Raw genomic sequence first — 56325 nt, forward strand, 5'->3', positions numbered from 1 at the left:
TTCGCAGACCACCCCGGCCACCTTGCCGGCTTCGTGCACCAGTTCCTTGGCCGGGCAGTAGTTCACCAGCAACGCCCCCTTGGCGACGGCCGTGCGGGCCAGCGCCAGCGCCAGACGTGCATCGTCAAACTGGCCATCCCAGTACTTCACGCCGCCCTTGAGGCTTTCGCCGCGCACCGTAGGCAGGAAGCGCAAGGTCTTGTCGCGGCTGAGGAATTCGGTGCGGCCCAGGCCGTCCTTGCCGGCCAGCGCGTCGTACATCTTCAGGCCGGCGCCGTAGAACGGCGTGTCCAGCAGGCGGTAGGACGGCATCACGAACGCCAGCGGCTGCGCCAGGTGGGGCGCGTTGCGCAACAGCGTGGTGCGCTCGTGCAGCGCCTCACGCACCAGGGCGATATTGCCCTGGGCCAGATAGCGCACACCGCCGTGCACCAGCTTGGTGGCGCGCGAGGAAGTGCCCTTGGCAAAGTCATGGGACTCCAGCAGCACCACCTTGAAGCCGCGTGCGGCGGCATCCAGCGCCGTGCCCAGGCCGGTGGCACCGCCGCCGATGATGGCCAGATCATAGGTTTCGGGCTGTGCCAGCCGCTCCAGCAGGGCGGCGCGGTCGGTAGACTGGGGGGCGGTGGTGTTCATGGGCAAAAATCTGGTGAAGGCCTTCCCGCAGGGGCACAACTGCTGCGCCACGGAAAAACCCAGGGGGGCAGACAGAATTTTCGCTCTTTTTCGTTTTTAGTGCGCGTTTTGCGCGAAATTTTGTTTCGCTTCTGCTCGTTACACAGAAAAAATTCACAATACGAAAAAGAAACGGCGTCGCCGCGCCGTACTGCAGACAGGGCTGCACCATGGCACACGCCCAGCCAGCCTGGCGCTGCTGCCTGCCACTGGTGTGCAGGCAGCAGGCCCACTCAACGCACCTTGCCGTTCTTCCAGGCGTTCAGCAGGCTGTCGTAGGCAATGGTTTCGCCCTTCGGTTTTTCATTGGCCAGTTTCTTCCACGGTGCATGCTGGTCGCTGAGCCACTTGGCCGGGTCCCCCTTGGGGTTGAGCTTGGGCGCGCACTGGGCCATGCCGGCGCGCTGCAGGCGGGCCATCACCTGGTCCATTTCCTCTGCAAGCGTGTCCATGGCGGCCTGGGGCGTCTTTTCCCCCGTCACGGCCTGGGCCACATTCTTCCACCACAGCTGGGCCAGCTTGGGATAGTCGGGTACGTTGTTGCCGGTGGGCGTCCAGGCCACACGGGCCGGGCTGCGGTAGAACTCCACCAGCCCGCCCAGCTTGGGCGCCATATCGGTCATGGCCTTGGAGCGGATGTCGGACTCCCGGATCGGCGTCAGTCCCACAATGGTTTTCTTCAGGCTCGTGGTCTTGGCCGTCACAAACTGCGCATACAGCCATGCGGCCGCCGTGCGGTTGGCATCATGGTTCTTGAAGAAGGTCCAGCTGCCCACGTCCTGGTAGCCGTTCTGCATGCCCTGCTTCCAGTACGGACCGTTGGGACCGGGGGCCATGCGCCACTTGGGCGAGCCATCGGCGTTCACCACCGGCAGGCCTGGCTTGGTCATGTCGGCCGTGAATCCGGTGTACCAGAAAATCTGCTGCGCAATATGCCCCTGGGCCGGCACGGGACCGGATTCGCCAAAGGTCATGCCCATGGCCTCCTTGGGTGCGTACTTCTTCATCCAGTCCACATACTTGGTCAGCGCATAGACCGCGGCCGGCGAATTGGTGGCCCCGCCCCGCGAGACCGAGGCCCCCACCGGCGTGCACTTGTCATCCGCCACGCGAATGCCCCATTCGTCCACGGGCATGCCGTTGGGAATGCCCTTGTCGGCCGCGCCGGCCATGGACAGCCAGGCATCGGTGAAGCGCCAGCCCAGCGACGGGTCCTTCTTGCCATAGTCCATGTGGCCGTAGATGGGCTTGCCATCGATGTTCTTCACATCGTTGGTGAAGAACTCGGCAATGTCTTCATAGGCGCTCCAGTTCAGCGGCACGCCCAGGTCGTAGCCGTACTTGGCCTTGAACTTGTCCTTCAGGTCCTTGCGCTCGAACAGATCGGCGCGGAACCAGTACAGATTGGCGAACTGCTGATCGGGCAGCTGGTAGACCTTGCCGTCCGGGGCGGTGGTGAAGCTGATGCCGATGAAGTCCTTCAGGTCCAGGCCGGGATTGGTCCACTCCTTGCCGGCGCCGCCCATGTAGTCGGTCAGGTTCATGATCTTGCCGTAGCGGTAGTGGGTACCGATCAGGTCGGAGTCCGAGATCCAGCCGTCGTAGATGCTCTTGCCCGACTGCATGGAGGTTTGCAGCTTCTCCACCACATCGCCTTCCTGGATCAGGTCGTGCGTCACCTTGATGCCGGTGATTTCGGTGAAGGCCTTGGCCAGCGTCTTGCTTTCGTATTCGTGCGTGGTGATGGTTTCGGACACCACGGCAATCTCTTTCACCCCTTTGGCCTGCAGCTTCTTGGCCGCGTCGATGAACCATTTCATCTCGGCCATCTGCTGGTCCTTGCTCAAGGTGCTGGGCTGGAATTCGCTGTCCACCCATTTCTTGGCCTCGGCTTCACCGGCCCAGGCGGAATGGCCTGCTACCAGTGCCGCAGCGGCAAAGGCAATGGCCCGAAATTGCACGTTCATAGCTGTCTCCTGTTGGTGTGTTTGCAAGCGCTCCCCGCCGTCACATGGATCCCGGCCACGGGGGAGGATCGGGCCAGACCTGTTCGCTGGGCAGCGGCGCTGCACCCGCAGCGCCTCCACCACCATTCCGTCAGCCTTTGCGCATCACCAGCGCCAGCGCCAGCATGGACAGCACAAAGCTGATCCACACCGAAGGCTCCTGCTCCAGCGCAAACCACTGCACCATCTTCTCGCCCAGACCCACCCACGCCAGGTTGATGTAGGCCGCCAGCAGCAGACCGATGAAGAGGCGATCCCCGCGCGTGGTTTCGATCGGTAGCCAGCCTTTGCGCTGCACCGTGGGGCTGCTGATTTCCCACACCGTCATGCCCACCAGCATCAGTGCGATGCAGCTAAAAAATACGGCCACCGGGGTGGTCCAGACCATCCAACTGAACATAGGGGTCTCCTGCCGCGTTACACGCGGCCCATGGCAAAGCCTTTGGCGATGTAGTGGCGCACAAACCAGATCACCACCGCCCCCGGCAGGATGGTCAGCACCCCCGCCGCCGCCAGCGTGGCCCAGTCCATGCCCGATGCGCTCACGGTGCGCGTCATCGTGGCCACGATGGGCTTGGCATTCACGCTGGTCAGGGTGCGTGCCAGCAGCAGCTCCACCCAGCTGAACATGAAGCAGAAGAATGCGGCCACGCCCACACCGGCCTTGATCAGCGGCAGAAAGATGGTGAGGAAAAAGCGCGGAAAGCTGTAGCCGTCGATGTAGGCCGTCTCGTCGATCTCGCGCGGAATGCCGCTCATGAAACCTTCCAGAATCCACACCGCCAGTGGCACGTTGAACAGCAGGTGCGCCAGCGCCACGGCCATGTGCGTGTCCATCAGGCCCATGGTGGTGTAGAGCTGAAAGAACGGCAGCAGGAACACCGCCGGCGGCGTCATGCGGTTGGTCAGCAGCCAGAAGAACACATGCTTGTCGCCCAGAAAACGGTAGCGCGAAAAGGCATAGGCAGCTGGCAGTGCCACCGTCAGCGCGATCACCGTGTTGATGGCCACATAGATCATGCTGTTGATGTAGCCCGAGTACCAGGAAGGGTCGGTGAAGATGGTGCGGTAATTGCCCCAGGTGAAGTGCTGCGGCCACAGCGTGAAGCTGGCAACGATCTCCTCATTGGTCTTGAAGCTCATGTTGACCATCCAGTAGATGGGCAGCACCGCAAACACCAGGTACAGGACCAGAAAGATGCTGCGCTTGTGGAAACGGCGTTCATTCATGGCCCACCTCCGCATTGCCGGTGCCCACGCGCTGCATCCAGTTGTAGAGGACGAAGCACAGCAGCAGGATGATCAGAAAGTAAATCAGCGAGAACGCAGCCGCCGGTCCCAGGTCGAACTGGCCCACGGCCTTCTGCGTCAGGTACTGGCTCAGGAACGTGGTGGCATTGCCCGGCCCGCCACCGGTCAGCACGAAGGGTTCGGTGTAGATCATGAAGCTGTCCATGAAGCGCAACAGCACAGCAATCATCAGCACCCCGCGCATCTTGGGCAGTTGGATGAAGCGGAACACCGCCCATTTGCTGGCCCCGTCGATGCGTGCCGCCTGGTAGTAGGCATCGGGTATGGAGCGCAAACCGGCATAGCACAGCAGCGCCACCAACGGCGTCCAGTGCCACACATCCATCACCAGCACCGTCAGCCAGGCGTCCACCGCATTGCCGGTGTAGCTGTAATCAATGCCCAGGCCGTTGAGCGTGGCGCCCAGCAGGCCGATGTCGGCGCGGCCATAGATCTGCCAGATGGTGCCCACCACGTTCCACGGAATCAGCAGCGACAGCGCCACCACCACCAGCACGGCCGAAGCCTTCCAGCCCTGGGCCGGCATGGACAGCGCCAGCGCAATGCCCAGCGGAATCTCCACCAGCAGCACGGCCAGCGAAAAGGTGATCTGTCGCCACAGCGCGGCGTGCAGCTCTTCATCGCGCAGCACGGCAGCAAACCATTCCGTGCCCACGAACACGCGGCGCTCGGGATCGATGATGTCCTGTACCGAGTAGTTCACCACCGTCATCAACGGCAGCACGGCCGAAAACGCCACGCAGACGATCACCGGCAGGATCAGCAACCACGCCCGCTGGTTGACCGGTTTGTTGGATGTGCTCATGCCAGCAGCTCCTCATTGCGGTAGTAGCAGGTGTGTGGACCCACCAGCTGCAGCCAGACCCCCTGCCCCACGGCCGGCAGCGGTGTGCCAATGGCAAAGCGGGCTTTCAGCGTGTGGCCATCGATGCCGGCGGTCAGCATCAGGTGGGTGCCCACGTCCTGCACCCGCTGGACCTGGGCCGGCACCGCACCGGCCGCGTCCGGCAAGGCCAGGCGCAGGTATTCCGGCCGCACGCCCAGCTGCAGTGGCTCTCCATCGGCCAGCTGCGCCTGCAGCGCTGGCGCCACCGGTATGCGGCGCTCTCCCACCCACAGCCCACCCTCCCGGCACTGCACGGGCAGAAAATTCATGCCCGGCGAACCGATGAAGTGCCCCACAAAGGCATGGCGCGGATGTTCAAACAGCGCGTCGGGCGCACCCACCTGCATGACCCGGCCGCGCGACATCACCACCACCTGCTCGGCAAAGGTCAGCGCCTCGACCTGGTCGTGGGTCACATAGATCAGCGTGAGCTTGAGCTCCTGGTGGATCTGCTTGAGCTTGCGCCGCAGCTGCCATTTGAGGTGCGGATCGATCACCGTCAGCGGCTCGTCAAACAGCACGGCGGCCACATCGGCACGCACCAGCCCCCGGCCCAGCGAGATCTTCTGCTTGGCATCGGCCGACAGATTGGCGGCACGCTGGTTCAGCTGGCCGCTCATCTCCAGCATCTCGGCGATGACGCCCACGCGCTGGCGGATCTCGGCCTCGGGCACCTTGCGGTTGCGCAGCGGGAACGCCAGGTTCTCGGCCACCGTCATGGTGTCGTAGATCACCGGAAACTGGAACACCTGGGCGATGTTGCGCTGCTGCGGGCTGTCCTGCGTGACATCGCGGCCATCGAACAGCACCTTGCCATGCGAAGGCGTCAGCAAGCCCGACATGATGTTCAGCAACGTGGTCTTGCCGCAGCCCGACGGGCCCAGCAACGCGTAGGCCCCGCCATCGGAAAAATCCATCTGCAGCGGCAGCAAGGCGTAGTCGCTGTCCTGCTGCGGATGGGGACGGTAGGCATGGGCCAGATCCAGGGTGATGCGGGCCATGGTTCAGCCCCCCGCCTCGGACACCGGCAATTGCAGCAAGGCGCCGCCTTTGCCACCGGGCAACTCACGCTCGAAGATATAGCAATCCGCCGGCGACAGATAGACGCTGACAGGCTGATTGAGCCCGACCTTGTGCACCCCGGTCAGCTGCGCCACCCAGTCCCCCCAGGGCAGTTGCACATGCACAAACGTGTCGGAACCCGAAATTTCCGCCAGGTGCACCACCCCCTGCAGCGCTACATCGCCGGGCCGGGCGCGCAAGGCCAGGGCACTGGCACGCACCCCCAGCATGGCCGTCCCTGCGGGCTGGCGCAGCGGCTGGGGCAGCGCCAGCCGGGTCCCGTCCGGCAAGGCGACCTGCTGCCCGCCACCTTCCACCTCCACGGCCACCAGATTCATCGGCGGATCGCTGAAGGCCCGCGCCACCCGCAGCGACTGCGGCGCATGGAAGACCTGGGCCGTGGGCCCATACTGCAGCAGCTCGCCGGCATCCAGCACCGCGGTGTAGCCGCCCAGCAGCAGGGCCTCTCCCGGCTCGGTGGTGGCATAGACCACGGTGGAACGGCCAGCGTCAAACAGCTGGGTCAGCTCGTCGCGCAGGCCTTCGCGCAGCTTGTAGTCCAGGTTCACCAGGGGCTCGTCCAGCAGCATCAGCGGTGCGTCCTTGGCCAGGGCGCGGGCCAGCGCCACACGCTGCTGCTGGCCGCCCGACAATTCGGCCGGCAGTCGGTCCAAGAACATGTCGATGTGCAGGCGCTGGGCCAGCGCACGCACCTTGCGGTCAATCTCCTTGTCCCCACGCAGCTTCAGCGGGGAGGCGATGTTGTCCGCCACCGTCATCGACGGGTAGTTGATGAACTGCTGGTAGACCATGGCCACGTTGCGCTGGCGCACCGGCATGCCGGTCACATCCCGGCCATCCACCCGCACGCGACCGCTGGTCGGCGCATCCAGCCCGGCCATGATGCGCATCAGGCTGGTCTTGCCGGCCTGGGTGGCCCCCAGCAGCACGGTCACGGCGGCGCTTTGCAACGTCAGGTTCAGCGGGTAGAGCCATGTCTGCCCCCCGACACGTTGCGCCACGTTCTCCAGCTCCAGCTGCATCGCCACCTCTCTGCTCCGGCTGCGGAGCAAATGTGTACTTCCGTGTGATTGAAAGCCCTTGCTTGCTTTCGGATGGATGCATTTTTGTTCTTTTGCCTGCCGAACCCATAGAAAAATACCCTAGGCATGGTTCGTTTGACTTCGATGACCATAACGAAACAAGCCGCAACACCCTGCTGCCTGCGCTATAAAGTGCTGCATACGCCCGTTTCCCAACCTTTGCCCCTTTGCGCCGTGAACTCCAACCCCCGCCAACTGCAGCTGCTCGAAGAAGTCCGACAACGCCAATCCGCCACGGTGGAGCAACTCGCCGACATCCTGGGGGTCACGCTGCAGACCGTGCGCCGGGATGTGCAGAAGATGGCCGACATGGGCCTGCTGGTGCGCTTTCACGGCGGCGTGCGCATGCCCAGCGCCACGGTGGAGAACATCGCCCACCCGCAGCGCCAGACCATGCATGCCGAAGGCAAGGCCCGCATCGCCCAGGCCATTGCCCAGGCCATTCCCAATGGCTGCTCGCTGATCCTGAACATCGGCACCACCACGGAGGCGGTGGCCAAGGCCCTGCTGCGCCACCAGGGACTGCGCGTCATCACCAACAACCTGAACGTGGCGGCCATCCTCAGCAGCAATGCGGACTGTGAAGTCATCGTCGCCGGCGGCGTGGTGCGCACGCGCGACCGCGGCATCGTGGGCGAGGCGGCGGTGGATTTCATCCGCCAGTTCAAGGTGGACATTGCGGTGATCGGCATCTCCGCCATCGAGGCCGACGGCTCGCTGCGCGACTTCGACCTGCGCGAGGTGAAGGTGGCGCAGACCATCATCCAGCAATCGCGCGAACTGTGGCTGGCGGCCGACCACAGCAAGTTCGACCGCCAGGCCATGGTGCAGATGGCCACGCTGCAGCAGGTAGACCGCCTGTTCACGGACGCCCCCCCGCCCCCGCACTTCATTCCGCTGCTGGAGCAGGCCGAGGTGGAATACACCGTCGCCGACCAGACCTGAACAGGTTCGGCTCCCCGCCCTGGCAGCGCCTTGCGCGCCAGCGGCATTCCTGCGGGCGGCACCTATCCGCCGGCCGCAGTTTCTGACCTATCCTTCCCCCATGACGACCTATCTGCTTGCCTTGGACCAGGGCACCTCCAGTTCCCGCTCCATCGTGTTCGATGCGCAAGGCCGCATCGTGGCTTCCGCCCAGCTGGAGCTGCCCCAGATCTACCCGCGTCCGGGCTGGGTGGAACATGACCCGCGCGAGATCTGGCGCACCCAGCTTGCCACCGCCCGGGAAGCACTGACCAAGGCCGGCCTCACCGCCCGCGACATCCGCGCCGTGGGCATCACCAACCAGCGTGAAACCACCGTGGTGTGGAACCGCAAGACCGGCGCCCCTATCCACCATGCCATCGTCTGGCAGGACCGCCGCGCCGAGCCCATCTGCGCCGCGCTGCGCGAAGCCGGCATGGCCGACGCCATCCAGCAAAAGACCGGTCTGCTGATCGATGCCTACTTCTCCGGCAGCAAGCTGCAATGGCTGCTGGACAACGTGCCCGGCGCCCGCGCGGCGGCCGACGCCGGCGACCTGGCCTTCGGCACCGTGGACAGCTGGCTGATCTGGCAGCTCACTGGCGGCCGGCGCCATGTGACCGATGTCAGCAACGCCAGCCGCACCATGCTCTTCAACGTCCACACCAACCAGTGGGACACCGATCTGCTGGCCGCGCTGCGCATTCCCCGCAGCCTGCTGCCCGAAGTGCTGCCCTCCGCAGCCGACTTTGGCAAAACGGCCTCTGACATCCTGGGCGGCGAGATTGCCATCGGCGGCGTGGCCGGCGACCAGCAAAGCGCCCTCTTCGGCCAGGCCTGCTTCACGGCCGGCATGGCCAAGAACACCTATGGCACCGGCTGCTTCATGCTGATGCACACCGGCAGCCAGTTCCAGACCTCGGCCAACGGCCTGCTGACCACCTCGGCCGCGCAGGCCAGCCCCCGGCCGCAGTTTGCGCTGGAAGGCAGCGTGTTCGTGGGCGGCGCCGTGGTGCAGTGGCTGCGCGACGGCCTGCGCGCCATCGAGCACAGCGGCCAGGTGCAGCAACTGGCCGAAAGCGTGCCTGACAGCGGCGGCGTGATGATGGTGCCCGCCTTCACCGGCCTGGGTGCCCCGTACTGGAAGCCCGACGCCCGTGGCACCATCACCGGCCTGACGCGCGGCAGCACCATCGCACATATTGCCCGTGCAGCACTGGAATCCATTGCCTACCAGAGCGCGGCCCTGCTGCAGGCCATGAGCCGCGACGCGGTGGCCAACGGCGGCGCTGCGGTGAGCGAGCTGCGCGTGGACGGCGGTGCCTGCGTGAACAACCTGCTGATGCAGTTCCAGGCCGATCTGCTGGGCATTCCCGTGGTGCGGCCCGCCTGCGTGGAAACCACCGCGCTGGGTGCGGCCTACCTGGCCGGCCTGTCCACCGGCGTGTACCAGAGCACCGAAGAACTGTCGGCCCTGTGGAAGGCCGAGCGCCGCTTTGTGCCCACCCTGGAGCATGACCGCGCCCAGGAACTGATGGCACGCTGGGAGCATGCCGTGGCGCAGACGGCACTGCCGCACCCGGCCTGATTCATTTCCCCACAGGCGCTGTCTGCAGCCTGCAACGGGCATCCGCAATGGACGGCATGGCCAAGCCATTAAAGCCATTGCGTGAATAGCGCCTGTTTTGACCACACGCGCCGCGCGACAATAGCGGATTAGGGCAAGCCCTCAGTCGGGGCGCTGCCCCTCGCTTTCCGGAGCCTTCCATGACATCCCCCGCAAACCAACCTTCCTCCATCGCCTTCATCGGCGGCGGCAACATGGCCAGCGCCTTCATTGGCGGCCTGATGGCCCAGGGCCTGTCCGCCGCCAGCATCACCGTGGTCGAACCGCTCGAGGCGGCCCGCGATGCGCTGAAAGCCAAATTCGGTATCGACGCGCTGCCTGCCGCGACCGCCGCGCTGCAAGCCGCTGAGCTGGTGGTCTGGGCCGTCAAGCCCCAGACCTTCAAGGACGCGGCCGCTGCCACCAGCCCCTACACCCGCCACGCCCTGCACCTGAGCGTGGCCGCCGGCATCACCACTGACAGCATCGCCCAATGGCTGGGCACCGGCCGCATCGTGCGCGCCATGCCCAACACGCCCGCCCTGGTAGGCAAGGGCATGACTGGCCTGTTCGCACGCGCCGATGTGGATGCTGCCGGCTGCGCGCAGGTGGAAGCCGTGATCGGCACCACCGGCCAGTTCATGTGGGTGGAACAGGAAAGCCACCTGGACGCCGTGACCGCACTGTCCGGCTCCGGCCCGGCCTATGTGTTCTTCTTCCTGGAAGCCATGACCCGGGCCGGTCAGGACATGGGCCTGAGCGAAGCCCAGGCCTACCAGATGGCCGTGGCCACCTTCCAGGGCGCCTCCGAGCTGGCCGCCCGCTCCGACGAGCCCGCTGCCGTGCTGCGCGAGCGTGTGACCAGCAAGGGCGGCACCACCTTCGCGGCTATCACCCACATGCAGGACACGCAGGTGGCCGCGCACTTTGTGCAGGCCATGCGCAAGGCCGAGGCCCGCGCCCAGGAACTGGCGGCCGAATTCGGCCGTTGAGTCTGCGCGGTGGTCCGCACTGTGCGGTGGCCGCGGTCACCGTGCAGCGCCGCTGGCGCGCACGGCGCTATGCGCCCCAGACCATGGAGCGCATGGAAATGGCCGCCATCTGGTAGTCGGTATTGAAGCTGCGCACGGCCTCCCCGCCCTCCACTGCACCGGCGGCATACAGCAGCGGCAGGTAATGGTCATGGCTGGGGTGCGCCATCTGCGCCACCGGCCCCAGTTGCTGGAAGTCCACCAGACCCGCCAGGTCCCCCTGATCCACATGGCGCGCCACCATCTGGTCAAAGTCCATAGCCCAGCCATAGGCCTGTTGGGGTGACGGGGTGCGCTGCAGTGCGCGCAGGTTGTGCACCACGTTGCCGCTGCCGACAATAAGCACGCCCCGCTCGCGCAAGGCACGCAGCTGCTGGCCCAGCGCGTAATGCTCGGCCGGCGGGCGGCTATAGTCCATGCTCAGTTGCACCACCGGGATGGAGGCGTCGGGAAACATGGGCTGGAGCACGCTCCAGGCACCGTGGTCCAGTCCCCATGCGTTCGGGTCCACGCCCAGGGGCTGCCGGGTGTGCGGCATGTGCAGCTGGGCCGCCAGCTGCGTGGCTACCTGGGGGGCCCCCGGTGCCGGGTACTGCTGGGCAAACAGCTCCTGCGGGAATCCGCCGAAGTCATGGATGGTCCTGGGCTGGGCCATGCCGGTCAGAAACGATCCGCCCTGGGTGAGCCAGTGCGCGGAGATGCACAGCACCAACTGCGGCCGCTCCACCTGCGCCAGCAGCTCCTGCCCCAGCTGCTGCCAGCTGCGGCGGTAGGCATTGTCTTCGATGGCATTCATGGGGCTGCCATGCCCCAGGAACAGCACCGGCATGCGGGGCGAAGGCTTGAGCTCGGCAATGCCCGCCTGCACGGCGGCCTGCGCCACATCGTTGGTACGGGTCATGCGCACTCCTGCTGCGGCCAGCGCCGCCGCGCCTGCGGAGGCTCCCAGCCACTGTCTGCGTTGCATCTTCCCACTTTCGCACGGTGCCCGCAGCACTGCAGGCATGAAAAAAGGGTGCCCACAGGCACCCTGGCTGGAAGGTGGGAGCCAGGCCGGCCCCGGCAAGTTCCGTTCAGCGCAGCGCGAACCCCAGCGCCACACCGGCAAACATGCAGGCACCGATCCAATGGCTTTTGCTGAAGGCCACAAAACAGCCTTCCCGCGTACGGTGCCGTATCAGCGTGTAGTGCCACACGATCTGCACGGCTGCCGCGCCCATGCCCAGCCAGAACGGCCAGCCCAGCTGGTACGGAGCCAGCACCCAGGCCGTCAGGCCCCAGCACAGCACGAAGAAGGCCATGATGCCGGCCACATCGAAACGGCCCAGCGTGATGGCCGACGTCTTCATGCCGATCTTCAGATCGTCGTCACGGTCCACCATGGCGTACTCGGTGTCGTACGCCAGCACCAGAAACATATTGGCCAGCCACAGCACCCAGGCGGCCAGCGGTACGCCCCCGGTCACCGCTGCAAAGGCAATCACGATGCCGAAATTGAAGGCAATGCCCAGAAAGGCCTGGGGCATGGCAAAGAAACGCTTGGTGAACGGGTAGAGGATGGTGAACAGCACGGCCGGCACCGACCAGGCCACCGCCTCCCAGCGCGTCGACAGCACCAGACCAAATGACACCAGGGCGAGCACCACACCGACCATGACCGCCTCTTGCACCGAAACCTGGCCGCTGGTGATGGGCCGCTGCGTGGTGCGTTTCACATGCTTGTCGAAGTCGCGGTCGGCAATGTCGTTGATGGTGCAGCCGGCGCTGCGCATCAGCACCGTGCCCAGCACAAAGACGATCAACAAATGCCAGCCCGGAAACCCGTCTGCCGCCACCCACAACGCTGCCAGCGTGGGCCAGACCAGCACCAGCCAGCCCGCAGGGCGGTTCCAGCGGATCAGGTCCAGATACAGCGACAGTTTGCTGCGCGCCGGTGCAGCAGGGGAAGCAACAGGGGAAGTCATAGCCGGGAATTGTCGCGCCAAATGCGCAACGCCCGCTGGCAGCGGGCGTTGCGACTGAGCAGTCTGTGCGGGAAGCGGTCAGTCTTCCAGCAGCGAGCGCAGCATCCAGGCGGTCTGCTCATGCACCGTCAGGCGCTGGGTCAGCAGGTCGGCCGTGGGCTCGTCGCTGGCCTTGTCCGCCAGGGGAAACAGTTCGCGTGCAGTGCGGGCCACGGCCTCGTTGCCCTGCACCAGGATGCGGATCATCTCCACAGCCTTGGGCGGGGTAACGGGCACATCGGGCAGGCTGGTCAGCTTGCCGAACTGGGCGTAGGAGCCGGGGGCGAAGTGGCCCAACGAGCGGATGCGCTCGGCAATCGGGTCCACCGCATTCCACAGCTCGGTGTACTGGCCCATGAACATGGTGTGCAGGGTGTTGAACATCGGCCCCGTCACATTCCAGTGGAAATTGTGCGTGGTCAGGTACAGCGTGTAGGTGTCGGCCAGCAGGCGCGACAGGCCTTTGGCAATCGCTTCGCGGTCCTTGTCGCTGATACCGATATTGATAGCAGGCACTGCTACTACAGCCTCGGTCTTGCTGTCTTTCTTAACGCTTGTCTTGCTCGAATCTTTGGCCATGAATCTGGACTCCTTTCATGCAAGCCCCGTAGGGCGTTCCGAAAACTGTAGCGCACAACGCGCGCGCTGTCATGCGCGCGGCTGTGACAAAGCTCAAGAAAGGCGTGTGACGCCCGGAAGCGCGCAGGCATAGACGGCGTTGCGCAGCGCGGCAATGGCTTCGTAACGGGTGAAGCTGCGGCGCCAGACCAGCACCACACGGCGGCTGGGAGGCGGCACACCGTCTTCCTCGACGATGGGCAGGTAGCGGATGTGCGGCTCGTCCGACTTGCGGCGGCGCGGCGTGTCCAGCGCATCCTTGGGCACGGACAGGCGCGGCACCAGGGTCACGCCCATGCCGGCGGCCACCATGTGCTTGATGGTTTCCAGCGACGAGCCTTCGAAGGTGCGGCGAATGCCTTCGGCGTTGCTGGCGTAACGGGCGAACTCGGGACAGACCTCGAGCACATGGTCGCGGAAGCAGTGGCCTGCACCCAGCAGCAGCATGGTCTCGTTCTTCAGGTCCATGGTGGAGACGGTGGACTTCTGTGCCAGCGGGTGGCTGCTGGGCACGGCGGCCATAAAAGGTTCGTCGTACAGCGGTGCGATGGCCAGGCCGGTGTCGGGGAAGGGCTCGGCCACGATGGCGCAGTCGATCTCGCCAGTGCGCAGCATTTCCAGCAGCTTGACGGTGAAGTTCTCCTGCAGCATCAGCGGCATCTGCGGCGTGCGCTCGATGGAGTTGCGCACCAGATCGGGCAACAGATAGGGACCGATGGTGTAGATCACCCCCAGCGTCAGCACGCCGGACAGCGGGTCCTTGCCGCGCTTGGCGATCTCCTTGATCGCCGCCGCCTGTTCCAGCACGCTCTGCGCCTGGCGCACGATTTCCTCACCCAGCGGCGTCACCGTCACTTCCCCCGCACTGCGCTCGAACAGCTTGACGTCCAGTTCGTCCTCGAGCTTCTTGATCGCCACAGACAGCGTGGGCTGCGACACATAGCAGGCATCGGCCGCGCGGCCAAAGTGCTTTTCTCGGGCAACCGCAACGATGTACTTCAGTTCTGTGAGCGTCATGGCGTGTGTGGATCTTTTCTATGCAGGGAGAGGGGACTCAACATTTTGCATGCCCTCGCTTGTTTCGCAGTCAGGGTGCAGCGATTTTTTCAGAAAAATGTCAGCTGAACACCAGATATCGGCCGCATATCGTGCGCTGATCCGGAAGTTCACGCCTTGAGGTATTCGGCCTTGCCGCCCAGCCAGCGCGAAATATGCATCTCTGCCAGCAGCGGATGCTGCTCCAGCATGGACGGTGCCAGCTCGCGCGCCCATTCCAGCAGCGCAATGTCCTGCTCCAGATCGGCAAAGCGCAGCATGGCCGCGCCCGACTGGCGCGCACCCAGGAATTCGCCCGGGCCGCGGATTTCCAGGTCGCGCCGCGCAATCTCGAAACCATCGTTGGTTTCGGCCATGGCGCGCAGCCGCTCCTTGCCCGTATCGGACAAGCGCCCGTTGTCGTTGACCGCATACAGCAGCACGCAGGCCGAAGCCGCGGCGCCCCGCCCCACACGGCCGCGCAACTGGTGCAGCTGGCTCAGGCCAAACCGCTCGGCATGTTCGATCACCATCAGGCTGGCGTTGGGCACGTCCACCCCCACTTCGATCACCGTGGTGGACACCAGCACGCCCATGATGCCGGCCGTGAACAGCTCCATCACGGCCTTCTTCTCCGCCGTGGGCATGCGCGAGTGCAGCAGGCCCACCATCACGCCGGGCAGGGCTTCGCTCAGATCGGTGTGGGTGGCCGTGGCATTGGACAGGTCCAGCGCCTCGCTTTCCTCGATCAGCGGGCACACCCAGTAGACCTGCCGCCCGGCAGCCACCTGGGCGCCGATACGGGCGATGACCTCGTCCTTGCGGCTGTCCGAGATGACCTTGGTCACGATGGGCGTGCGCCCCGGTGGCAGCTCGTCGATGACGGACACATCCAGATCCGCGTAATAGCTCATCGCCAGGGTACGGGGAATGGGCGTGGCGCTCATCATCAGCAGGTGCGGCTCCAAACCGGCATGGGCCAGCTTTTGCCGCAATGCCAGGCGCTGGGCCACACCAAAGCGGTGCTGCTCATCAATCACGGCCAGCGCCAGGTTGTGGAACTGCACCTGCTCCTGGATCACCGCATGCGTGCCGACCACCAGCGCGGCTTCGCCGCTGGCCACCAGCGCCAGCATGGCAGCACGCTCCTTTTTTTTCTGCGCCCCGGACAGCCAGGCCACTTTTTTGCCCAGCGGCTCCAGAATGGGCTCCAGCCAGCCCACCAGCTTGCCAAAGTGCTGTTCGGCCAGGATTTCGGTGGGCGCCATCAGCGCGCACTGCCAGCCTGCGGCAATGCAGACCATGGCCGACAGCGCGGCCACCACGGTCTTGCCCGAGCCCACGTCGCCCTGCAGCAGGCGGTGCATGGGCATGGTGCGCGCCATGTCATCGGCGATTTCGCGGCATACACGCTGCTGGGCGCCGGTCAGGCCAAAAGGCAGGACCGCCAGAAACTGCTCCACCAAGGTCTGTTCCCCGGCAGCAGGCTGCGGCACGCGCAGGGCCGGCGCCCTGAGCCGCGCGCGCTCGCGCTTGGCCTGGTACTGCGACAGCTGCTGGGCCAGCAGCTCTTCAGCCTTCAGGCGCTGCCAGGCGGGGTGGGAATGGTCTTCCAGCGTGGCCAGCGCCACATCGGGCGTGGGGTTGTGCAGGAAATAAAGCGCTTCCCGCAAGCCCAGCAGGCCATGCAGCCCCGCTTCGCTCCAATACGGCAGCACCGGTGGTGGCGTGCCCGGCGGCAGCGTCTCGGGCAGCTGCACACGCTGCAGCGCACTGGCAATGGCACGGCGCAAATAGGGCTGCGGCAGGCCGGCGGTGGTCGGGTAGATGGGGGTCAGCGCCTGGGGCAGCTCGCCACCGGCCAGCTTGAAGGCCGGGTGCAGCATCTGCCGCCCCCAGAAACCGCCTTTGACTTCGCCCCGGATGCGCAGCACCGCCCCCGGCGACAGGGTTTTCTGGTGCGAGGGGTAGAAGCTGAAGAAGGTGAGCACGCAGGTGCCGGTGCCGTCGTCCACCGTGACCTTGAGCATGCGGCGGGGGCGCAGCTGGACTTCGCTCTGGATGACCGTGGCTTCGATCTGCACCGTCTCGCCATCGCGCGCGTTCTTCAGCGGGATGATGCGGGTTTCGTCCTCGTAACGCAGCGGCAGATGCAAAGCCAGGTCGATGTCACGCACCAGGCCCAGCTTGTGCATGGCCTGTTGGGCAGCACTGGCGGCAGGTTTTTTGGCGGGAACAGAAGCGGGCATGAGCAGAATCAAACAGCAGGCAGGCGATGGCGACAAGCAGCGGGGGACAGGCTACCATGGACCACTCCTGACCAGCGCCAAAGTGCCGCCCCATTCGCATGTTCAAGCGCATCTCCGTTCAGCACCTGACCACCGGCATGTACATCTACGAGATGTGCGGCCCCTGGATCTCCCACCCTTTCTGGCGCAGTGCCTTCCTGCTGACCGATGCATCCGACCTGCAGCGGCTGCGCAAAAGCAAGGTCACGGAGGTCTGGATCGATCCGGCCCGCGGCAAGGACATTGCCCCCGGCGTGCCCTGCGTGGTCTGGGACCCCCAGCAGACATCCGACCCGGACCGCACACCGCCCACGGCCAAACCGCAGCTGCGCCCGCTGGCGGCCATCGACACGGCACCGACCTCCCTGGGCAAGGAACTGCACACGGCCATGGCGCTGTGCGAGCAATCGCGCGATGCCATGCTGGACATGTTCAGCGAGGCCCGCATGGGGCGCGCCATCGGCATGGACATGGCCGAAAACCTGGTCAACGAAATCACCGGCTCCGTGCTGCGCAGCCCGGATGCGCTGCTGAGCGTGGCGCGCCTGAAAACGGCCGACAACTACACCTATATGCACTCGGTGGCGGTCAGCGGTCTGATGGTGGCGCTGGCGCGCAAGCTGGGTCATGACGAGGCCGCGGTCCGACGCGCCGGCATGGCCGGCCTGCTGCACGACCTGGGCAAGGCCCACATGGACCCGGCCATTCTGAACAAACCCGGACGGCTGACGGACGCAGAGTTTGCGCACATCAAGGGCCACCCCCGCGCCGCCTATGACCTGCTGTGCGGCAGCAGCGACATGGATGCCACCGTGCTGGACGCCTGCCTGCACCACCACGAGCGGCTGGATGGCGGCGGCTACCCCGACGGACTGGGGGGCGATGACATCAGCCTGCTGGCACGCATGACCGCCATCTGCGATGTGTACGACGCCATCACCTCCGACCGTCCCTACAAGAAAGGCTGGCCTCCGTCCGAATCGCTGCGCCGCATGGCCGAATGGACGGGCACCCACCTGGACAAGCGCCTGTTCGAAACCTTTGTCAAAACCGTGGGCATCTACCCGGTGGGATCGCTGGTGCGCCTGCAATCCGAACGCTTGGCCGTGGTCAGCGAGCCGTCGGTCAAAAGCCTGACCGCCCCCCGCGTGGTGGTGTTTTACTGCACGCAAAGCCAGCGCAACCTCAGCCCCCAGCTAGTTGATCTGTCCCAGCCCGGCCAGGACCGCATCGTCTGCCAGGAAGACCCGGGCGAATGGCCGTTCACCCACCTGGAAACGCTGTGGCGCAAGGGTGCTGCCGCCACTGCCTGACAGGACGGTCATCGCGCAGCAGATGGACGCCCGGCGGCAAGAGGGCGCGTGCTGGCTTCAGGCCGGCTGCTGGGTGGCGTCTTCCGCCGGCACCTGCGGCGCGGCCGCCAGCTGGCAACCGTTGCGCCCCAGGGATTTGGCGCCGTAAAGTGCCGCATCGGCCATGTCCACCAGCTGGGTGCGTCCATAGCGCCCGTCCTTGCTGGCGGGCGGCACCATGCTGGCCGCACCCGCGCTGACGGTGACGCAAGGCCAGACCGGCGAGTTGCCGTGCGCCAGCTCCAGCAGGCGCACATTGCGCACGATCTGCCTGGCCACGGCCAGCGCGCCTTCGGCGTCGGTGTCCGGCAGGATCACGGCAAACTCTTCGCCGCCGTAGCGCGCCACCACATCGCTGACGCGGTGCACGCTGGTGCGCAGCGCCTGGGCGACGGCCTGCAGACAGCGGTCGCCCTGCTGGTGGCCGTGGTGGTCGTTGTAGCGCTTGAAATGGTCCACATCGACCATCACCAGCCCCACGGGCCGGCCGCTGCGGCCCGCCTGGGCACAGGCCTGCACCAGGCGTTCCTCAAAGTAGGCGCGGTTGGCAATCTGCAGCAGGCCATCGGTGCGCGACATGGCTTCCAGCCGCACATTGGCCTGGGCCAGCTCCTGGGTGCGTTCGGCCACACGTTCTTCCAGCAGCAGATTGGATTCGGCCAGCTGCATGTTCTGCAGCGACAGCGCGGTGTAGAGCTTGCCGATCATCTTCAGCAGCGCCTGGGTGCCGTTGTCGTTGTTGCGGCGCTCCTGGTCGAAGGCCTGGGCCGGCGACAGGCCGCCGCGGATGGAGCAGATCTGCCGCGCCATCGACTGGTCCACGCCCAGGATGTGCAGGCCCAGCCACGAGGTCAGAAAACCCACCAGCGTGGTGCCCGGGTCGGCCATGCTCTTGCGCTGGCGCCACAGCAACGCCACCTGCTCCACAAACTGCTGGTGCAGATGGCGGTGCGGCTGCATGTGGCGTTCGTCCAGGCCGTGCTGCTGCATCAGCTCTTCTTCTTCGGCAAAGTGGTATTCGGTATAGGCCAGCAGACGGCGGTAGATGTCTTCCAGCAGGGCGTCGTTGTCCTGGCCCTGCCCCTGGCGAAACAGCGCACCGCTCAATTCGTTGAACAGATCCACCAGCGCATGGTGTTGCCCATCCACGCCTTCCAGATCGGTAATGAAGTTGTCGTCCCAGACAAATGTCGTGTCCATGCCCACACCACTTGTTGCAGTAAGTAACTGGCCAGTCTAGGGCGTGCGCTTTGTACGTGTACTGATACGGCGCAAACATTCCCATGCGCCCCGGGGACATATGCGAAGCGATCAGGGGAATTACCCGTATGCTTTTGCGCCCCGTCGCCTGGATTTGCGACAATTCGTTTTTCGGTTTCGACCTTGGAACGGGCTTGTCAGGCCCTCAAGAACACGCATGTCTTTCAGTCCCCGCCCGCACACCCTCAGTGATTTCGACTTTGCTCTGCCCGAGCATCTGATTGCCCAACACCCTGCCGCCGAACGCAGCGCCTCGCGCCTGCTGGACGGCCGCCAGAGCCCTCCGGTGGACCGCGTGTTCAAAGAGCTGCCCGATCTGCTGCACGAAGGCGATCTGCTGGTCTTCAACGACACCAAGGTGGTCAAGGCCCGCGTGTTCGGCGAGAAAGCCAGCGGCGGCAAGCTGGAGCTGCTGATCGAGCGTGTGCTGGAAGGCAACGAGGTCGTGGCCCATATGAAGGTCAGCAAAAAGCCGCTGCCTGGCGCCAAGATCCATCTGCACGGCGGTCTGGGCAAGGGCGGCTTCGATGCCACGCTGCTGGGCCGCTGGCCCGATGAAAGCGGCCCGCTGTTCCGCTTTGGGCTGCAGGGCGCCCACAACGCCACCCCCTGGGAGCTGATGGAGCAGTTCGGCCACCTGCCGCTGCCGCCTTACATCGCCCGCAACCAGAACAGCGACGAAGACCCGGACGAAGCCGAGGACACCGAGCGCTACCAGACCGTGTTCGCCAGCCATCCCGGCGCCGTCGCAGCGCCCACGGCGGCCCTGCACTTCGACCAGGGCGTGCTGGACGCGCTGAAGGAGCGCGGCGTGGAGACCGCCTCGGTCACGCTGCACGTGGGCGCCGGCACCTTCCAGCCGGTGAAGGTGGAGAACCTCGCCGAACACCAGATGCACAGCGAGTGGTACAACATTCCGCTGGGCACGCTGGCGGCGCTGGAGCGCTGCCGCCAGCGCCGCGGCCGCATCATCGCCGTGGGCACCACCAGCGTGCGCACGCTGGAATCCTGGGCGCGCACCGGACAGATCAGCGGCGACACCAACATCTTCATCACCCCGGGCTTCGAGTTCCGCGTGGTGGACTGCCTGATCACCAACTTCCACCTGCCCAAGAGCACGCTGATGATGCTGGTCAGCGCCTTGGCCGGCTACAAGCACGTGATGGAGCTGTACCAGCATGCGGTGCAGAACGAGTACCGCTTCTTCAGCTACGGCGATTCGATGTTGCTGGAGCGCAAGCGCTGAGCCGCTGCGGCGCTTGCCGATCAACCCAGGGCTTCAAGACCCCCTTGTCGCCCTGCATGCCCCCCGCTGCAGGCAAACTGCCCGGAACGGGGGCTCCAGGAGACGGAGACACGGCCGTGCCTACTGCGGCACGCCCTTGCAGCCCTGCACGCGCGACAGCGGCATATGCTGGGGGGCCAGCAACGCCACCAAGCCGCAGCCCAGCGATGCCTGCCACTGCACATAGTCGTGGCCGCTGACGAAGCGGCGCTGCATCACCCACAGACCGCGTGCGCGCAGCACGTCGCCCAGCTCGGCTGTGGTTTCCAGAATACCGTCGCGCGCGCCCCGGCCGCTTTCGAACGTGCCTGCATCGATGTAAAAGCGCACGTTCGGCATGGGTGCGGGCAGCGCCCGCCAGGCCCGCTGCATCCAGCCCGGCGCTTCGCCCTCAGGCGCCCACCAGTAGGAGCCTGACATGCTCAGCACATTGCCAAACAGCTCCGGGTGCGCCAGCCCCAGGTAGCTGGACACCAGTCCCCCATAGCTGCTGCCCGCCACCACGGTGCGGCGCGCCATCTGCCCCAGGCCCTGGGCCTGCACCCAGGGCATCAGTTCCTCGGCCATGAAACGGGCGAATTGCGGGTTGGGCGGCAACTCGTCCCCCCGTGCCTCGGGACTGGCATTGCCCACGATCACCGCCGCCACCGGCGGCAGCAGGCCATCGGCCACCAGGTTGTCCAAGATGCGCGGCGTGGCCACGTCGTGCACATAGGCATGGGCGTCGAACAGCACCAGCAGCCCCTGCACACTCTGCGCGCCCGCGCCCGCAGGCACATAGGTCCAGACATCGCGGTCGTTGCCCAGGATGGCGCTGTGCACCACATGGCGTGTCAGCGTGCCGCGCGGCACCCCGGCACGTGCGGCCACCCAGGGCTGGGCAGGCGCCTGCGGCAGGCTCAGCACCGAGCGCCCCTGGTGGATGTCGTCCAGCCCACCCCACGGGGCGGTGGGAAAGACCGCCGGGTTCAGCGGATCGCGCTGCAGCGTGGCCAGGATCATGCGCCGCTGCTGCCGCGCATCGGCAATCTGCGGCACATCCGGCGCCAGCCCATAGCTCAGGCGCGCGCGCGGATCCATCACCACGCTGGTCCACCAGACATCGCTGCCGGCCAGCTTCTGCAGCGGGTTGTGGTCGCCGCTGGGGCTGCCGAACAGGCGCACATTGGTGTTGCCCCGGTCGCGCCACACAAAGGTCACCAGCAGCTGCCCGTCCTGCCACGGCTCCACCAGCGGCGCGCCCTGCTGCTGCACGGTCTGCCAGAACGCCTCGGTGCCAGCGCCGCTGGCCACCGCCTGCTGCAGAGCCTGCAACTGCGGGCCCATCGGCGTGTCTGCGGCAGGCAGGGGCGCGGGCCCGTCGCTGGCCCAGGTCTGCAGCACCTGCAGGCCCGCCGTGGCCGGCAGGCCGGCCTGCGCGGGCGTGGCCCACAGCCGTTCATGCTGCGCGCCCTGCGTGCGCCACATGGCTGTCTGCACGCCCCGGCCGTTCTCGGCCAGGCGGCGCAGATGCCGACCCTGGGCATCGCGCAGATCGACATGCACGTTCTCCCCGGTGATGCGCAACTGCACCACCTGCCCGGCGGGCACGGCCAGCGGCAGCCGCTGCCCTGTGGCGGCGACGGCGGTCTGCTCCGTTTTTTTCAGCATTGGCTCCGTGGCGCTTTCTTGCGCGCCCGCCGCGCCGGCTAGCAGCGCGCACAGGACGCCGGCCATGGCGAAGGGGGTTGATTTCTGCAAAATTCTTTTCAAGGTCATGTCTGCTTCGGTGCCCTCGGCGTAGCGCGCTCATACACCACAGCGCCTGCGCTGCGTATGCGCACCGGGGCTGCGGTCATTGCAATGCGCCGGTGGGATGCACGCGGCGCAGTATCCGGTTCAGAAGTCCACCGTGGCCGACAGCCGCAGCGTGCGCGGTGCGCCCACGGTCATGAAGTTGTCGGCAAATGCACCTGCCCAGTATTTGCGGTCAAACAGATTCTGCAGGTTGGCACGCAGGGTGACGGGCTTGCCGGCCATGCGGGTGGCATAGCGCACCCCGGCGTCAAAACGCGTCCAGCTGGGCGCCTGGATGGTGTTGCTGGAATTGACCCACTGCGTACCGGTGTAGACCATGCGACCGCTGACCGCCAGCCCCGGCACGGCGGCCACGGCGTAGTCGGCGCCCAGGTTGGCCGTCCAGCGTGGCACGCCATACATGTCCAGCCCGTTCTTGCTGCCGCCCTGGGTCTTAGTCTGCTTGGCCTGGGTGTAGGCCACGCCGCCCAGCAGCGTCCAGGCGGATGCGAGCTTGCCCGACACGGTCCACTCCGCCCCGCGGTTGCGCTGCTCGCCATCATCCACCAGCGTGGGCAGCGTATCCCCCGCCCGGGTGACCGAAATGGCGGAGGGCTTGCTGATCTGGAACAGCGAGAAGGTGTGTGTCAGCCCGGCGTTCTGCCATTTGACCCCGGCCTCCATCTGCTGGGTCTGGTAGGGCTTGAGGGTCTCGCCGGCATTCGCGTACCCGGCCGCCACGGTGGTGCCTGCGCTCAGGCCTTCGATGTAGTTGGCATACAGCGACAGATGCTCCCCCCAGGGCTTGGCCACAATGCCCAGCATGGGCGTGCTGGCATGGGCGTCGTAGCCGGCCATCTTCTGCTCCACCTGCTGCAGACGCAGGCCGACAGTGACGGCCAGTTTGCCATCGAGCATGCTCAGCGTGTCGGCCACGGCGTAGCTGGTGATGACGTTGTCCTTTTCCTGCTTGTAGGCGGTGGCATCGCTGCTGAACACCACCTTGTCGCTGGGCGCGTACAGATCGCTCACATAGCTGGCCGACGGCACGCCGCCCTTGGCATTCAGGCCACGCCCGCCTTCCTGGCGCAGCTGGTTCATGGACAGCACCAGTTCATGCGCCACCGCGCCGGTACGGAACTTGCCGCGCACGCCTACATCCCCTGTGAGGTTCTTGGTGTAGCCATACTGGTTATAGGTCTGGGTGTTCAGCGTGTGGCCGTCTTTTTGCAGAATGCCGCGCGTGCCGTTGAGCATGCCGGTGTATTCGTGCTCGGCCCAGCCCAGGCTGCCGTACACGCTCCACGCGTCGTTCAGCTCGGCCGTACCGCGCAGCATCACGCCATCACTTTGCTGTTCCGCCTGCATGCCACGGAACTGGTTCAGCGTGGCATCCGGCGCGGACACCATATGGCCCACTGTGGCAAAACCCACCATCAGCGGGCTGCCATTGGCGATGGTGGAGCGGTAGCTGTAGGCGTCCAGCCCCAGCGTCCAGCGATCGCCCTGGTAGTCCATCGCCAGCGCACCCAGGCGCTTGCGGCGCTTCTGGTCGTCGACATCGGTCTCGCCGCTGGCCATGCTACCGTTGACACGGATGCCCAGTCGGCGTTCTTCCCCAAAGCGTCTGGACACGTCGGCGTGGACGCCGAACTGCGATCCCGTGGCGAATGAGGTGGTCAGCTGCGTGCGGTCATCGGCCGTGGGACGCTTGGTCACCACGTTCACGACACCGCCCACGGCGCCCCCCGGCGCCATGCCGTTGAGCAACGCGCCCGGGCCCTTGAGGACCTCCACACGCTCCAGCATTTCGGTGGGAATGTGCCCGTCGGGCGCCATCCCGTACAGACCGTTGAGGGACACATCGCTGGAATTCACCTCCAGCCCGCGGATGGTGTAGTTTTCGTAGGCGTGACCGGCATTGGTGGTGAAGCGCACCGAAGGGTCGTTTTCCAGCACGGCCGCCACCGTGGCGCTCTGCTGGTCGGCCATCACCTGCTGGGTATAGCTGGTAATGTTGAAGGGCGCATCCATCACATCGCGGTTGCCCAGCACACCCAGGCCGGCGCCCTTGGCCACCTGGCCCCCCGCCGCCGGGGCCGGCAGCGCCTGCACATCCTGTGCCGAACGCACGGTGACTTCCTTGAGCGTGGCGGTGGATTCTTCCTGGGCCCGTGCGACGGAGGCACTCAGGCCCAGCACACCGGCCAAGGCCAGGACATGGGGAGACAGCAAGCCGCGGCGCGCAGCGGGGAACAGGGTGCGATGCGAAGGAGACATGAACAAAAAAAGGCCCGCACGGGCCATGGAGTGATTTTTAATGAGAATTATTATCACTCACGTTTTGTATCGGTGCGTACATCCTGACCCAAACTTGAGAGGCGCACGCAGTCTTGCGCCGACAAGGCCATCGTGCAGCGCTTTCCCCGCTATGCATCCCTGCCGGTGGTGAGCGGCTTGAAACCGGCCGCGCCCGCTACCAAAACACAAGCACCGGCATGGCTGCTGGCGGCAGCCACCGTGCCAGCATCGCTACCAATCGCAGACACACTGGCTACACAGGCGCAGCCGGGCAGCCCTCCCCGATGGTGCCTCCATCACGCAAAGTAGTGGCACAAGCGCTGGCCCTGGATCTCGTGCACCGAGACGGGAATGCCGTAAAGCTGGCTCAGCACCTCGTTGCGCACCACGGTGGCGGGCGTGCCGATATAAGCCAGCCGGCCGTCTTTCATGGCCACGATGTGATCGGCATAGCAACTGGCAAAGTTGATGTCGTGCAACACCACGACCACGGTCTTGCCGCGCTCGTCCACCATGCGGCGCAGCAGCTTCATCATGGTCACGGCATGTGCCATGTCCAGGTTGTTCAGCGGCTCGTCCAGCAGGATGTAGGGGGTGTCCTGGCACAGCACCATGGCGATGTAAGCGCGCTGGCGCTGGCCGCCAGAAAGCTCGTCCAGAAAGCGCTCGGCCAGGTCCTGCAGGTGCAGGTACTCCAGTGCTTCGTCCACATGGCGCAGGTCCTCAGGCGTCATGCGCCCCTTGCTGTGCGGAAAGCGGCCAAAACCCACCAGGTCGCGCACCGTCAGGCGCAGCGTGCTCTGGTTGTCCTGGCGCAGGATGGCCATCACACGGGCCAGCGCATCGCTGGCCGTGGAGGCCACATCCAGCCCGGCCACGCTGGCGCTGCCGCTGCTGATCGGCATCAGGCGACTGACCAGCGACAGCAGCGTGCTCTTGCCTGCCCCATTGGGGCCGATGATGGCCGTGAACTGCCGCTCCGGAATCTGCACCGTCACACCGTGCAGCACGGTGGTGCTGCCATGGCGCTTGACGATGTCGCGCGTCTCGATCATTGCTTTCCCCTGCGCATCAGCAGCGCAATAAACACCAGTCCACCGACGAATTCCACCACCACCGACAGCGCAGAATTGAAGCCCAGCACCCGCTCCAGCACCACCTGGCCGCCCAGCAGCAGGACCGTTCCCCACAGCAGCACGGCCGGCAACACCCAGGCGTGGCGGCGCGTCCCCATCCACTGGTAGGCCATATTGGCCACCAGCAGGCCGAAGAAGGTCACCGGCCCCACCAGCGCGGTCGATACCGCCACCATGGTGCAGACCACCAGCAGCAGTTGCAGCACCTGGCGGCGATAGTCCAGCCCCAGGTTGATGGCGGCATCCCGCCCCAGCGCCAGCACATCCAGCACATGGCGGCGGCGCCAGAAGAATCCACCGCCCAGCAGCAGCAGGATGCCGGCAGGCAGCAGCAGCGGCGTCTGGATGGTGTTGAAATTGGCGAACATGCGGTCCTGCAGCGAGGCGAACTCGTTGGGATCGATCATGCGCATGGCAAAGCTGGTCAGGCTGCGAAACAGGATGCCCGCCACCATGCCCACCAGCAGCATCAGGTGCAGACTGCTGGCCGGGCCCGCAAACAGCCAGCGCACCAGCAGCACGCTGAGCACCACCATGCAGACAATCTCCAGCCCGAACTTGGGCACCATGCCCAGTGCCACCACGCCCACGGATCCCAGCAACAGCACCAGCACCGCCTGCAGCAACTGGTAGAGCGCATCCAGCCCCATCACCGCCGGCGTCAGGATGGTGTTGTGCGTCACGGTCTGGAACACCACGGTGGACATGCCCAGCGCACAGGCCACCACCACCATGGCCGCCAGCTTGGTACCACGGTGCTGCAGCACAAAGGCCCAGTCGGCCTCCACGCCCACGGTCATGAACGCGGTCATGGCCACCAGCGCCAGCACGGCCAGCAGCCCCAGCCGCGCACCCGGGCGCTGCCAGCGCACCGGTGCCACACGCGCGGGCTTGGCATCCGCCACGGCAGCAGGATTCAAGGTCGGCATGCTTCAGCCCTCCCGCTTCCGCTGGCGCAGCAGGATGGCCAGGAACAGCGCACTGCCCACCACGCCCATCACCGTGCCCACCGGGATTTCATAGGGCGCAATCACCAGGCGCCCCACCAGATCGCAAGCCAGTGTCAGCCCCGCGCCCGCCGCCGCCACCCACAGCACACTGCGGCGCACGTTGTCACCCACCAGCAGGCGCACCACATTCGGCACGATCAGCCCCACAAAGGGAATGCTGCCCACCGTGACCACGATGCAGGCCGTGACCAGCGCCACCACGATCAGCCCCTGCCAGACCAGCGCCTTGTAGTTCAACCCCAGGTTGGTGGCAAAGGATTCGCCCAGGCCCGCCACCGTGAAACGGTCCGCCGCCAGGCAGGCCACCACGGTGACGGCCAGTGACAGGTAGAGCATCTCGTAGCGCCCTTCGACGACGGCCGAAAAATCGCCGTTCGACCAGGCACGCAGCGACTGGATCATGTCGTGCTGGTAGGCCAGGAAGGTGGTGCCGGCCTCGATCACGCCTGCCAGAATCAAGCCCACCAGCGGCACGATCCACGCCGTGCGCAAGCGGATGCGCGACAGTGCGCCAATGAACAGGCCGGTGCCCGCCAGCGCAAACAGCGCCGCCACACCCATCTTGGCCATCACCGGCCAGTCCGGCGCCCACAGAATGCACACCAGCATGCCCAGCGTGGCCGACTCCACCGTGCCCACGGTGGATGGCTCCACAAAATGGTTGCGTGCCAGCATCTGCATCAGCAAGCCGGCCACCGCCATGGCCGAACCGGCCAGCACCAGGGCCAGCGTGCGCGGCACGCGCGAGTACATCAGCACCTGGGCCACCAGATCGTCCTCGCTGCGGCTCCACAGCGTATTCCACGACACATCGCTGACGCCCACGGCCAAGCTGGCCATGGCCAGCGCCATCAGGGCAACGGCGGCGGCGATGACCTTGGCACTGCTCCCGGCCCATCCGGACGCGGGTGGCGGTGATGGACGGGTGCTGGGGGCCTTACTTGCCGAAAGCATCGGACAGCTGCTTCAGGTTCTCCCTGAGTGCGCCCGGTCCGGCGTTGGACAGCAGATACCAGTTCGCTGCGTTCAGGTAGACGATGTGCTGGTTGCGCCAGGCCTTGGTGGCATGCACCAGCTTGTTGTCCAGCAGCTTCTGGGCCGAAGCGCCTTCGCGGCTGATGGCCGCGTCGCGGTCCAGCACCAGCATCCAGTCGGGGTTGGTCTTGAGCAGGTACTCGAAGGACACGGCCTGGCCATGCTTGGAGACCTCGATCTTGTCCTTGATGGGCTGCACGCCAAACACCGTGTACAGCATGTCAAAGCGCGAGCCCGGGCCGTACACGCTCATCTTGCCGCCATTGGTCATCAGCATCAGTGCCGGGCCCTGCTTCTGCGCCTTGGACTTCACATCGGCGATTTCGGACTCGATCTGCTTGATCTCGGCCGCTCCCTTCTGCGGCACGCCATACACGGCAGAGATGGCGCGGATGTTGCGGTAGATCTGCGTCAGCTGGTCGCCGTCGGCGATCGTCACATCCAGCACGGGCGCGAACTTCTTCAGCTCATCGATCTTGGGCAGCGTGCGGTTGCCGGCAATGATCAGGTCGGGTTTGAGGGCCTTGATCTTCTCGTAATCGGGCTCGAACAGACTGCCAATCTGCGGGTACTTGGCGGCGTCCTTGTAGCCCGCCAGCAATGGCGGCAGCGCCTGGTTGGGCACACCGTGCACTGCGCCACCCAGGGTCTGGATGATGTCCAGCGCGCCCAGGTCATAGACCAGCACGGTCTTGGGTTGCAGCGGCAGAGACACCTCGCCGGTGTTGTCCTGCACCTTGACATTTGCCGCCTGCGCCGCCGACCACGACAGGGTCAACACCACACCCAAGCCCGCCAACGTCTGGCGGCGCGTCCACAAACCTTGCATATCCATTCCTTTGCGATGCTTTCAGGGGACCAAAGGCCCATCGAATTCATTTTATGAGAATCATTCTCAGTAAAAGTTCCGAAAGAACTGCTACCACTTCCTAACGAGGACATTGCAAGGTTTCCCAGGTAAGCCCTGAAGCGGTTTTCTCCGCGCGCACGACACAATGAAACACATGCACTGTGCGTCGGGCGGGCCACAGTGTGGAGTCTGTGACAAACATGCTAGATTCAAAGGCTATCCATAGCCATGCCAGATATCTAATGCAGTCGCCAGAAACCTCTATGCCTCCTGATAATGAGATTGATCTTCTGGATCTGCTCGTGGTGCTTGCCGAAAATCTGCGGCTGCTTATCGCAGGTACTGTGCTGGCAGGCCTTGTTGGACTGGTCATTGCTTTTTCGCTGCCCAAAACCTACGAAAGCACCTCGATACTGTCGCCCAGCAAAAATGGGCTGAATGTCTCCGGGCAGGTGATCGCAAGCTATATCCAATCAGCCGATATTCTGGAGCAGGTCGCCAAAGATCTGCAGTTTGAGCAAGATGCAAGCAGCGCCCAGCGGCTGAAAAAATTGGGAGCGTTGATTCAAGTCTCTGTGGGCAAACAGGAAGCCCCCTTGGTCACGCTGACCACCCAAGGTCCCAGTCCAGAAAAGGCCCAGGCACTCAACGCCACCATCTGGAAAAAGCTTTTGCCCCATACCGCACCTCGCGGGAAAGAGCAGGAACGTCTGCAACAGCAGTTGGAGGCAGAAAGCGCACGCCTGGCCTCGGCAGAGACGCTGGAAGCCGCGGCCCTCAAACAGTTGCAAAGCGGCGCCAGCAGCGAAGGGCTTTCCCGTCTGTATGGCGAGCTGCAGGCAGCGAACAGCAAAAGGCAAGAACTCATTTCCAAGCTGGAGTCCCAGATGGAAGGCCTGACCGAAGAGAATCTGGCCCAGCAACCCACCCTGACAGAGCTGCCAGCCAAGCCCCAGAAGTCGCTGATTGTGCTCGGCTGCTCCGCCGCTGGCGGCATGCTGCTGCTGCTGTTCGTTCTGATCCGCCATGCTTTGCACGGTGCCAATCAGAATCCCGCGCAAGCGGGAAAAGTCGCACGGTTGCGTGCAGCGCTGGGCCTGAAGCCATAAACACCCGACTCCCAACCTCCTCCAAGGCATGCTCTGCGCATGCCTTTTTTATGGAATGAACGTCAGAACAGCCGGCACTTCATACCAAAATCCGAAGCCCAGCCCAGCCCAGCACAACCGAGTCTCAATACCCATGTGTTTCCCGAAACCGCTTGGCCTGCCCAAAGTGCCCGTTGCCGATGAAAGGCACGGGCGGGCGCAAAGCGGACAGCGGTGAGGGGTGGTTGCTCATCAGCACCAGGTGACCGCGGTCCTGCGGGATCAAGAAGCGCTTGGACTGGGCATGGCTGCCCCAGAGCATGAAGACCGTGGGCCGCCCCTGCTCGGCCACCTGGCGGATGATGGCATCGGTCAGCAATTCCCAACCGCGCTTGCTGTGGCTGGCGGCCTGGCCTTCTTCCACGGTCAGGCAGGTGTTGAGCAGCAACACACCGTTCTGCGCCCACTTCACCAGGCTGCCGCCAGGTTGCGGGAACGGTGGAAACGGCGCCCCCAGGTCGCGCTGGATTTCCTTGAAGATGTTCTGCAGCGAAGGCGGCAGCCGCACACCGCTGGCCACGGAAAACGCCAGCCCTTCGGCCTGTCCTCTCCCGTGGTAGGGATCCTGCCCGAGAATGACCACCCGCACATCTTCGGGCGCAGTCAACTCCAGCGCACGCAGCGGCTGCGGTGGAAACACCACCGCCCCCGCATCCAGGCGCTCCTGCAGATAGTCCAGCAACTGCTGGCCGGAGGGCGAGAAGAAGAACGCATCCACGGCCGCCTGCCAGCCTGGCGCCACGGCCCAGTCACTGGGATTGGCGCTTTCCAGTTGCGTCGCTGTTCCAGCACTTGTATCGGACATTTCAGACCACTTTCCTACTCAAAAACACGAATGGCCAGCGTGTGCAGCGCACTGATTCTGGCGCGCTCCCTGCACTTGCCAGCCCGGCCGCGTGCACCAGCCATCCCCTGCACACCATCCGACACCGCACAGCGTGCCGCTGCGTGCAGAGACGCCGTGCCGTGCAATGGCCTTACTTCTTGGAATGGGCAAACAAGGCTGCCAGCGCTTCGCCTGGTTCATCCGCACGCATGAAGGCTTCACCCACCAGGAAGGCGTTGATGCCCGCATCGCGCATGGTCTTCACATCGTCACGGGTCATGATGCCGGACTCGGTCACCAACAGGCGGTCGGCCGGCACCTGCTTTTGCAGGTCCAGCGTGGTCTGGATATTGACTTCGAAGGTGCGCAGATTGCGGTTGTTGATGCCCACCAATTCGGTCTTGAGCTTGAGCGCCCGCTCCAGCTCCACGCCATCGTGCACCTCCACCAGCACCGCCATGTCCAGGCTCCGGGCGATCTGCTCCATCTCGGCCATCTGGCTGTCTTCCAGGCAGGCGGCGATCAGCAAAATGCAGTCGGCACCCATGGCCCGCGATTCGTAGATCTGGTAGGGGTCCACCATGAAGTCCTTGCGCAGCACCGGAAGCAGCGTGCTGGCACGGGCCTGCTTCAGAAAATCAGGCTCGCCCTGGAAAAACTGGCGGTCGGTCAGCACCGACAGGCAGGCTGCCGTGGCGTTGCCGTGGATCTTGGCCTTGGTGTTGCTGTTGCCCACCATGTAGCTTTGGGCAATATCGGCCGGATCGAAGTCCGGACGGATCACGCCCTTGCTGGGGCTGGCCTTCTTGATCTCTGCAATCACACCGGCCTGGCCGGCTGCGATCTTGGCGCGCAGCGCACCCACAAAGTCGCGTGTGCTGACACGGCTTTCGGCATCGCGGCGCATGGCCTCGAGTGGCATGCGCTGCTTGGCTTCCGCCACTTCCTGCACTTTGACGTCGCAGATTTTTTTCAGAATGTCGGACATATGGATTCCCTTGTTCGTCGCAGCCCCTGGCGGGGCTTTCTATACATTCGATTGTCGCGCCTTGCCTGCCGCCAACCACGGCACACCATCGATAAGCCCTCCTAGCGGCCGCGCTGGCGCAGGCAATGCAACAGCACGCCGGGAGGTCCTGCTGCTTCAATCCGCTGGCGGCGCTGGCTTGTCAGGCGCCGGCGTGCGGGCGATCTGCAAGATGATGCGGTGCATCACCACCCCGACCACCAGGAACAGCAGCGAAATGCCCAGTACGATCCACGTGCCGGCATCGTTCCAGATCGGGGCATCGAGCAGGCTCATGCAGACAGTTTTCCCGTGTAGGCAACCAGTTGCTGCAGCTTCTGCAGCGCGGCACCACTGTCCAGTGCCTGCTGGGCACGCAGCAGGCCGTCCTCGATGCTGTTGGCCACATTGGCCGCGTACAAGGCAGCACCAGCATTCAGGCAGACGATGTCACGCGCCGGCCCCTGGTCGCCTTGCAATACCCCCAGCAGCATGGCCTTGGATTCCTCGGGATTCTCGACCTTCAGTGCACGCGTACCCGCCATGCGCAGGCCGAAGTCTTCGGGGTGGACTTCATATTCGCGCACCACACCGTCCTTGAGCTCGCCCACCAGCGTCCCGGCACCCAGGCTGATTTCGTCCAGACCGTCGCGGCCATAGACCACCAGTGCGTGCTCCGCTCCCAGGCGCTGCAGCGCACGCACCTGGATGCCTACCAGATCCTCATGGAACACCCCCATCAGGATGTTGGGCGCACCGGCCGGGTTGGTCAGCGGCCCCAGGATGTTGAAGATGGTGCGCACGCCCAGTTCCTTGCGCACCGGAGCCACATTCTTCATGGCCGGGTGGTGGTTGGGTGCGAACATGAAGCCGATGCCCACATCGCGGATGCAGTCTGCAATCTGCGTGGGCTGCAGGTTGATGTTGATGCCCAGCGCTTCCATGGCATCGGCACTGCCGCTTTTGCTGCTGACGCTGCGCCCGCCGTGCTTGCTGACCTTGCCACCGGCCGCCGCGATCACAAAGGTCGAGCAGGTCGAGATGTTGAAGGTGTTGGCGCCGTCGCCCCCCGTGCCGACGATGTCCACCAGGTGGGACTTGTCGTGCACCTGCACCTTGTTGGAGAACTCGCGCATCACCTCCGCTGCGGCGGAAATTTCGCCAATGGTTTCCTTCTTCACGCGCAGACCGGTGACGATGGCGGCAGTCATCACCGGCGAGAGCTCGCCGCGCATGATCATGCGCATCAGGTGCAGCATCTCGTCGTGGAAGATTTCGCGGTGTTCGATGGTGCGCTGCAGCGCTTCCTGGGGGGTGATGGCGTTGATGGTGGCCATGGTCCGTATTCCTTTGCGGTGGCTGGTGCTGCGTGGCATGCGGGAGGCGCCGGGTTTCAGGTTGTTTTTGCTTGGAAACCGAAGCGGCCTGCACACAGCAGCGGTGCAAAATGAAAGGGCCGGCTGCTGGTGGCAGCGCGGCCCGGGGTTTATTTCTGTTCCAGAAAATTCTTCAGCATGGCATGCCCATGCTCCGTGAGGATGCTTTCCGGGTGGAACTGCACGCCCTCCACAGCCAGCGTCTTGTGCCGCACGCCCTGGATCTCGCCGTCTTCGCTGGTGGCGGTGATTTCCAGGCAGTCCGGAATCGTGGCCCGGTCAATGGCCAGCGAGTGATAGCGGTTGACGGTGAACTGCTTCGGCAGATCGGCGAACACGCCCCGCTGGTCGGTGGTGATGACACTGGTCTTGCCATGCATCTGCTGGCCCGCGCGAACGATGTCGCCACCGAATGCCGCACCAATACCCTGGTGGCCCAGGCACACACCCAGCACCGGCAGCTTGCCGGCAAAGTGCTGGATGGCGGCCACCGAAATGCCCGCTTCCGCCGGAGAACAGGGACCGGGCGAGATCACGATGCGCTCGATGCCCTGCTCCGCCACCAGCTGGATCACCGCATCCAGCGTGGTTTCGTCGTTGCGCACCACGGTCACATCCGCCCCCAGCTCGCCCAGATACTGGACGATGTTGTAGGTGAAGCTGTCGTAGTTGTCGATCATCAAGAGCTTCATGGCTGCTCCCCCTTGGGCTGCAGGCCGGCAGCGCGCAGGCGTGCCAGCTCCTGGTGTTCGTAGTCGATGTAGCACTCCATCATGGCGCGGTACAGGCGTTCGATCAGGTCGGGATTACCGCCCTGGGCCATGGCCTGGGGCCGCACCCTGTCGATGATGGTCTGGATGCGGGCTTCATCGCGCACCAGGGCTTCATCGTTCTTCACCGTGGCGGCCTGGGTCATGTAGCCGCTGCGCTCCACCAGCAACGGCACCAGGATGTCGTCCAGCGCATTCACGCCGGCACGCACTTCAGCCATGGTGCTGCAGGTTTTCACTTTGTCGATCGCGCGCGTCATTACTCGAGTCCTTCTTCTACCAGCTCTGCCGCGCGCAGCATGGCGCGCGCCTTGTGTTCGGTTTCTTTCCACTCCATCTCGGGGATGGAGTCGGCCACCACACCGGCCGCCGCCTGCACGTACAGCATGCCGTCCTTGATGACGCCGGTGCGAATGGCAATCGCCATGTCCATGTGGCCGGCAAAGCTCAGGTACCCCACGGCGCCGCCGTAGATGCCACGCTTGGTGGGTTCCAGCCTGTCGATGATTTCCATGGCGTGCACCTTGGGTGCACCCGACAGCGTACCTGCCGGGAACGTGGCCTTGAGCACGTCCATGCTGGTCATGCCGTCCTGCAAAATGCCTTCGACGTTGCTGACGATGTGCATCACATGGCTGTAGCGTTCCACCACAAAGGCCTCGGTCACCTTCACGCTGCCGGTCTTGGCAATGCGACCGATGTCGTTGCGCGCCAGATCAATCAGCATCACATGCTCGGCACGTTCCTTGGGGTCGTTCACCAGTTCCAGCTCGGCTGCCTTGTCCTTCTCGGGGGTTGCGCCACGCGGGCGTGTGCCGGCCAGAGGGCGGATGGTGATCTTCTCGCCCTCCTCCACTTTCTCCTGGCGCACCAGGATCTCGGGGCTGGCCCCCACCACCTGGAAGTTGCCGAAGTGGTAGTAGTACATATAGGGGCTGGGATTGAGCGAGCGCAGCGCGCGGTACAGCGCCAGCGGCGATTCGGTGTAGCGCTTGTGGATGCGCTGACCGACCTGCACCTGCATGAAGTCGCCGGCCGCAATCAGCTCCTTGGCCTCGCCCACCGCCTTCAGGTAATCAGCCTTGGCAAAGCTGCGCTCGGCCGGGTGGCTGTCACCGCCCTTGATCTGGGGCGCGCTGACCGAGTAGCGCAGCTGGTCCTTCAGCTGGCGCATGCGGCGCTTGGCCTTGGAATACGCCTCGGCCTCGGCTGGGTTGGCATAGACGATGAAGTACAGGCGCCCCGACAGATTGTCGATGACGGCCACTTCCTCGCACTGCAGCAGCATGATGTCGGGCGTGCCCAGCGTGTCGGGAGGGCAGCTGGCTTCGAGCTTCTTCTCGATGTAGCGCACCGCGTCATAGCCGAAGTAGCCGGCCAGACCTCCACAGAAGCGCGGCAGTCCGGGCACCAGGGCCACTTTGAAGCGCTTCTGGTAATCGGCAATGAAGTCCAGCGGATTGCCGACATGCGTTTCCACCACGGCACCGCTGGTCACCACCTCGGTCTTGGCCGCCGCGCCAAAACCGCTGGCACGCACATGGGTGTGGCTGGGCAGGCCAATAAAACTGTAGCGGCCGAAGCGCTCCCCGCCGACGACGGACTCCAGCAGAAAGCTGTATTTACCGTCGCCGTTGGCATGCGCCAGCTTGAGGTAGAGGGACAGCGGCGTTTCGAGGTCGGCAAACGCCTCGGTCACCAGGGGGATGCGGTTATAACCTTCGCTGGCCAGGCTTTTGAATTCGAGTTCCGTGATCACAGGAGCAGATTCCCATCGCGGGCGGCGCTCCGGTCTTGTGGAGCCCAAGCAGGCCCACGGGCGCCGCGGGTTCATTCTTTGCGCCCCGTGCGCAACGGCAGGGGCTAGGGGTGCACGCGCGGCAATGCACCCGCGTGCGTGTTAGACGGTCATGACGGATGGCTTGCGCCAGGGCCAGGCTCCCCGGTCCGCGCAACCTGTGATGAACACGTAGTGAATGAACATAGCGCCAAAGTGTAGCAAACCTGCGCACGGCCCGGCGGATGGGATCCATCTTGTCCTGCAATCCCGACCATCGCGCCAGCCCATGGCCTGGCGCACGGCATTGCCGCCGCGCGTGGTCTGCCGCTACAGCCGCGGCACGGCCGCCATATGGCACCGGCATCCCGCCACCACAGCGCCCCAGAAAGCCCTGTGGCCAAGTCACAGCGGCCCTACCCGGCTCAGACCAGCGCCGACACCGCCTGCAACTGCGCCAGGCTGTCCACAAAGCCGTCGGCATCCACGCCCTGGATCGGCTGGCCGTGGTTGTAGCCATAGCTAACCAGCACCACCGGACAACCTGCTGCCCGTGCCGCCTGGGCGTCGTTGCTGGAGTCTCCCAGCATCAGCGTGCGCGCGGGCGGGGTGCCCAGCGCCTCGCAGGTCTTGAGCAAGGGCATGGGATCCGGCTTTTTCCGGGGGAACGAGTCGCCCCCAAACACCTGCTCGAACAGGCCCTCCAGCCCCTTGGCCGCCAGCAGCGGCACGGTGAACGCCATGGGCTTGTTGGTCACGCACGCCAGGCGCAGGCCCGCATCCTTGAGCGCCTGCAGTCCTTGAATCACCCCGTCATACACGGCCGAATACTGGCCGTTGATGGCGATGTAGTGGTGCTCATACCGTGCCAGCGCCTGCGGAAACAGCGCCTGCACAGCCGCATCCTGCTCTGCCTGCGAATGGCCGGCATGCTGCAGCACATGGACCAGCACGCTGCGCAGCAGGTGCTCCGTGCCCTTACCCACCATGTGTTCGACCGCGGAGGCCGGCAGCGCGGGCAGCTGCAGATCAGCCAGCATGCGGGTGATGGCCTCAGCAAAGTCGCCGATGGTGTCCACCATGGTTCCGTCCAGGTCCACGATGGCGGCATCCACCTCCACGGTCTTGCGGGTATTGCCCGCTGGAAATTGCACTTGCATAGATCTCCCAAAGTGGGCCGCCTGTGCGCACCCAGGCGGCACAAGCCACCAGAAATGTCCTGTCTTCACAGACCTTTGCGGCCACCGCCAGGCCGGAAGCGAGAGCCGCAAATTATCCCGGCATTCCTGCGCATGCAACTGCTGCCGGTGGCGCCATGAAAAAAGCCTTCCAGTACCAGGACTGGAAGGCTTTTTTCGCCGCAATGGACCTCGCACGGAGGTGCGGTGAAAGCATGCGCTGCATAGTGCGCGCCAGCATTGGCAGCCAACAGAAGCGATGCAGGCCCTCCCTGGGAAGGCATTCCGGCATGCAGGCCCTATCAGGCCGCCAGATTGGCGCGCATGGTGTCGATCACGGCCCGATAGTCGGGCTTGCCGAAGATGGCGCTGCCGGCCACAAAGGTGTCGGCACCCGCATCGGCCACGGCGCGGATGTTGGTTTCTTTGATGCCGCCATCTACTTCCAGGCGGATATCCTTGCCGGAGGCTTCGATCCGCTTGCGTGCGGCTTCCACCTTGCGCAGCGTGCTGTCAATGAAGCTTTGACCGCCGAAACCGGGGTTCACGCTCATCAGCAGGATCAGGTCGATGTCTTCGATCACCCAGTCCAGCACGTCCAGCGACGTGGCGGGGTTGAACACCAGACCGGCCTTGCAGCCATGGCTCTTGATGTTCTGGATGCTGCGGTGCACATGGCCCGATGCATCAGGGTGGAAGCTGATGTAGTCAGCACCCGCCTTGGCAAAGGCGGTGGCCAGATCGTCCACGGGCTGGACCATCAGGTGCACGTCGATGGGCACGGGCTGGCCGGTGGGGGTCACGGCGTGGGGCTTCAAAGCCTGACAGATCATGGGGCCAAATGTCAGGTTGGGCACGTAATGGTTGTCCATCACGTCGAAGTGGATCCAGTCAGCGCCGGCAGCAATGACGTTGCGCACTTCTTCGCCCAGGCGGGCAAAGTCGGCAGACAGGATGGAAGGGGCAATGCGGTAGGTGGGGCTCATGGCTTTGAATTGTCGCAGTTACCATTGCACCATGCCGACCTACGAGTTTCAGGTGGAAGTCGAAACCCAGTACCTGCCCGCGCAGTCCGCGCCGCAGGAGGGAATGTTTCGCTTTGCCTACATCATCACCATCACCAACACCGGCACGGTGGCTGCCCAGCTGGTGGCCCGAGAATGGCATATCCATGACGCCCACGGCCGCGAACAACTGGTACGCGGCCTGGGGGTGGTCGGGCGCCAGCCCCTGCTGCAGCCCGGCGAAGCCCACCGCTACACCAGCGGCTGCGAGCTGACCACGTCCACCGGTACCATGCACGGCAGCTATCTGTGCGTCGCCGAAGACGCCGAGGTGTTCCACACGCCCATCCCCCTGTTTGTGCTTGATGTCGAAGATCCGGATGACGGCATGCCTGCCGCCATGCCGGCCGCCCGCATCCTCCACTGAAGGACGCATGAAGCGAAATGCCTATGATCTGCCCCGCCTGCTGGCGGAGCTCAACCCCCATGCCGAACTGGCCCAGCGCCACCTCTGGCTGATTCACCTGATCGAATGGGTGCGCGCCGCCCATCCGTCCACCGAGGGCGCGGTGGAGCGCGTGCGCCTGTTTCTGGATGCCCTGGACGCCGACCCCGATGCCGCCGCACGCCTACAGCTGTGGTGGCTGCAGTTCATCGACCAGGTGGACATCACCACCTTGCTGGCCGATTTCGGCTTTGCGCCGCGCACCGCCTTCTTCAGCGAGCTGACGGAACGCCTGCGCTACAAGCTGCTGCCCAGCACGCCCGAGACGATCGACGCCTCCGAGCTTTTTGCCATCGCGCTGAACGAAGAGTTCGATGTGCGCTGGCTCCAGGCATTGGACGAACCCCTGCTGCAGCGTCTGGCCCTGACCCTCAGCCCCGCGGGCAGCCCCGGTGCCAGCTTCTGGCAGCACGCGCTGCTGGGCGCCATCACCTACTGCGCGGGCCAGATCCTGTCGACCGGCTTTGCCCCCGAGCTGCGCCTGCGCATGAGCGAGGAGATCCGCGATGAAAAGCCTTTCCACGCACTGATCCACGATGTGGAAAGCCTGCGCGTGGAAGTCCTGCACGGCCTGCGCACCACCGACCGGCTGGAGCAGGCCGAGGCCCGCCTGCGCGAGCGACTGGACGCATGCCGCGCGGCGGTCGGTACGGTGTATACGCATTTTGCGGCCGAAGGCATCTCGGTCGGCCTGGTGTTCCGCCTGCGCCAGCTGCGCACACGTATCGTGCGCGTGCGCCAGTTGCTGGACTGCCTGCTGTCCACGCGCCCCGAACTGGATGCGGCCCGCCTGCTGGCAGGCTTTGTCAGCGTGGGCCGCGACCGCCGCAGCCTGCGTGCGCTGTATGACGCCAACTCCTCGCTGCTGGCCGCCAAGATCACGGAACGCAGCGCCGAAACCGGTGAGCACTACATCACCCGCACCCCGCGCGAATACCTGGACATGGTGCGACGCGCCGCCGGTGGTGGCCTGGTGATGTCCTTCACCACCCTGCTCAAGCTGGCCCTGCATGTCCTGGCGCTGTCGGCCTTCTGGGGCGGGTTTCTGGCCGGCATCAACTACGCCATCAGCTTTGTGCTGATCCAACTGCTGCACTTCACCGTGGCCACCAAGCAGCCGGCGATGACGGCGCCGGCCATTGCCGCCAAGCTCAAGGACCTGGAACGCGGCAACGCCGTCGAGGAATTCGTCGACGAAGTGGCCAACCTCACCCGTTCGCAGGTGGCGGCCATCCTGGGCAATGTGCTGGTGGTGTTCCCTGCCGCGCTGGGCCTGTCCCTGCTGGTGGCACGCCTGTGGGGCTCCCCGCCGCTGGACCCCATCCATGCGGTGCAGACCCTGGATTCGCTGAGCCTGCTGGGCCCGTCACTTCTGTTTGCCGCCTTCACCGGCGTGCTGCTGTATGCCAGCAGCATCCTGGGAGGCTGGGTGGAGAACTGGTTTGTGCTGCGGCGCATGGATTCGGCCATCCGCTACAACCCGCGCATCACCCGGCTGCTGGGCGAAAAGCGGGCCCTGCGCTGGTCCGGCTTTCTGCGCCAGAACATCTCGGGCTTCACCTCCAATATCGCGCTGGGCTTCATGCTGGGGCTGACCCCGGCCATTGCCGGCTTTTTCGGACTGGGGCTGGAAGTTCGCCATGTGACACTGTCCTCTGGTCAGATCGGCGTGGCCAGTGCTACCCTGGGCCTGCAGGTCCTGCACCTGTCTGCCTTCTGGTGGGCCGTGGCCATGTTGCCCTTCAACGGCGCACTGAATGTGCTGGTCAGTTTTCTTCTGGCGTTCCGCACCGCCTTGCGTGCGCACAACGTCAGCGGTGTGGAGCGTTCGCGCATCTACGCCGGCATTCGCCACCGGCTGCGCACCCGCCCGCTGAGCTTCTTCCTGCCATCCGGCACACGTTGAACCCCAGCCACACAGGGCACGCTGCTGTGTGATGCCAGGCGCCCCGGCCGCAACGGCCGCGGTCGCGCCTCCACCCGTGTGGGCCATTGCGCCTGCACGCTGCTGAAAGGACATGCCATGCCTGACATGTTGAGCTTTTGGTCCCAATGGCTGCGCCCCTCGGCCGGCCTTCCTGCCGTGCACTGGGCCGTGCTGCTGGCGGTGGCCGCCGTGGTCGGTTCGCTGTGCCAGCGCCAGACCGGTATTCCCAAAGTGGTGGGCTATGCCATGGTCGGCGCGCTCGCCGGCTTGCTGGGGTTTTCCGGGTCGGAATGGCCCTTGCATGGCCCGGTGCTGTTCCTGGTGGAACTGGGGGTGGCCGTGGTGCTGTTCGAATGCGGCGGGCGCATTGCGCTGCGCTGGTTCCGCCACAACCCCATGGTGCTGGTCCAAAGCGTGCTCGAATCCGCGCTGACCTATGCCGCCGTGTTTTTCACGCTGCGCTGGCTGGACCTGCCGCCCTACATCGCCAGCCCGCTGGCCATGATTGCCATGGCCTCGTCGCCGGTGCTGTTGCGCCGCGTCAGCGACGACACCCATGCCAGTGGCCCGGTCACCGACCGTGCCATGGTGCTGGCCACACTGTCCACGCTGTACGCACTGACCATCGGCAGCGCCAAGGCGGAGATCTTTGCCCGCCCCACCACCTCGCTGCTGGACGATATTTCACCAGTGCTGGTAGTGCTGGGCATCTCGGTACTGATGGCTGCCCTGCTGGCCCTGCTGATGCGCCTGGCGCTGCGCTTCATGAGCCCCGCCAGCGAGAACACCTCCATCCTCATCCTGGCGCTGATTGCTGCCGCCAGTGCCGTGGCCGCCCACCTGGGCGGATCGGCCCCGCTGGCCGCGCTGCTGGCGGGCATGGTGCTCAAGCATATGCACCCGCGCCCCTGGGCCTGGCCGCGCCAGCTGGGCACGGCCTCCAGCCTGCTGACCATGCTGATGTTCGTGCTGGTCTCCAGCGTCGCCACCAGCGCTTCCGGAGGCTGGGCGCTGGGGCTGGCGACCCTGGCATTGATTGTGGTGCGCCTGCTGACCAAGTCGGTGGGCGTGGCGGTCGGCAATATCGGCTCGGGCACCAGCTGGCGCCAGTCGGTGTGGGTGGCCGGCGCCATGGCCCCAATGTCGGCCGTGGCACTGCTGCTGACGTCGCAATTCGCCCAGGCCGCCCCCGAAGCCGGGCAGCTGATTGCCAGCGTTGCCCTGCCCGCCATCGTGCTGATGGAGCTGGCCGGCGCCGTGCTGGCCACCATGGCGCTGTACCGCGCCGGCGAAGGCACGGGCTGGCGCGGCGCACGACGCAACCAGGTGGCGGCACCCAACGCTCCGGCCCCGGCGCCCGCCGCCGCACCCGAACCCACCCCGGCCCCCACTGCTGCAGGAGACCGCGATGCCGCTTGAGACTTTTCACACCTCCGCCCCGCTGACCCTGGGCGTGGAGCTGGAACTGCAACTGGTCAACACCCACGACTATGACCTGGCGCCCTATGCCGAGGACATGATCCGGCTGATGCACAAGACGCCGCTTCCCGGCTCGGTGGTGCCGGAGATGACCAGCAGCATGATCGAGATCTCCACCGACATCTGCCACAGCGCCGCCGAGGTGCTGCACCAGCTCACGCCCATCCGCGATGCCCTGGTCAGGAATGCCGACAAGCTGAACATCGCCGTGATTGGCGGCGGCACCCACCCGTTCCAGCTCTGGCACCAGCAGCGCATCTACGACAAGCCGCGCTTTCAGGAGCTGTCGGCCCTGTATGGCTACCTGTCCAAGCAGTTCACCATCTTCGGTCAGCATGTGCACATCGGCTGCCCCGGGCCGGACGAGGCGCTGCTGATGCTGCACCGCATGAGCCGCTACATCCCGCATTGCATTGCACTGTCGGCCAGCAGCCCGTTCGTGCAGGCCCAGGACACCGCGTTCGACTCGGCGCGGCTGAACTCGGTCTTTGCCTTTCCGCTGTCGGGCCGTGCGCCCTGCGTGCTGACGTGGAAGGAGTTCGAGCAGTATTTCGACAAGATGACCGCCACCGGCGTGGTCAAGAGCATGAAGGACTTCTACTGGGACATCCGTCCCAAGCCCGAGTTCGGCACCATCGAAATCCGCGTGTTCGACACGCCCTTGACCATCGAACGCGCCGCCGCCCTGGCCGGCTATGTGCAGGCACTGGCGGCCTGGTTCATCGACACCCAGCCCTTCACGCCGCAGGAAGACGACTACCTCGTCTACACCTACAACCGTTTCCAGGCCTGCCGCTTCGGGCTGGACGCCGTCTATGTGGACCCCGCCGACGGCAGCCACCTGCCGCTGGCCGAGCACATTCTGCGCACCATGGACCAGATCGCGCCGCAGGCCGAGCGCCTGGGTGCCGCGCCTGCGCTGCAGATGCTGCGCAGCGAGGTACAGCGCCAGCACAACGACGCCCGCTGGCTGCGCGAGCGCCAGCAGGACGAACAGTTGCTGGCCGAGGTGGTGCGCCAGGCCGGTCTGCGCTTTCGCGGTACCGCATGACCCCACTGCGTCGCCTGTGGACTGCGGCGCTCCCGCCACCTGGGAGAGCCCCGTTGCGCAGGGAGCGCCCCCTGCCTGCGCTCCCCGGCAAAGGCTGCGCAAAGCGGTGCTGTCGGCGCGCAGGCGGCGGCGGTTTTTGTGGCGCCCGGCGCCACACAAGCGACAGCACAGGCGCGACAATCGCAACCTTGATGACGAGGGCCGCACACTGTGGGTGAATTTGATCTGATCCGCCGCTTCTTCCAGCGCCCCGTGCGCCGCGCCGCCCTGGGCGTGGGGGACGACTGCGCGCTGCTGGCGCCCAGGCCCGGCATGCAGCTGGCCGTGTCCTGCGACATGCTGGTGCAGGGCCGCCACTTCTTTCCCGACGTGGACCCGCACCTGCTCGGCCACAAGGCCCTGGCCGTCAACCTGAGCGATCTGGCGGCCAGTGGCGCCACACCGCAGGCCTTCACGCTGGCGCTGTCGCTGCCCCTGGCCGACGAAGCCTGGTGTGCCGCATTTTCCGAAGGCATGTTCGCCCTGGCCGCCCAGCACGACTGCGAGCTGATCGGTGGCGACACCACGGCCGGGCCGCTGAACATCTGCATCACCGTCCTGGGCGAAGTGCCCGCCGGCCAGGCCCTGCTGCGCAGTGGTGCCCGCGCAGGCGACGATATCTGGGTCAGCGGCAACCTGGGCGATGCCCGCCTGGCGCTGGATGCGCTGCTGGGCCGCCACCCGCTGCCCCCCGCCCTGCTGACCACCACCCGCGCCCGGCTGGAAGCCCCCACGCCCCGCGTGGCCCTGGGCCAAGCGCTGCGCGGCGTGGCCACCAGTGCGCTGGATGTGAGCGACGGCCTGCTGGGCGATCTGCAGCACATTCTGGACGCCAGCGGCGTCGGCGCCTGCATCGACACCAGCCTGACGACACCGCTGATCGCCGCCTATGCCGACATGCTGGGCTCCGAAGCCATTTTTGACCGCGACTATCTGCGCCAGTGCACCCTGGCCGGTGGCGACGATTACGAGCTGTGCTTCACCGCCCCGGTACAGGCCCGCGACGCGGTGCTGCAGGCCGGTGCTGCCAGCGCCACCCCCGTCACCCGCATCGGCCGCATCGAGGCCACGCCCGGCCTGCGTCTGGTGGACGCTGCGGGCGAGCCGGTGGCCGCGCACTTTGCCTCGTTCGACCATTTCGCGGACTGACCCCCTCGGTCGCGCTGCGCCGGACCGAAACACGTGCCCCCTTGCCGGGCAGCACCGCAGGCATTTCTACAATCACCGCCATGGACCAACCGATTTCCGACGCCGAGCCCAAGCGCATCGTCGAACACGACACGCCTGCGGGCTCCGCGGCCTCCCGCACCTTCACCGCCACACCGGCCAAGCCACCGCGCCCGACGGTGTCTTTCATGATGGCCCACCCGGCCCACCTGATCGCCCTGGGCTTTGGCAGCGGCCTGGGCCGCATCGCACCCGGCACCGTGGGCACGCTGTGGGGCTGGCTGTCGTTTCTGGTGCTGCAGCTGTGGCTGACGCCGGCACAGATCGGCTGGCTGCTGCTGGCCTCGCTGTTCGTGGGCTGGTGGGCCTGCACCGTCACCGCCCGCCACCTGCGCGTGGCCGACCCCGGTCACATCGTCTGGGACGAGGTGCTGGCCATGTGGATCATCCTCTGGCTGACCATGCCCATGGGCTTCTGGGGCCAGCTGGCGGCCTTTGTCCTGTTCCGCTTCTTTGATGCCGCCAAGCCCCAGCCCGTGAAATGGGCCGACCGGCTGTTCAAGGGCTTTGGCTGGAAAGGGGGCTGGGGCATCATGTTCGATGACCTGGTCGCCGCCTTCTGCACCCTGCTGGTCATGGCCGTCTGGCGCCACCTGACCCGCTGACCCCCGGAGCCCCCCATGCACCCAGCCCTGCCCGCACTCTCGCTTGTCTGCCTGACATCCCTGGCCACTGCGGTGCAGGCCCAGGACTCCCGCATCACACAGGTCACGGTCTACCCCGGCAGCGCCACCGTGCAGCGCACGCTGCAGGTGCCCGCAGGTGCACGCCAGGCCGTGCTGGCCTGTCTGCCCGCCGGGCTGGATGCACAGACCCTGCAGGTCAGTGCACCCGCCGGCATGACCGTGGGCGAGCTGTCGGTGCGCCAGCAGCCGCGGGCGCTGATTCCCGGCTGTGCCCACCCGCAGCAGGCCCGCATCCGCGCACTGGAAGACCAGATCGCCGTGCTGCAGGCCGAGGCCCAGGGTCTGGAGCAGGCAGGCGGCTGGCTGAACCGCTATACCCAGCCCGCAGGTGCCACCCAGATTGCCGCCACGGCCGATGCACTGCGCCGCACCGGCCAGAGCGTGGCCCAGCGCCGGCACCAGCTCGCACGCGAGCAGCAGGCGCTGGAAGACCAGCTCAAGCCGCTGCAGGCCGATGCACAGCGCACCGGCGGCGCCCAGGGCCTGGCCAGCACGGTGCTGGTCACACTGTCGGCCCCGCAGGGCGGAACGCTGCAGCTGAGTTACCAGGTGCGCGGCACCGGCTGGCAACCCGGCTACCGCGCCAGCCTGGATGTGGAACGCCAGCGCGTGCGGCTGGAGCGCACCGCCCAGGTCGGCCAGAACAGCGGCGAGGACTGGCGCGATGTGCCGCTGACCCTGTCCACCGGGCAGCCCAATGCCGCCGCCAGCGGTCCGCTGCCGCGTCCTTGGCGCATCAGCGAAGCCCAGCCTGCGCCACCGGCCCCGCCCATGCCCGCTCCGGTCGCCGCGCCCATGGCACGCATGGCATCTTCGGCAGAAATGGCCAGTCTGGCCCCCGCGCCAGAACCGGCCAGTTTCGACGCCAGCGTCTTCGAAGGCAGCCACGCCACCCAGTTCGTGCTGCCGCAGCGCGTCAACGTCCCCTCCAACGGCGAGCAGTTGAGCCTGACCCTGGGCGAGCAGCAGCTGGACGCCCAGGTGCTGGTGCGCAGCACGCCGGCACTGGATGCACATGCCTACCTGATCGCCAGCTTTGCCCTGCCTGAAACAGGCGTCTGGCCCAGCGGCTCCCTCCGCCTGTACCGCGACGGTGCCTATGTAGGCGCCAGCCGCCTGGACGCCGCCCAGGTGGCCCAGACCGGCCTGGGCTTTGGCCGCGACGAACGGGTGCAACTGCGCGCCCTGCCCACCGAGCAGACACAGGGCAGCACGGGCTTTACCGGCAGCCGCCAGCAGCGGGTGGAAAGCCGCCGCTGGGAGGTGCGCAATCTGCACCGCACGCCGGTCACCGTGCAGCTGCTGGATGCCGCACCGGTGGCAGAACAGCAGGACATCCGCGTGGAATCGCGCTACAGCCCGGAGCCGGCCAACACCCGCTGGAACGGACAGCCAGGCAGCGTGCTCTGGGAACTGGCCCTGCCGCCCGGAACCACCCAGCAGATCAGCACCGAGCACCGCATCTCCTGGCCGCAGGACATGCGCTTGCGCGAGCGCCGCTGACCCCACACGAAAGACAGCCGACATGCCCGCCCCTTTGCACGACACCCTCTCCGCCCTGGCCCAGGCCCTGGTGGCACGCGGCTGGATGATGGCCACCGCGGAAAGCTGCACCGGCGGCCTGATTGCCGCCGCCTGCACCGACCTGCCCGGTTCCAGCCGCTGGCTGGAGCGGGGCTTTGTCACCTATTCCAATGCCGCCAAGACCGAGCTGCTGGGGGTGCCGGCGGAGCTGATTGCACAGCACGGCGCCGTCAGCGAACCGGTGGCCCGCGCCATGGCCGCCGGCGCCGCCCTGCACGCACCGGTACAGGCCAGCGTGGCCGTCACCGGCGTGGCCGGCCCGGACGGCGGCAGCGCCGACAAGCCGGTGGGCACGGTGTGGTTTGGCTGGTCTGTGCAAGGCGAGCTGCACACGGCCTGTCTGCGCTTCGCGGGGGACCGTGCCGCAGTGCGCCAGCAGACACGCGACCACGCACTGCAGCAGTTGCTGGCCCTGGTCGCATCCGCACCCTAGCCAGGCGGGTGGCGACGGCGCTCAATAGACCAGCTCGGCCGCACCGCCGCAGTTGAGCTGACCGCCCACTTCGGTGAGGGCCAGGTCAATGCCCAGCAGGCGCAGCAAGCTGTTGACCAGTGGGTCCAGCACCGGCGCCAGCACCCCGGCCACCAGGCTGCCGACCAAGGACAGCAGCCCCGCCAGGATGTCGTCCACCAGCTTCAGAATGCCCTGGATGCCGGCCTGCGAGGCACGCGGATCGGCGGGCAGTGTCGTCAGCCCGCTCAGGCTGCCCAAGGTGTTGTTCAGGCTCTGGACCACGTTGTCCGTCTGGATCCCGCCCCACACCGAGGCCTGGTCCAGGCGCGGGGGCTGCAGCAGCTGAAACCCCGCCACCTGTTTGCTGGCCACCGGGGTGTCCAGCTTCAGGCCCAGGCCACCAAAGTACTGCGCCGTGCGCTTGCCCACGCCATCGCAGCCCCAGCAGCCGATGTCCAGCACCGGCAGTGGCTGCATGACCACCGGCGCATTGGAGGCAAAGGCTTTCTGCACCGCCTCGTTGACCGTCTGGCCCAGCCGCCCCACCCGGATGTCGGCGGCCGAGGTCCGCACCGTCTGCACCAGCGCCTTGCCGGTCGGGGTACAGACATAGTCCGTCAGATAGACCTGACCGCCGCCCGCCTCCACGAGCACATCCACCCGGCTGGGGGCCGGCAGCAGCTCCAGGTCGGCATAGCCGCTGCCGCCACCGGTCAGAAAATTGACCAGGGCCACGGCTGGCGAAATCAGCTTCAACAAGGCATTCAGCGCTGTGATGGCGGCCCCCACCAGGGGCAGGTCCACCGAGATCAGGGCCCGCACCTGGGCCGTGCGCACGAACAGCCGGTCGGCCCCCAGGGGATCGGCCTTGGCCCGCGTGGGGTCGCCGATCGCGGTCAGCTGCGGGGGTTGCAGCACCTTCAGACGCAGGCTCGTATCCGCAATCCCCAGCGGGATGTCCACCGCCGCGGCCGCCGCATTGTTGCCATTGCCCACCTGGATCACGGCCTGCGCCAGCTCCAGCACATTCAGCGAGGTCGACAGCGCCGAGGCGGTCAGCCCGCTTTGCAGCTTCAGCAACTGGTTCAGCTGCAGCCGCACACCCGGCACGGTGGCCGCCACGCCCGCCAGACTCTGCAGGGCCTGTACATTCGCATCCGCCGTGGTCGCACCGCGCTGCACCACGTCCAGCATGGCCCCCAGCACCTTGTTCACGCTGATCTGGGTGCTCAGCAAGCGGTCGTAGTCCCCGGCATCGATGCCGACCTTCAATGCCAGGGCGTCCAGAAACGCCAGCAGGTCGATCTGGGTCCCCAGCAGGCCATTCCAGCCCAGCACCGAGATATCCACCTTGCCGCCCAGCAGACCGCCCACCAGCGCATTGAGCAACAGCGCATCGTTGTTGTTCTGGATGGCGGCCAGCTTGGAGCGCACGGACAGCCGGGCCAACTGCGGCCGCTGGACAGCGGTGGCCGTGGCCTGCAGGCTGCGGCGCCCCCCGTCGGCCGCCGGCCACACAAAGAAATACGGCACCGTGCGCTGCACCGTGACCCGGCAGGCATTCACCACCGTGGCAGCACCGGCCACGAAATAGCTGGTGCGCTGTCCGGATGCATTGGGCTGCCAGTGCCCGGACTGCACCTGCAGCGGGTCGGTCGCGGCCCGTCCATTGCTGGCGGCGCTGGCCGCCGCCAGGGACGCACAGGTGTTCACGGGATCCGCGGCACCAGCCACCGCAGCCAGATCGGCCATCTTCTGCAACTCGCGCTGCTGCCAGAACAGGTTGCCGATATCGAGCGCCATCAGGCACGACAGCGCAACGCCCATCCACAGCGCCGCCACCAGCGCCACAGCGCCTTTCTGGGTGCGGTGCAGGGATGGGGTCACGGAGGCCTTCGGTGCGCTACTTCTTCGCCATGGGCGATGCCGCGCGCTCGGGGATCGGGTGGGCAAAGCTCTCCACATAGCGCGCGTAGACTTTCTGCGCCACCACGCCGGCCATGGGCTGCGGGGGACGGGAGGGCTCCGTGGCGGCCTGCTGCTGCAACAGGGCGCGTGTCGCCTGCCCCACGGGCATGGCCGTGGGGGCGGTCCCTGGCAGGGGCTGGCAGGGCGGTGCCGCGCACGCCACCACTGAAGCCGCTGGCACCGCCTGCGGCGGCGTCGGAAGCGCTGGCGGCGGGGTCTGCGCGGACACGCTGCCCGCCCCCACCAGAACCAGGGTCCACCACATCGGTTTGCAGATCATGAGGGTGCTCCTTGCTGTGCCACGGCCGTGGTATCGGGGATGGATGCGGCCGCGGGAAGCGGCGGCGGCAAAGCCGGTTCGGGCGTGCGCTGCAGCACTTCCAGCTGCTGGGCCTGCTGAAACACCTGCTGGCGCAGCGGGGCCCCCATCTGGTGCTGCTGCATCCACTGGGCCGCTTCCTGGTCCTTGCCAAACAGCAGCAGGTACACGGCCACATTGCTGAGGATGCGGCGCTGTGCAGGCTGCAGCTGCACCGCCTGCATCAGCGGCAAGCGTGCGTCGCGGGCCTGCGGCGTGTGCAGCAAGGCGTAGCCCAGATCGTTCAGCAGCAAGGCATCGGTCGGCGACAGCCGGCGTGCCGCCTGCAGCTGCGCCACGGCCTCCCGGTACTGCCCTTGCGCGGCGGCCAGCAGGCCCAGGCCATGCGCTGCACGCGCGGCCTGGCTGCCGCTCTGCAAGGCCCGGTACAGGCGTTCACTGTGCTGGAACTGGCCCGTCTGGCGCAGCGCATCGGCGCGCAGCAAGCGGCTGGTGTCCGAAATGCCCCAGCGCTGCTCCAGCGCATCCAGATGCGCCAGCGCGGCGTACCACAGCGATTTGCGCTGCAGCTCGGCCACCACCTGCAGGTAGCTGGCCTGCGTCTCCTGCGCCAGCATCGGCGTGGCGTCACCGGCGCGCTCTGCGTCCGCCTGCTGCTCCGCGCGTGCCTGGCTGTCCGCCGCCTGCGACGACGCCATGGCCGCGGCCGCCATGCTGCCCAGCACCTGGGTGCTGCAGCCGTACAGCCCCATGCTGCCCGCCAGCGCGGCGGCCAGCAGGCACCGGCGCCACTCCCATCCCTCTGCACTGCCTTGCTGCTTCATTTGACACTCCCCAAAGTTCGCATCACGGCCAGAAAGCCGGGACCGGCGGTGATCACCATCAACGCCGGCAACAGGGTCAGCACCATCACCGCCGTCATCTTGACCGTGACCTTGCCGATGGCCTCCTTCATGCGCATGCGCCGCTGCTCGCGCAGGCGCTGGCCGAACTGGCGCAAAGGTTCCTGCACCGCCCCGCCGTGCTGGTCGATCTGCACCAGCAACGCCGTCAGATCGGCCAGGCTGTCGCTGTGGAACATCTCGGACAGCCGGGAAAAAGCCTGGTCGCGGGAACGCCCGCCGGCATACAGCCGGTTGGCCAGCTGCAGCTCACGCGACAGCACCGGCAGCACCTGGCCAAAATCCTGCGCAATCAGCTGCAGACTCTGGTCTATGCCCTGTCCGCTGCCCTGCAGCAGGGACAGCAGATCGACCAGCACCGGCAACTCCGCCTCCACGCTGCGCCGCCGCCGCTGGGCATAACGGCGCAGCACCCACTTGGGCAGCAGATAGCCCAGGGCCAGCGCGGCAAACAGGTACAGCCAGGACAGCCGGGCCATGAAGGCTGGCGCCCACAAGGCCAGCAGCAGTGGCAGAAAAGCCATCAGGGCCAGGCGTGCCAGCACCAGGTAGACCACCCCCAGGCTGTTTCCAAAGCCGCATTGCGCCAGCAAGGTCCGGTCTTCCTGCGCCACCACCTGCTGCCCGGCGGGCGAGGCCAGCCATGCCCGCAGGCGCTGGCTTTGGCGCTGCAGCCACTGGCGCGGCCGCAAGGCTTTTCGGCTGCGGGGCGTGGGCCCCACCGGCTGGCGCCGCTGCAGCACCGCGTCCACATGGCGGTGCCGCTGCGCCCGCTGCCGGGCCAGCCGCCACAGCCACCACCCGAGCACCAGCAGCGGCAACAACATCAGCGCTGCCAGCACACTTCCTTCCCCAGGCAGATAGCGGTCCATGCGCCCTCCTCATTCCAGCTGGGCCAGGCGGTACAGCATGCACACCCCGACCACCTGCAGACCGGCTGCCGCATACAGCAGCTGGCGGCCTCCCGCGTCGTTCCACAGCTGCATGAAGTAATCCGCATTGGTGATGATGATGGCGCCCCCCACCAGCAGCGGCAGCAGGCTCAGCACCCAGGCAGACAAGCGCACCTCGGCCGAGAGGGCAAACAGCTCCTGCCGGGCCTGCTGCTGGTCGCGCAGGAAATGCGCCACCCGCTCCAGCAGGCTGTCGACCCGACCGCCGAACCGGCCGCCGACCTGCAGGATGGCCGCCAGCAGCGAGAAGGCTTCCAGCCCCCAATGGCGGCTGGCGGTGGCCAGGGCCTGCTCCACCGGCATGCCGGCCTTGGCAAAGGCCGCAGCCTGGTTCAAGGTGGCCAGCAAAGGCGGCTTGGCCGCTGCCGAGGCCAGCAAGAAGGCCGACGGGGTGGCATGCCCCAGCACCACCATGCGCACCATGCCGTCGATGAACGCCGGCAACTGCTGCTGCACCTGCTGGCGCAGCCGCTGCCAGCGCCGCCAGGCCAGCAGCAGGGCCACGCCCATCAGCAGGCACCAGAGCAGCAGCGCCGCGCGCTCCCAGCCCAGCACCGCCAGCGGCAGCGCCAACACCACCGGCACCGACAAACCGCCCCACAGCCAGCGCCAGCTGACCGCATGCCGCAGCCAGGGAGGCCCCCAGGACAGCCCTGTCGCCGCCTCCTCACCGCCCACCGGGCCCAACAGCACCGCCGTCCCTTCGCGCTGCTCCAGCACGGTCTGCAGGTGCTGAGCCATCTGCTGCTGCAGGCGCTGGTGCGCTTCATAGCCCCACAATGCCACGCCCAGCCCGGCCAGCAGGCAGGCCACACTCAGAATGGCCCAGCCGCTCACAGCGGCCACCCCCCGCCATTGGCCATGCCCCGTGCGGCGGCGTTACCGGCCTTCCAGGCGGCCAGCTTCGGCGTCTGCGGCAGCACTCCCAGGCTGTGCCAGCTGTCGACCTGCCCGCCCTGGGACTCGTGGCGGTACAGCTCCTGCAGCGCCACCGTGTCGTCCACCATGCCCACCACCTCCGTGATGGACAGCAGCCGGCGCTTGCCGTTGGGCAGGCGGCCGATCTGCACGATGAAATCCAGGGCCGACACCATCTGCCTGCGCAGGCTCAGCTCGCTGCCGGCAAAGCCGGCAAACCCCGCCAGCATCTCCAGCCGGTACAGGCATTCGCGCGGCGAGCTGGCATGGATGGTGGCCATGGAGCCGTCATGGCCGGTGTTCATGGCCTGCAGCATCTCCAGCACCTCGGCGCCGCGCACTTCACCGACGATGATGCGGTCGGGCCGCATGCGCAGGCTGTTGCGCAGCAGATCGCGCGTGGACACTGTCCCCTGCCCGTCCAGTCCGGCAGGCCGGCTCTCCATGCGTACCACATGCGGATGGTGCAGCGACAGCTCTGCCGCATCCTCGATGGTCACCACACGCTCGCTCTCCGGGATGAACACCGCCATGGCGTTGAGCAGCGAGGTCTTGCCAGAGCTGGTGCCACCGCTGATCAGGATGTTGCAGCGCTCGCGCACGGCGTGGTGCAGCAGGCTGGACATGGCCGCATCCAGGCTGCCCATGCGCACCAGATCGTCCATACCCCAGGCCTCCTGTCGGAACTTGCGGATGGAGACCAGCGGGCCATCCAGCGCCAGCGGCGGGATGACGGCATTCAGGCGGCCGCCGCCCGGCAAGCGGGCATCCACCATGGGGGACGATTCGTCCAGACGCCGCCCCAGGGGGGCCAGCACACGCTGCACGATGCGCAGCAGATGCTGATCGTCACTGAAGGCCAGTGCCTGCTTGTGCAGCACCCCCCGGCGCGAGATGAACACGTTCTGGTAGCCGTTGATCAGAATGTCTTCCACGTCCTGGTCCTGCATCAGATCGTCCAGCGGACCCAGGCCATTGATTTCCTTGAGCAGGTCGCGCGCAATCTGCTGGGCCTCGCTGGCATTGATGGGAACACGCCGCAGTTGCACAAAACGGTCGATCTCCCGCGCCACGAACTTCTGCACCCGCGCCTCGTCCCAGTGCGAAAACTCCGAGCCGACTTCCTCTATCCGCGCCAGCAGATGCTCATGGGCCTGCAGGCGAATGGCCAGGTATTCGCGCGACGCCGCAAACCCGCCGGCCGCATCGCTGTAGATCATCTGCATCATGGTGTGCGCCCTCCTGCCCGCTGCAACCACGCCTGGCAGCGCTGCAGCAGCCCCTGCGGCCGGGGCGCGGCGGCCACGCCATCGGCCTGCAACGATGCGGCCATCTGCCGCACCTGCACGCAATAGGCATCGGAGGCGTCGGCCTCGGACAGCAACTGCCCCTGGCTGCTGGCCTGCAGCATGGCCAGGTCGCGCTGCGGCAGCACATGGCGCAAAGGGTGTGCCACACGCCGGGCAATTTCCTCCGGCGCCATGCCCACACCACGCAGGGCACGGTTGATCACCACGCCATCGCACATCGGCGCGCCCTCCGGCTTGGACGGCAGGGTGCTGAGCATTTCCGTCATGGACACAATCCCTCCCACCGACTGGTCGCACACCGCCCAGACATGGTCGGCCTCGCGGGCCACGGCCTGCACCATCTCGTGGGCAGGCAAGCCCCCCAGGTCAATCACCTGCCAGGCGAAAAAGGCGCGCAGACGCTGCACCATCGCCGACATGGAACGCGGTTCCACATCCCGCATGATCTGCGCCTGTGCCGGCCACGGCAGCACCATCGGGCCGCAACGGTGGCGTGGCAGTGCGGCCGCCAGCAGGGCCGGGTCCAGCCGGTGCATGCTCTGGATCGCATCAACCATGTGAAAGCTGCTTTGCAAGCCCAGGTGCATCAACCCGTCACGCAGCGGAAATCCCAGGTCCAGCAAGCCCACCAGCGCGCTGTGTTTCACCGCAGCCGGTCCGCCCGCCCCCATGGCCTGCGCCAGGGCCGCCGACAGGTGCGCCGCCAGGGTGCTCACCCCCATCCCGGGCCGGGCCCCCAGCAGGGCAACGGTTTTCCCCAGCTGCTGCCCTGCGGCCGCTGTGCTGCCCAGCACCTGGGCGCTGCCGCGCATGCTCAAGGACCAGAAGGGCTTGAGCTGCTCCTCCACGGCCCCCGCCATGTCCAGGAAATCCTGTGCCCCGCCCCGCAGTGCCGCCAAGGGCACCTTGGGGGTGTTGGCATAGCCCATGCCCAGCACGGACAGCTTGGGCTGGTGTTCGCGCAGCCACTGGGCCAGCTTGACCGGCCCTTCCAGGTCCTGGCGGGCATCGAACTGCACCACCACCATCACCACCTGGGGGGTCAGTGCGGCCTTCATCGCCTCGGGATGGGGCGCACAGTGCAGCACCTGCATGGCATCGCCGATGCGCGCCTGCAGCCAGGCCGCATCCTCCGCCGAATCCCCCACCTGCAGCACACACACCGGCGCATCCTGGGCGGGTGCTGGTTCCAGCAGAGAAGGGGTCGTGACGTCCGCAAAGTTCATGGCCCCTCCTTATTCCGAAAAGCCCGGCAGGGCATCGCTGCTGCCGCTGGGGCCCACATAGCTGCCCCAGAAGCGGCGGCCCCCGGGGCCGTCGCTGCCGGCCCCCGGCAGTTGCCCCTCCTTCAGCTGCCCCTGGGCAAACGGCCGCACCAGGCGCGGGGTGACGATGATCACCAGTTCCCGCTCCTTGCGGCTGAATTCCTGGCGCTTGAACAAGGTGCCCAGCACCGGAATCTGGCTGAGCAGCGGCACCCGGTTGACGGACGACACCGTGGCCTGGCTGACCAGCCCGCCGATGACAAAGCTCTCGCCATCCCCCAGCTCCACCGTCGTGTCCGCACGCCGCGTGGTGATGGCGGGCACCGCCACGCTTTGCAGCGTGACCGCATTGGCATAGTCGAGCTCGCTCGATTCGGGCGCCACTTTCAGCACGATGCGCTGGTCGTCCAGCACCGTGGGAGAGACGGTCAGGCCCACACCATAGGGCTTGTATTCGATGCTGACGGACCCATTGCCCTGGGACAGCGGAATCGGGATTTCACCGCCTGCCAGGAAGTTGGCGCTCTGCCCGGACAGCGTCACCAGCGACGGCTCGGCCAGCACCCGTGCCATGCCACTGCCTTCGAGCATGCCCAGGTTCACGCCCACACCAGCCTTGCCGAAATCCAGCAACAGGCCAAACGCCTGGGCAAAAGGCGAGCTGGCATCCGGCGCCAGCAAACCGGGGGAACCAAAGGCGGTACTCCCCGTAGCGCCCGCCGACAGCACGCCAAAGCGGAACCCCTGGCTGTTGCTGCGGGTGCTGAACAGATTGATGCCGGCCTGCTGCATGCGGTTCTTGTTGATCTCCACCACCTTCACGTCCACCTGCACCACATGGCTTTTGAGCAGCACCACACCGGCATCCCCCTGCGCGGCCTTGTCCCCCGCCATACGCAGCGCATGGGCTTCCAGACTGGAGGAACGCTGCCCCTCCTGTCCGGAGCGCTGGCGCACCGTCAGCACATAGTGGCGCGCCGCGGCCGTGCCCTGCGGCCACACCATCAGCGAACTCACACCCGGCTTCAGCGGGGTCAGCACCAACTGTGCGGCCCCTCCGGTAGGCTGTGCCCGCTGTACCTGCACGCCCAGCACGGTGTCATCGCCCACCGCCAGGCGGCGGACCCCCTCGGGCACCTCCAGCAGCTGCTGCACCCCCACCTGCAGGCTTTTTTCCAGCACCGACGGCGCTGCCTGCCCCTGGGACTGCGCCACCGCCAACGGCACGGCACCACACACCACCGTCACCAGCCCCCCCACTGCCCGGCGCCACCACCAGGACGGATTGGCGGGTGTTGCGCGATATGAACTCATGGCACCTCACTCAGTAATGCACGGTTTCGGACCGGTTCCCCCGTAGGACTTCCACCGCCAGACCCGTTGCGCGCGGTGGCGATCCATCCCCCCCGGGCCTGCGCGCCGCTGGCGGCAGGCCATGGTGTGCGGTCAGCAGTGACGCGGTCTGCGACGGCGGCAGTGCGCGCCCTGGCGCGGTGCGGGCCAGTTGCTCCAGCACCACCACCTCGGGGCTCGGTACGGTCTGCGCCATCGCATTCCCCGGTACGGCCGCGCGGGATGGCGCATCCTCCCTATCCAGCGGATTGCGCAAGGCCAGCAGCACCTGTCCCTGGCGCTCCGCCAGCAGCAAGGCATTCACCTCCTGCGCCTGCACCGCCAGCACCGCAGTGCGTGGCGGCTGGCCGGTGCGCGCGGCATCGTCAGCGCCGTCCTTGCCGGCTGCGCCCTCCATCTGGCTGCCATAGGCCAGCACCCGCTTGCGGGCCAGCAGTTGCCGGGCCTGGGTGGCGTCCACTTCCTGGCTGTCCTTGCGCAGCACCACCAGCACATCCACCCAATCGCCCGGTGCCAGCTTGTGCCCCACGGCGGAGGACTCATCCACTTTGATGGCCACGGCGCGCTCGCCGGGTTGCAGCCCGGCGGCAATGCCGCCCAGCAGCCGGGAAGCGATCACCGGATCGCCCTCTGCCGCAGGCTGGGCCAGGGTTCGCCCCAGGACGCTGGCTTCCAGCGCCACCGCCCCGGGCGGCAGCATGGCCACCG

51 protein-coding genes (2 of these 51 cut by a window edge) are annotated in these 56325 nt (G+C 66.2%); 14 read left to right on the top strand and 37 right to left on the bottom strand.

Features of this window, described 5'->3' with window-relative positions:
- The 7 genes from B3349_RS14345 to B3349_RS14375 all read right to left on the bottom strand — a co-directional run.
- A protein-coding gene (locus B3349_RS14345) for a glycerol-3-phosphate dehydrogenase/oxidase (RefSeq protein ID WP_291589698.1) crosses the window boundary here: on the bottom strand, window positions 1-636 show its 5' portion. Its footprint begins 957 nt before the window's first position; 636 of the gene's 1593 nt are visible here — the first part of the coding sequence; it begins with the start codon at window positions 634-636; its stop codon lies beyond the left edge, outside the window.
- 272 nt (window positions 637-908) lie between these two features.
- Window positions 909-2642 (bottom strand): ABC transporter substrate-binding protein, encoded by a 1734-nt coding sequence (locus B3349_RS14350; protein ID WP_291589700.1) that lies wholly within the window; start codon window positions 2640-2642, stop codon window positions 909-911.
- Between the two features lie 130 nt (window positions 2643-2772).
- Complete coding sequence (locus B3349_RS14355) at window positions 2773-3081, bottom strand: DUF2160 domain-containing protein (protein WP_291589702.1); 309 nt, start codon at window positions 3079-3081, stop codon at window positions 2773-2775.
- Between the two features lie 17 nt (window positions 3082-3098).
- Complete coding sequence (locus B3349_RS14360; RefSeq protein WP_280011473.1) at window positions 3099-3911, bottom strand: carbohydrate ABC transporter permease; 813 nt, start codon at window positions 3909-3911, stop codon at window positions 3099-3101.
- Entirely contained in the window at window positions 3904-4797 is an 894-nt protein-coding gene (locus tag B3349_RS14365; protein WP_291589703.1) for a carbohydrate ABC transporter permease, read from the bottom strand. Before B3349_RS14365 ends, B3349_RS14360 begins: the two co-directional genes overlap by 8 nt.
- Window positions 4794-5879, bottom strand: coding sequence for an ABC transporter ATP-binding protein (locus tag B3349_RS14370; RefSeq protein WP_291589705.1), 1086 nt, complete (start codon window positions 5877-5879; stop codon window positions 4794-4796). Before B3349_RS14370 ends, B3349_RS14365 begins: the two co-directional genes overlap by 4 nt.
- A gap of 3 nt (window positions 5880-5882) precedes the next feature.
- Complete coding sequence (locus B3349_RS14375; RefSeq protein ID WP_291589869.1) at window positions 5883-6983, bottom strand: ABC transporter ATP-binding protein; 1101 nt, start codon at window positions 6981-6983, stop codon at window positions 5883-5885.
- Window positions 6984-7217: 234 nt separating this feature from the next.
- Between B3349_RS14375 and B3349_RS14380 the strand changes: the two genes are divergently transcribed.
- From B3349_RS14380 to proC, 3 genes are all read left to right on the top strand, one after another.
- Window positions 7218-7988: a DeoR/GlpR family DNA-binding transcription regulator gene (locus B3349_RS14380; protein WP_291589707.1), complete on the top strand. Its 771-nt coding sequence runs from the start codon at window positions 7218-7220 to the stop codon at window positions 7986-7988.
- A gap of 100 nt (window positions 7989-8088) precedes the next feature.
- Window positions 8089-9594 carry a glycerol kinase GlpK gene (glpK, locus tag B3349_RS14385; protein ID WP_291589709.1) on the top strand — a complete coding sequence of 502 codons (1506 nt, stop codon included), beginning with the start codon at window positions 8089-8091 and terminating at the stop codon, window positions 9592-9594.
- A 179-nt stretch (window positions 9595-9773) separates the two neighbouring features.
- Window positions 9774-10604: a pyrroline-5-carboxylate reductase gene (gene proC / locus B3349_RS14390; protein ID WP_291589711.1), complete on the top strand. Its 831-nt coding sequence runs from the start codon at window positions 9774-9776 to the stop codon at window positions 10602-10604.
- 67 nt (window positions 10605-10671) lie between these two features.
- On the opposite strand, the gene ygiD is transcribed toward proC, so the two are convergent.
- From ygiD to recG, 5 genes are all read right to left on the bottom strand, one after another.
- Complete coding sequence (ygiD, locus tag B3349_RS14395; RefSeq protein ID WP_291589713.1) at window positions 10672-11544, bottom strand: 4,5-DOPA-extradiol-dioxygenase; 873 nt, start codon at window positions 11542-11544, stop codon at window positions 10672-10674.
- 172 nt (window positions 11545-11716) lie between these two features.
- Entirely contained in the window at window positions 11717-12607 is an 891-nt protein-coding gene (gene ubiA, locus B3349_RS14400) for a 4-hydroxybenzoate octaprenyltransferase (RefSeq protein WP_291589714.1), read from the bottom strand.
- A 78-nt stretch (window positions 12608-12685) separates the two neighbouring features.
- Window positions 12686-13225, bottom strand: a complete 540-nt coding sequence (locus B3349_RS14405; protein ID WP_291589717.1) for a Dps family protein — start codon at window positions 13223-13225, stop codon at window positions 12686-12688.
- A gap of 93 nt (window positions 13226-13318) precedes the next feature.
- Window positions 13319-14281 carry a LysR substrate-binding domain-containing protein gene (locus tag B3349_RS14410; RefSeq protein WP_192334831.1) on the bottom strand — a complete coding sequence of 321 codons (963 nt, stop codon included), beginning with the start codon at window positions 14279-14281 and terminating at the stop codon, window positions 13319-13321.
- Between the two features lie 149 nt (window positions 14282-14430).
- The gene (gene recG / locus B3349_RS14415; protein WP_291589719.1) at window positions 14431-16548 is read right to left on the bottom strand and encodes an ATP-dependent DNA helicase RecG; all 2118 of its coding nucleotides are present in this window, start codon (window positions 16546-16548) and stop codon (window positions 14431-14433) included.
- Between the two features lie 98 nt (window positions 16549-16646).
- On the opposite strand from recG, the gene B3349_RS14420 reads away from it, so the two are divergent.
- Window positions 16647-17900, top strand: a complete 1254-nt coding sequence (locus B3349_RS14420; RefSeq protein WP_291589722.1) for a cyclic di-GMP phosphodiesterase — start codon at window positions 16647-16649, stop codon at window positions 17898-17900.
- 57 nt (window positions 17901-17957) lie between these two features.
- Here B3349_RS14420 and B3349_RS14425 read toward each other — a convergent pair whose 3' ends face one another.
- Window positions 17958-19139 carry a GGDEF domain-containing protein gene (locus B3349_RS14425; protein ID WP_280024761.1) on the bottom strand — a complete coding sequence of 394 codons (1182 nt, stop codon included), beginning with the start codon at window positions 19137-19139 and terminating at the stop codon, window positions 17958-17960.
- 217 nt (window positions 19140-19356) lie between these two features.
- Here B3349_RS14425 and queA point away from each other — a divergent pair, with 217 nt between their 5' ends.
- Complete coding sequence (gene queA, locus B3349_RS14430) at window positions 19357-20445, top strand: tRNA preQ1(34) S-adenosylmethionine ribosyltransferase-isomerase QueA (protein ID WP_291589725.1); 1089 nt, start codon at window positions 19357-19359, stop codon at window positions 20443-20445.
- Window positions 20446-20565: 120 nt separating this feature from the next.
- Here the strand turns inward: queA and B3349_RS14435 are convergent, their stop codons facing one another.
- From B3349_RS14435 to B3349_RS14460, 6 genes are all read right to left on the bottom strand, one after another.
- A complete protein-coding gene (locus B3349_RS14435) occupies window positions 20566-22134 on the bottom strand; it encodes an enterochelin esterase domain-containing protein (RefSeq protein WP_291589727.1) in 1569 nt (522 codons plus the stop codon).
- Window positions 22135-22362: 228 nt separating this feature from the next.
- Window positions 22363-24540: a TonB-dependent receptor gene (locus tag B3349_RS14440; RefSeq protein ID WP_291589729.1), complete on the bottom strand. Its 2178-nt coding sequence runs from the start codon at window positions 24538-24540 to the stop codon at window positions 22363-22365.
- 317 nt (window positions 24541-24857) lie between these two features.
- Window positions 24858-25616, bottom strand: coding sequence for an iron ABC transporter ATP-binding protein (locus tag B3349_RS14445; protein ID WP_291589730.1), 759 nt, complete (start codon window positions 25614-25616; stop codon window positions 24858-24860).
- On the bottom strand, window positions 25613-26626 hold the full coding sequence (locus B3349_RS14450; protein ID WP_414646902.1) for an iron chelate uptake ABC transporter family permease subunit: 1014 nt from the start codon (window positions 26624-26626) through the stop codon (window positions 25613-25615). Before B3349_RS14450 ends, B3349_RS14445 begins: the two co-directional genes overlap by 4 nt.
- Before the next feature lie 3 nt (window positions 26627-26629).
- A complete protein-coding gene (locus B3349_RS14455) occupies window positions 26630-27661 on the bottom strand; it encodes an ABC transporter permease (RefSeq protein ID WP_414646903.1) in 1032 nt (343 codons plus the stop codon).
- Window positions 27645-28571 (bottom strand): siderophore ABC transporter substrate-binding protein, encoded by a 927-nt coding sequence (locus B3349_RS14460; RefSeq protein WP_291589732.1) that lies wholly within the window; start codon window positions 28569-28571, stop codon window positions 27645-27647. The genes B3349_RS14455 and B3349_RS14460 overlap by 17 nt, the downstream gene beginning before the upstream one ends.
- Window positions 28572-28855: 284 nt before the next feature.
- Between B3349_RS14460 and B3349_RS14465 the strand changes: the two genes are divergently transcribed.
- On the top strand, window positions 28856-29701 hold the full coding sequence (locus B3349_RS14465) for a Wzz/FepE/Etk N-terminal domain-containing protein (RefSeq protein ID WP_291589733.1): 846 nt from the start codon (window positions 28856-28858) through the stop codon (window positions 29699-29701).
- A 124-nt stretch (window positions 29702-29825) separates the two neighbouring features.
- Here the strand turns inward: B3349_RS14465 and B3349_RS14470 are convergent, their stop codons facing one another.
- The 9 genes from B3349_RS14470 to rpe all read right to left on the bottom strand — a co-directional run bounded on the left by B3349_RS14470 (window position 29826) and on the right by rpe (window position 37659).
- Entirely contained in the window at window positions 29826-30545 is a 720-nt protein-coding gene (locus B3349_RS14470; RefSeq protein WP_291589735.1) for a uracil-DNA glycosylase, read from the bottom strand.
- A gap of 172 nt (window positions 30546-30717) precedes the next feature.
- Window positions 30718-31554 carry an indole-3-glycerol phosphate synthase TrpC gene (trpC, locus tag B3349_RS14475; protein WP_291589736.1) on the bottom strand — a complete coding sequence of 279 codons (837 nt, stop codon included), beginning with the start codon at window positions 31552-31554 and terminating at the stop codon, window positions 30718-30720.
- 156 nt (window positions 31555-31710) lie between these two features.
- Complete coding sequence (locus tag B3349_RS14480) at window positions 31711-31869, bottom strand: hypothetical protein (RefSeq protein WP_280011450.1); 159 nt, start codon at window positions 31867-31869, stop codon at window positions 31711-31713.
- A complete protein-coding gene (gene trpD / locus B3349_RS14485; protein WP_291589874.1) occupies window positions 31866-32900 on the bottom strand; it encodes an anthranilate phosphoribosyltransferase in 1035 nt (344 codons plus the stop codon). The genes B3349_RS14480 and trpD overlap by 4 nt, the downstream gene beginning before the upstream one ends.
- A gap of 158 nt (window positions 32901-33058) precedes the next feature.
- Window positions 33059-33640, bottom strand: a complete 582-nt coding sequence (locus B3349_RS14490) for an anthranilate synthase component II (protein ID WP_291589738.1) — start codon at window positions 33638-33640, stop codon at window positions 33059-33061.
- Window positions 33637-33978 carry a chorismate mutase gene (locus B3349_RS14495; RefSeq protein ID WP_066541388.1) on the bottom strand — a complete coding sequence of 114 codons (342 nt, stop codon included), beginning with the start codon at window positions 33976-33978 and terminating at the stop codon, window positions 33637-33639. Before B3349_RS14495 ends, B3349_RS14490 begins: the two co-directional genes overlap by 4 nt.
- Window positions 33978-35477: an anthranilate synthase component I gene (gene trpE, locus B3349_RS14500; protein ID WP_291589740.1), complete on the bottom strand. Its 1500-nt coding sequence runs from the start codon at window positions 35475-35477 to the stop codon at window positions 33978-33980. The genes B3349_RS14495 and trpE overlap by 1 nt, the downstream gene beginning before the upstream one ends.
- 443 nt (window positions 35478-35920) lie before the next feature.
- Window positions 35921-36655, bottom strand: a complete 735-nt coding sequence (locus B3349_RS14505) for a phosphoglycolate phosphatase (RefSeq protein WP_291589742.1) — start codon at window positions 36653-36655, stop codon at window positions 35921-35923.
- A 320-nt stretch (window positions 36656-36975) separates the two neighbouring features.
- On the bottom strand, window positions 36976-37659 hold the full coding sequence (rpe, locus tag B3349_RS14510; protein WP_291589744.1) for a ribulose-phosphate 3-epimerase: 684 nt from the start codon (window positions 37657-37659) through the stop codon (window positions 36976-36978).
- Window positions 37660-37690: 31 nt separating this feature from the next.
- Here rpe and apaG point away from each other — a divergent pair, with 31 nt between their 5' ends.
- The 8 genes from apaG (at window position 37691) to B3349_RS14550 (ending at window position 46608) form a co-directional block, all read left to right on the top strand.
- Window positions 37691-38104: a Co2+/Mg2+ efflux facilitator ApaG/CorD gene (gene apaG, locus B3349_RS14515; RefSeq protein ID WP_291589745.1), complete on the top strand. Its 414-nt coding sequence runs from the start codon at window positions 37691-37693 to the stop codon at window positions 38102-38104.
- 7 nt (window positions 38105-38111) lie between these two features.
- Window positions 38112-40088, top strand: a complete 1977-nt coding sequence (gene tlpB / locus B3349_RS14520) for a transporter-like protein TlpB (RefSeq protein WP_291589747.1) — start codon at window positions 38112-38114, stop codon at window positions 40086-40088.
- 117 nt (window positions 40089-40205) lie between these two features.
- A complete protein-coding gene (locus tag B3349_RS14525) occupies window positions 40206-41528 on the top strand; it encodes a cation:proton antiporter (RefSeq protein WP_291589748.1) in 1323 nt (440 codons plus the stop codon).
- A complete protein-coding gene (locus B3349_RS14530; RefSeq protein WP_291589750.1) occupies window positions 41518-42639 on the top strand; it encodes a YbdK family carboxylate-amine ligase in 1122 nt (373 codons plus the stop codon). The genes B3349_RS14525 and B3349_RS14530 overlap by 11 nt, the downstream gene beginning before the upstream one ends.
- Window positions 42640-42849: 210 nt before the next feature.
- Window positions 42850-43827 carry a thiamine-phosphate kinase gene (thiL, locus tag B3349_RS14535; protein WP_291589752.1) on the top strand — a complete coding sequence of 326 codons (978 nt, stop codon included), beginning with the start codon at window positions 42850-42852 and terminating at the stop codon, window positions 43825-43827.
- 206 nt (window positions 43828-44033) lie between these two features.
- Window positions 44034-44510, top strand: coding sequence for a phosphatidylglycerophosphatase A family protein (locus B3349_RS14540; RefSeq protein ID WP_280011480.1), 477 nt, complete (start codon window positions 44034-44036; stop codon window positions 44508-44510).
- Window positions 44511-44525: 15 nt separating this feature from the next.
- Entirely contained in the window at window positions 44526-46094 is a 1569-nt protein-coding gene (locus tag B3349_RS14545; RefSeq protein WP_291589754.1) for a DUF4139 domain-containing protein, read from the top strand.
- 22 nt (window positions 46095-46116) lie between these two features.
- The gene (locus B3349_RS14550; protein ID WP_291589756.1) at window positions 46117-46608 is read left to right on the top strand and encodes a CinA family protein; all 492 of its coding nucleotides are present in this window, start codon (window positions 46117-46119) and stop codon (window positions 46606-46608) included.
- A 21-nt stretch (window positions 46609-46629) separates the two neighbouring features.
- Here the strand turns inward: B3349_RS14550 and B3349_RS14555 are convergent, their stop codons facing one another.
- The 9 genes in view from B3349_RS14555 to cpaB are tightly spaced (at most 16 nt apart) and all read right to left on the bottom strand, a layout consistent with a single transcriptional unit that may run on beyond the window.
- Complete coding sequence (locus tag B3349_RS14555) at window positions 46630-48516, bottom strand: TadG family pilus assembly protein (RefSeq protein ID WP_291589758.1); 1887 nt, start codon at window positions 48514-48516, stop codon at window positions 46630-46632.
- Window positions 48517-48532: 16 nt separating this feature from the next.
- On the bottom strand, window positions 48533-48877 hold the full coding sequence (locus tag B3349_RS14560) for a DUF3613 domain-containing protein (RefSeq protein ID WP_291589760.1): 345 nt from the start codon (window positions 48875-48877) through the stop codon (window positions 48533-48535).
- The gene (locus B3349_RS14565) at window positions 48874-49740 is read right to left on the bottom strand and encodes a tetratricopeptide repeat protein (protein WP_291589762.1); all 867 of its coding nucleotides are present in this window, start codon (window positions 49738-49740) and stop codon (window positions 48874-48876) included. The genes B3349_RS14560 and B3349_RS14565 overlap by 4 nt, the downstream gene beginning before the upstream one ends.
- Window positions 49737-50690 carry a type II secretion system F family protein gene (locus tag B3349_RS14570; RefSeq protein ID WP_291589763.1) on the bottom strand — a complete coding sequence of 318 codons (954 nt, stop codon included), beginning with the start codon at window positions 50688-50690 and terminating at the stop codon, window positions 49737-49739. Before B3349_RS14570 ends, B3349_RS14565 begins: the two co-directional genes overlap by 4 nt.
- Before the next feature lie 9 nt (window positions 50691-50699).
- Window positions 50700-51608: a type II secretion system F family protein gene (locus B3349_RS14575; protein WP_291589764.1), complete on the bottom strand. Its 909-nt coding sequence runs from the start codon at window positions 51606-51608 to the stop codon at window positions 50700-50702.
- The gene (locus B3349_RS14580; protein ID WP_291589765.1) at window positions 51605-52918 is read right to left on the bottom strand and encodes a TadA family conjugal transfer-associated ATPase; all 1314 of its coding nucleotides are present in this window, start codon (window positions 52916-52918) and stop codon (window positions 51605-51607) included. Before B3349_RS14580 ends, B3349_RS14575 begins: the two co-directional genes overlap by 4 nt.
- Window positions 52915-54225: a CpaE/TadZ family protein gene (locus B3349_RS14585; protein WP_291589766.1), complete on the bottom strand. Its 1311-nt coding sequence runs from the start codon at window positions 54223-54225 to the stop codon at window positions 52915-52917. Before B3349_RS14585 ends, B3349_RS14580 begins: the two co-directional genes overlap by 4 nt.
- A 9-nt stretch (window positions 54226-54234) precedes the next feature.
- The gene (locus B3349_RS14590; protein WP_291589767.1) at window positions 54235-55578 is read right to left on the bottom strand and encodes a type II and III secretion system protein family protein; all 1344 of its coding nucleotides are present in this window, start codon (window positions 55576-55578) and stop codon (window positions 54235-54237) included.
- Between the two features lie 10 nt (window positions 55579-55588).
- A protein-coding gene (gene cpaB, locus B3349_RS14595; protein ID WP_291589769.1) for a Flp pilus assembly protein CpaB crosses the window boundary here: on the bottom strand, window positions 55589-56325 show its 3' portion. 205 nt of this gene lie beyond the right edge of the window; the window shows 737 of its 942 coding nt (coding positions 206-942); its start codon lies beyond the right edge, outside the window; its stop codon occupies window positions 55589-55591.

This window comes from Comamonas sp. UBA7528 (assembly GCF_002479375.1).
Lineage (GTDB): Bacteria > Pseudomonadota > Gammaproteobacteria > Burkholderiales > Burkholderiaceae_C > Comamonas.

What these genes read in the sequence shown, in the direction of transcription:
- B3349_RS14365 (WP_291589703.1), bottom strand. Translation starts at nt 4,797, where the DNA reads ATGAGCACATCCAACAAACCGGTCAACCAGCGGGCGTGGTTGCTGATC.
- B3349_RS14590 (WP_291589767.1), bottom strand. Translation starts at nt 55,578, where the DNA reads ATGAGTTCATATCGCGCAACACCCGCCAATCCGTCCTGGTGGTGGCGC.
- B3349_RS14470 (WP_291589735.1), bottom strand. Translation starts at nt 30,545, where the DNA reads ATGTCCGATACAAGTGCTGGAACAGCGACGCAACTGGAAAGCGCCAAT.
- B3349_RS14375 (WP_291589869.1), bottom strand. Translation starts at nt 6,983, where the DNA reads ATGCAGCTGGAGCTGGAGAACGTGGCGCAACGTGTCGGGGGGCAGACA.
- B3349_RS14370 (WP_291589705.1), bottom strand. Translation starts at nt 5,879, where the DNA reads ATGGCCCGCATCACCCTGGATCTGGCCCATGCCTACCGTCCCCATCCG.
- B3349_RS14505 (WP_291589742.1), bottom strand. Translation starts at nt 36,655, where the DNA reads ATGCAAGTGCAATTTCCAGCGGGCAATACCCGCAAGACCGTGGAGGTG.
- apaG (WP_291589745.1), top strand. Translation starts at nt 37,691, where the DNA reads ATGCCGACCTACGAGTTTCAGGTGGAAGTCGAAACCCAGTACCTGCCC.
- trpC (WP_291589736.1), bottom strand. Translation starts at nt 31,554, where the DNA reads ATGTCCGACATTCTGAAAAAAATCTGCGACGTCAAAGTGCAGGAAGTG.
- B3349_RS14455 (WP_414646903.1), bottom strand. Translation starts at nt 27,661, where the DNA reads ATGCTTTCGGCAAGTAAGGCCCCCAGCACCCGTCCATCACCGCCACCC.
- B3349_RS14490 (WP_291589738.1), bottom strand. Translation starts at nt 33,640, where the DNA reads ATGAAGCTCTTGATGATCGACAACTACGACAGCTTCACCTACAACATC.
- B3349_RS14410 (WP_192334831.1), bottom strand. Translation starts at nt 14,281, where the DNA reads ATGACGCTCACAGAACTGAAGTACATCGTTGCGGTTGCCCGAGAAAAG.
- B3349_RS14585 (WP_291589766.1), bottom strand. Translation starts at nt 54,225, where the DNA reads ATGAACTTTGCGGACGTCACGACCCCTTCTCTGCTGGAACCAGCACCC.
- B3349_RS14570 (WP_291589763.1), bottom strand. Translation starts at nt 50,690, where the DNA reads ATGGACCGCTATCTGCCTGGGGAAGGAAGTGTGCTGGCAGCGCTGATG.
- queA (WP_291589725.1), top strand. Translation starts at nt 19,357, where the DNA reads ATGTCTTTCAGTCCCCGCCCGCACACCCTCAGTGATTTCGACTTTGCT.
- B3349_RS14435 (WP_291589727.1), bottom strand. Translation starts at nt 22,134, where the DNA reads ATGCTGAAAAAAACGGAGCAGACCGCCGTCGCCGCCACAGGGCAGCGG.
- B3349_RS14545 (WP_291589754.1), top strand. Translation starts at nt 44,526, where the DNA reads ATGCACCCAGCCCTGCCCGCACTCTCGCTTGTCTGCCTGACATCCCTG.
- B3349_RS14495 (WP_066541388.1), bottom strand. Translation starts at nt 33,978, where the DNA reads ATGACGCGCGCGATCGACAAAGTGAAAACCTGCAGCACCATGGCTGAA.
- B3349_RS14445 (WP_291589730.1), bottom strand. Translation starts at nt 25,616, where the DNA reads ATGATCGAGACGCGCGACATCGTCAAGCGCCATGGCAGCACCACCGTG.
- B3349_RS14550 (WP_291589756.1), top strand. Translation starts at nt 46,117, where the DNA reads ATGCCCGCCCCTTTGCACGACACCCTCTCCGCCCTGGCCCAGGCCCTG.
- B3349_RS14405 (WP_291589717.1), bottom strand. Translation starts at nt 13,225, where the DNA reads ATGGCCAAAGATTCGAGCAAGACAAGCGTTAAGAAAGACAGCAAGACC.
- B3349_RS14530 (WP_291589750.1), top strand. Translation starts at nt 41,518, where the DNA reads ATGCCGCTTGAGACTTTTCACACCTCCGCCCCGCTGACCCTGGGCGTG.
- glpK (WP_291589709.1), top strand. Translation starts at nt 8,089, where the DNA reads ATGACGACCTATCTGCTTGCCTTGGACCAGGGCACCTCCAGTTCCCGC.
- B3349_RS14580 (WP_291589765.1), bottom strand. Translation starts at nt 52,918, where the DNA reads ATGATGCAGATGATCTACAGCGATGCGGCCGGCGGGTTTGCGGCGTCG.
- B3349_RS14465 (WP_291589733.1), top strand. Translation starts at nt 28,856, where the DNA reads ATGCCTCCTGATAATGAGATTGATCTTCTGGATCTGCTCGTGGTGCTT.
- B3349_RS14420 (WP_291589722.1), top strand. Translation starts at nt 16,647, where the DNA reads ATGTTCAAGCGCATCTCCGTTCAGCACCTGACCACCGGCATGTACATC.
- B3349_RS14560 (WP_291589760.1), bottom strand. Translation starts at nt 48,877, where the DNA reads ATGATCTGCAAACCGATGTGGTGGACCCTGGTTCTGGTGGGGGCGGGC.
- B3349_RS14440 (WP_291589729.1), bottom strand. Translation starts at nt 24,540, where the DNA reads ATGTCTCCTTCGCATCGCACCCTGTTCCCCGCTGCGCGCCGCGGCTTG.
- B3349_RS14360 (WP_280011473.1), bottom strand. Translation starts at nt 3,911, where the DNA reads ATGAATGAACGCCGTTTCCACAAGCGCAGCATCTTTCTGGTCCTGTAC.
- rpe (WP_291589744.1), bottom strand. Translation starts at nt 37,659, where the DNA reads ATGAGCCCCACCTACCGCATTGCCCCTTCCATCCTGTCTGCCGACTTT.
- ubiA (WP_291589714.1), bottom strand. Translation starts at nt 12,607, where the DNA reads ATGACTTCCCCTGTTGCTTCCCCTGCTGCACCGGCGCGCAGCAAACTG.
- B3349_RS14480 (WP_280011450.1), bottom strand. Translation starts at nt 31,869, where the DNA reads ATGAGCCTGCTCGATGCCCCGATCTGGAACGATGCCGGCACGTGGATC.
- B3349_RS14425 (WP_280024761.1), bottom strand. Translation starts at nt 19,139, where the DNA reads ATGGACACGACATTTGTCTGGGACGACAACTTCATTACCGATCTGGAA.
- proC (WP_291589711.1), top strand. Translation starts at nt 9,774, where the DNA reads ATGACATCCCCCGCAAACCAACCTTCCTCCATCGCCTTCATCGGCGGC.
- B3349_RS14460 (WP_291589732.1), bottom strand. Translation starts at nt 28,571, where the DNA reads ATGCAAGGTTTGTGGACGCGCCGCCAGACGTTGGCGGGCTTGGGTGTG.
- tlpB (WP_291589747.1), top strand. Translation starts at nt 38,112, where the DNA reads ATGAAGCGAAATGCCTATGATCTGCCCCGCCTGCTGGCGGAGCTCAAC.
- B3349_RS14565 (WP_291589762.1), bottom strand. Translation starts at nt 49,740, where the DNA reads ATGAAGCAGCAAGGCAGTGCAGAGGGATGGGAGTGGCGCCGGTGCCTG.
- B3349_RS14540 (WP_280011480.1), top strand. Translation starts at nt 44,034, where the DNA reads ATGATGGCCCACCCGGCCCACCTGATCGCCCTGGGCTTTGGCAGCGGC.
- B3349_RS14350 (WP_291589700.1), bottom strand. Translation starts at nt 2,642, where the DNA reads ATGAACGTGCAATTTCGGGCCATTGCCTTTGCCGCTGCGGCACTGGTA.
- ygiD (WP_291589713.1), bottom strand. Translation starts at nt 11,544, where the DNA reads ATGACCCGTACCAACGATGTGGCGCAGGCCGCCGTGCAGGCGGGCATT.
- B3349_RS14450 (WP_414646902.1), bottom strand. Translation starts at nt 26,626, where the DNA reads ATGCCGACCTTGAATCCTGCTGCCGTGGCGGATGCCAAGCCCGCGCGT.
- B3349_RS14355 (WP_291589702.1), bottom strand. Translation starts at nt 3,081, where the DNA reads ATGTTCAGTTGGATGGTCTGGACCACCCCGGTGGCCGTATTTTTTAGC.
- B3349_RS14525 (WP_291589748.1), top strand. Translation starts at nt 40,206, where the DNA reads ATGCCTGACATGTTGAGCTTTTGGTCCCAATGGCTGCGCCCCTCGGCC.
- recG (WP_291589719.1), bottom strand. Translation starts at nt 16,548, where the DNA reads ATGCCCGCTTCTGTTCCCGCCAAAAAACCTGCCGCCAGTGCTGCCCAA.